The following is a 57671-nucleotide window of genomic DNA, read 5'->3' as shown; positions in this document are numbered from 1 at the left end:
GTCCATTCGCCAGGCCTCAAGCCGAAGGGGCCGCCACCGATCATGTCGGATAGAAGGGGATAGCTGTCCCTGCGCGCAAACTCCAATGTCGTTCCGAGGGCGTCGCCTACAGCCAAACCGATCAAAGCGCCTCGGCCGCGAGCACGGACCGCTGCGGAGGTCTTGGCGGGACGAGCCTCTTCGACTGTGGCCCTTTGCTGCACATATGTGAGTTGGTCGTGAGTCTCGATCGCTCCGGGGCGAGCCACCCGCACCTGCTTTATGGCAGCCTTCGGCTGGGTCCCCAGTTCGGCCAGTAGGCGCGCGGCTATCATTCCAGCGCGTCCCAAGCCGCCCTTGCAATGTAATACGATATCGAAGCCCTGGCGTAGGCGGGAGCGTAGATTGACGCCAATGATGGCCCATGCCTGCTCGAATGCCGGGGAGGGAATGCTTACGTCCGCGATGGGCAGATGAAACCAGTCCATGTGACGCGTGCGTACTTCCTCGCCGAGCCGGTCCACGCCAAGGCTAAGGAATTCTTCGGCTTCGATCAGAGAGACTACGCGGCAGCGCCACTGGCTTGAATGGCGTCTAGGTCTGCGCAGAGGTCGCGGTTCCATGCGCCCGTCAGCGCATCTTGCTGCTTTTTGCCCGGGCAGAATGTGATCCCTATTCTGCCGCCGCGAGTGCCGGTTGGGACGAACGCGATCTTCAACGGATGGCTCGCACTGGTGCGAGGCAGATTAGCAGCGTCTCTTTGGTCCATTCATATCCTTTCGGGCCATCTCCATGGCGCCAGCGTGAAGTTGGCGAGAGCTATTGCGACCGAATCTGACAGATGTGGTCGTACTTACCTCCTCATGGTCTCCGCGAGGCCGAAGAAGCTTGACCCAGCGGCTACGATCGGGTGGTGAAAGCACCAAAGGGGAAATATCATGAAGATTGATCGAGATACGCTGAAAGAGGCGGGAACCAGCGCCGCGAAGGTCGGCCAGAAAATCGGGGAGAAGACTGTCGATGGGGTGAAGAAAGCCTGGGACACGGAGATGGGACGCACCGCCATCACCGGCGCTGCGGCTGGTGCCGCTATCGCTGCGGTCGTGCCGTTCGTCACAGTTGGGGCAGGCCTGTTGATCGGCGGCGCGATTTCCGTGTTGGCGAAGAACATCAAGTCAGGTCAGTAAGGTTCAATTGCTAGCAGGGTGCGACCACTAGCAAAGGTCCCCAAAGGCTTTGTCCATTTAGTGGTCCGGCAAGTTCGCTACTGCCGGGCCGTCGGTGAAAATCGCTGAACGGAATCCAGGATGATCGGAATTTTATTGCTGGCGGCTGCTGTAACCGTCGTCGATGGCGATACCATCCGTTTGGATGGAGAACGCGTCCGCCTGGTCGGCATCGACGCGCCTGAAATCCATGGATGCCCGGAGGGGCGCGCATGTGCTCCTGGAGACGGGCAGGCCAGTAAGCGGAGCCTGCAGAATCTTATGAACGGTGCCATCAGCATCCGCCGCGTGGGATACGACCGTTATGGTCGTACCCTCGCCCACATATATGTGAATGGGGTCAATGTTGCCTGTGAGCAGATTGGCCGAGGGCAAGCGGTCTACATGAGAAAGTGGGACAATGGGCTTGAACTGGCGCGGGAGTGCAGGTGATGTCGCGTCGCTGGGATGAGCGGGATAGTGAGGCAGATGGTTCGCCCTTCCCCTATCTGGTGGCTCTAGAAGCGATTGTCATCGGAGGTCTTGTCCTGCTCGGCACGGGTATGATGATCGCATCAGGCGTGAGACGGCTCATTGGCCTGTTCGGCTGATATGAAAGGCGACGGTGCGGAGATGCATGCTAATCGCGTTGAAATGGCGCGTGATCTGATCAGAAATTCACGTTCTGGTTCAACAAGCCGATTAGCCAGGGAATTGGGAATTCAATATGCATATGCGCGCCGAATTATGGACGATTTAGAAGTGTCCGGTTTGGTGACTGCGCCAGACAAAAACGGAGCGCGCATGGTTGCATCAGGCGATTTTGTCAGGAACTCGTAAGTTGGGCCGGCTCATTTTCCTTGCGCTTGTTTTGCTCATGGGCGTGTTTCTACTGCGTTTGGTTGGGAAGGCGCTGCGCAAGGGACTACAAGGCCTCGTCAATGCCGCTTTCATCCTCGCAAATGTTGCGGGCGCCGCATTGGTGGCGGCATTGGCTGGCCTTCTTGCCTTCGTTGTGCTGCCCATCGCTCTGGTGGGTGATTGGTTCGGAATTGCCGTATCTGGCGTTGCGATCCTGGTGTTCGTTCTGTGTCTGAGAAAATTCGGACGCCGTGAGGCACTTGCTGATCGTCAGCTGCCGGCTATGGAGGAGGAGGCGACGATGTCCTCTGCGGTTGTCGAGGAAGCTTTCGAGCCCGAGACGGATCCACGTGTCGCTGAAGCTTGGAAGATTGCTGGAGATTTGGCGCCAGAACACGCGAAACGTCTTGGGTTGGCAAGGCGTAGCTGTGCTCGGGTGCTGGAGATGGCAGCCGGGGAGGCGGTCGAATGGAGCATCATCGACTGTTCTACATTCGTCTCCCGCACGGTTCCGGAAGCCGTGTCAACCGCAGCGGCACTGATGAAGGACGCCGCCCCCTCAGAGCGACGCTGCCTCGCTGATGAGCTGGTGGTTGACCTTGAACGGATCGCGCAGCGCGCGCGGGAGGAAATCGACAGCCGCCGCCTGCAGCTGCGTAACAGTTGGAATATTGTCCGTACCCATATTGCAAGCAGGACGTCCCGCGACGCTTTGTAGCGACGGTTCAGCCACACCAATAATGTGTCGATCGCGGCTCAGATGATCAGGACGCTGCTGCCTAATCGACCACCGGATAGTGCGGCATCGGCCATTCATGATCTGCATTGTCCATCATCAGGTCGATAAACAGCGGCAGCAGGCACCCCAGCAGAGCTGAGCCATCTCGAACTTGCGTCCGATTCACATCGCTGTTCCAGGTCGCGCCGCCATGGACCAGCTGATTTCGCAGGACGTACAGGCGTCCAAAGAGGATCGACAGTAGGGTCGCCGTGTCATGGCGACGAAGCGCGTTAGCCGTTGCGTCACGCTCACGTTCCAACATTCCGCGCCAGTCCTCAAAACCAGCAATATGATTATGATGATGCCAAAAAGGCGCGAATACGTAGCGGTTGTCCAGCAGCAGCCTGATTTCCTGGCTGAAGCGCTGCCAGACCATGTCATAAATCCGATGCTTGCCATCGAAACTGACCAGAGTGGAGAAAAAGCGCGCGAAGGCGTCGCGCTCGCGCTGACTCTCGCCACCCAGCGCTAAGCCAACGTCACCGGCATAGGCCGCGTTGAAACCGATCCACAGCAGGATGAAGCGTACGTCCTCGTCACCCTCGTCGGCTTCTGCCCTGCGGAGCCAAGAAAGTGCTCGGTGAACCCGAAGGGTGAGAGGCATAGCGAAGCCCTCGCGAAGGCTTCGCTGCTTCTGCTTGAGCGCTTCAGGATGCAGCGGGCTAGAAAGTGGGTAACGGAACGACATATACTCGAGCCTCGCTTTCTCGAATGCCTAAATCACAATTTGAGCTGCGCCATTTTCATGAATGCGGCACATCCTGTTTCGAGATCAAGAGAGGCGCAGCAGCCGGCTCCTCGCCATCGGCGATATACCCATGAATGATATCGCCGGCCTTGAGGGTTGCATTACCGCCCTTGTTCAGCAGGCCGAAAATGCCAAAGCCCAACACTCCCAAAATGACCCCGCCGGTGTTCGAGGCGCCTTCGGTACCTTTCGTGCCGGTCAACGCGACCGGCCCCCACTGGGTGTCGAGGTGAAGCAATCGGAGGCTTAGCTGCCCTTTGCCAACCGCCGCGCTCGTGCCCGAGACGGAAACGATCTCCCCCCAGGCGACAGCCCCGATTGGAACTGCCACTGCTCCATCCACGGTGACGGGTGAATTAACGCGCAGCCTGAAACGCTCGCCGGCCTTGGCGGATCGGCTGTTCACTTCGCGAACCACCATCAGTTCAACATCTGTACCCTTCACCCAGCGAGGAGCGGGTGAAGGGGCAGGGGCGATGATGGTTTCTGAAGCGGTAGCGTCCTGGGCAGCCATTGCCTGACTGCTGGCCAGAAGAGCGCCTGCGATAAAGGCTGCGCGCAACATCAATTTAGTGGGAGCCAGCAGGTGCTGCTGCCGCAGTGGTGCTGCCTGCTGGCAAGAAGCGAATTGCCGTGCCGGTCGCGTTCGCTTTGCCCCAGCTGAATGCCGACACATGAGCATCACCATATTGCGCTTTGATCACGGCATCAGCACCCAGCTTTTGTGCACGTTCCCACAGTTCTTTGTAGATTTTGTCCTGCGAAGGCGATTTGCTGAAGACGGTCGCCTTGCGGACCCCAGCCTTGACCTCACCCAGCACCTCATAGGGGCGGTCGGTGATATCGTAGGGGAAAACGGGGACGCCGACTTCCTCGTTCACGAGCGGCTGAGCCTGGGTTGGTTGGGCAAGAGCAGGCGATGCAATAGCCACCGAAAAGGCGGCAATCAGAACGAAACGCATAAGAATTTAAGCTCCGTATTGAAGTCGGATCACTTTGTAGACGGGGCAACCGCCGGAGCCGTTTCCACTGCGGCAGCAATAGAAGTTCCTGCTACGACAGGAACGGTCACAGGTTCAGCCGGTTTGGCTTCGGCGAAAACCAACGGGACATCTTCGCCGATGAAGCCCTTCACCTGGGATCCAGCGGCGATTTTGGCGCTTGTACCCGTGGTGAAGAAGCCCACAACCGGAACGAAGGCAACTGCGGCGACGACCCGTGCCGTGCCGGTGACGCCCTTATCGTCAAATGTGCCGGTAAGCCGGATTTGGCGGCCGTTTACGCTCACATTGAGGAGAGAGGCGGTCAGATGGCCGGATTTGCCCCACATCCCTTTGTTACGGACTTCGGTTATCTCGCCGACAGCAGGCGAACCGACCGGAATGACGATCTGACCACCTACAGATACGGGCTCAATCACCGAGAGCCTAAATGCTGACCCACACGCAGTTTCTTGCCTTCAGTCGTCAGCGGCTCTTCCATCTTAAGTTGGATCTCCGTGCCCGTGCGAAGAACATTGTTGGCTGCGGGGCCAACAGCCAGCGCAGGCGACTGGACCTGAGCATGAGCAAGCGTCGACAAGGCGATGGCGCAGGCGAGCGCCGCAGACATGAATCTCATTGAAATACCCCCATATTTGGCCTTCCCCAAGGCCAGTGGATTTGTTGTAGGGCGCCGACCGAGATGTCAAGCGGTCAGCGCTGTGGTTGAAGTGCGTTATCTCAAACGCGCGTGGCCATTATTGAACCGACCCTGCACGCAATATCTGATCCATTTTGGATGCGACTGTCTTCCAGAAGGTTAGTCCCTCCCAGTCTCCTTCGACGGCAAGTTCGCCAATCCGCGCTGCTACCTTGGTGGGTGCTTCGTCTCCATGTCGTCTCAGCAACATCATGGCCGCGCCCAGCGTGATTTGATCGTTGGTCATCAACTCGCTTCCATGGTTGCTGCGAAGATGGCCATGCTGCGAATCAGCCTCACGGATCCAGCTTCCAGTCGTTATCGGCGATGATGTTCCGCATACTCCAGACTACCCGCGGATTGGGGCCTCCTGCGCCGCTGAATTGTGGGTAAGCCGTGAAGTGCGTACGGAAACCCGGCTTCAGATCAAGCGTCAGATTGTCATGACTTTCGCTGACGGGGGTGCATCGATCAATCGGTTCTTCCGGCAAATCACATTCGTAAAGGCGACCGACCAGCAGCGCGCTTTCGAGCGCCTCGTTTCCGCGATTTTGAAACCATCCCTGCACGAAGTAGCGAAGTTGCTGATCGCTGGCATTGGATTGGAGATCCTGTGCCTCAATCTGCCATTCTGCATCAGGAGAGCCTGCCGGCAGCTCATGTTCGCTCCACCAATCTTGTACAAACAGGAAGCCGAGCCAGGCAGTGAGCGCGTAAACCGCCCAGCGGAATGGGGCCACTTGCATCATCAATGCGAAGACGATGCCCGTTCCCACCCAGGCTAAAAGGCTATTCTCACGCTCGGGCACACTTGCTCCCTGCTGTTGATGGGAGCCTGCTAAATTTCGTATGCGTCAAAAGCGGTCGTAAATTGGAGGCGCGCACCTCATCCTTCCGTCATTGGATTTCAGAGTTTGTCGAACACCGATCCCATCCGCGGCGCAAAGAGGCGCTCGTAGGTCCGCAAGAGATGGGCGTCGGTCATGCCTGAAACATAATCACAGATGACCCTCATAGGATCGGCAGATGCGCCGAATTTGATGTAGACGTCGTTGGGAAGGAATCGCTTCGGTTCGGACTTCATCACCTCGAAAACGGCGATCACCATCATTTGCCCTTTGAACTCGAGATGCTGGACGCTCGGGCTACAGATCACCTCTTCGTAAACCAGCTTCGTCACGGCGGCCAAGAAGTCCGCCACGGGTTTTGGAACCTCGGCTCGATATCTGAGCCTTGGCTCCTCAAACTCGGCTTCCTCGCGGATTTGAACGCTTGGGATGACGAAATTGAGAATCCGGTTGATCTGATGCTTGCGGCCGTTGCCATCGCCAAACAGGCGGTTGAGCAGGCCACCATACACGTCATTGCCATATTGGCCGCGATACTGACTGTTCAGATAGTCGAGTAGACCCTGACACGCCGATGCAGGCACATGTGTATGAAACTGCTGCTCGTCTATCAGCTTGAGGGCGAGTGCATCCTCCAGATCGTGGATGCCAAAACTGATATCGTCCGCAAGGTCCATGATCGAGCAAGCGAACGCCTTGTGGCGCGCTTTCGCATGCTTCCCCGACCGGAGGTCAAACTGCCGAAAGGCATCCTGATCACCCTTGGAGAGCGGAGAGAGGATCCAGTCCACGACGTCCTGCTCACAATCCAAGAAACATTTTGGGGGCTCGGAAGCGTTGCGGTCGAGCAGCGGCGTGCCGCTGGTGCCGGGAAGCATCCCCGGCCGGAGATCAGGGTTCACCACCCGGCTGAAGGCAACAGGGTATTTGAGAACACCCAACAGCGTTTCGCGGGTTAGGTTCGAACCGGCGGACTCGGAGAATTTCTCCAATCTCGACAGGATGCGGAGCGTCTGGCCGTTCCCTTCGAAGCCGCCATGATCTCTCATGCAGTAATTCAGAGCGACTTCGCCGCCATGCCCAAACGGGGGATGACCCAGGTCGTGGGTGCAGGCAATGGCTTGGATGAGAGCGTGTTCGGGTAGATAGGCCAGCGCGGGGTGGCCTGGAAGATTGTGAACGAGCTGCTTGACCAAGCCGCCAGCAATCTGCGCCACTTCTAGGGAGTGCGTGAGCCGGGTGCGGTAAAAATCGCTATCGCCAAGATTGAGAATCTGGGTCTTGCCCTGCAGTCGCCGGAAGGAGGCTGAGTGGACTACGCGGCCATAGTCAACATCGCCGGCAGATCGGGCATCGAAGGATTTTCGCGACTCCGGTGTTCTGCGGTCTAGCCAGTGCATCATATTCCCATTTCGTCGGCAAGATCATTGCCCGCTAGCATGGGGAGCAGGTTGCGGGAACCGAGAGACGGATTTCCAAACCGATATCTAGCAGAAGATGATCCACTCCCTGATCAGGTACCGTCTGTCCCATCGAGTCGAAAATGATTGTGTGGCAGCCAAATCCACTCGGACCTCGCAAATCGCGATCGTTGACTGGATTTTAACGGCACGGTTTCAAGGAGAGCCAAAGAATTTAATCACTGGAGTTCTTATGGGTTTTGAATCGTATACCGCCCTGCGCGCTCACCGTAGTCTTTTTCTCTCCCATGCGATCGCCGATGTGAAAAAGTGGTGCGCGCCTGCGGGCGAGATCGTCGAAGGGCGTAAACCTTCGGATCAGCACTGGCTGCGCAAATTTGGTGCTGAAATTCAGAGCGTGAATGGTGAGGATGCTCGGCTGTTTCTTATTACGTTTATGCTCATCCGTGCTAGCTGGAGCACGGAATCTGTCGCGACTGAGATCCGCAGCCTAGCGTCTCTTCCAGAGTTCGCTCCCACGGCTGATATACCGGCCTTTGCTAGACGATTACAGGCTCTGAACAAACGGAAAGCCCGCCAGACATCAGCGGCCTCCAAAATCGCTACGTTCGTGCACCCTTCGAGCGAGGTGTACATCTGGGACGCTCTTGCGACCAAGTCCGCGAGGCTGCGGGCTAGGGAACGCGGTGATGAGGCAGGTACCGATTTGGATGTTTATCGAAATGGAAAGGAACATGACTACGCTGCGTTTCATGCGGCATGTGCTAGCGCACGTGAGGATGAAAAGCAGCAGCCTGATTTCCAACAAGCGGTGGCAGATTTGCTTGTCTACTTCGCAGCCCAAGGATGTGAGATGAGCAACCGTAATAAGGTGCCGGATCACTTCATTGAACGGCGATTGCTCGATAAGCTTATGTTCTGGGAAGGTTGGGCAGTAGATCGGGGACAACTGCCAACTTTTGTTTAAGAGAACTTAATGCGCCCTTATTTTTATTAGGTCAACGTATGAGTCATCGTCCTTGCCGCATGTCACTCGCAAAAAACCTCCGACAATAGGCATATGGATGAAGAGCTCGCATGGGGCATCAGGCCGCGCCTTATCCAACGCGTCAGCGTAAAGTTGGATTTGCGGGCCGTGCCCAATAGCTCGAGCGTCCCAGCTGTCCGGAGAGCCCGGAAAGGATTTGTGGTCGATGATGGCGAAGCCGTCGTCATGCTCAACCAGCAGATCGATGCGTCCGGTGACCACCTGGTCTCCTATACGTGCTGAAATCGGGGTTTCGCGGTGAATTGTAGCACCAGGCCAACGCCTGGAGATCTCGCTGAGCAGCCGCTCGTTGGCTTCTAGGACATCCTTCGCGGCAACCTGATGTACCCCCCAGCGATCGAGGATCGCCTGTGCTTGAGCCAAGCGCTGATCCGCCGAATCGTGGGGTTGATCGGCCGCAATGATGGCGTGCACGGCTTCACCGAGCAGGGTCATGTCCGGGCTGCCCGTAAACGGCAAGCGCGGTCCGATTGTGGCCTTCTCCACTATGGTGAAGGTTTCGTCACCGGATGCCTCGCTTGGGCGGCGGTAAAGTGGCGCTCGTTGGGTTGTTGGTCGCGCGATGCGTCCGAATGACACGGCCGGAGGTTGGGCTTCGATGCCTTCGTCGCTCACCAACGTTGCGATCCTGGTTGGAAAGGTCTCCGTCCCAGCACGAATCCCGTCATCGGCGGCAGAAGGCAGGGTGAAATGCTCTAATCCATCCCCGTCGAGGACCTTCAACCAATGGAGTGTGCCCTTAGCCGGAGGCGCAAACACGAGATGATCGCGAGCGCGTGTCATGCCGACATAGAGAAGGCGGGCCTCTTCATCCCTTGTTCGAATCGCGGCTTTTTGCCCTAGCGCCGAACTGGGCGCGGAAGCATCGAGATATACGTCCTTCTTTTGGCTGGCGTAGGGCCAAGGCCAGTAGCGGATCCAGCGCCCGGTGAGTGGATTTTGCCAATCTATCTCACCATCGGCTTCGGCCGTTGGCTCGAAGAGCCTCGGCTCTGGTTCCTTGCCGAGTCCAGTCAGGATGACGACGGGCCATTCAAGCCCCTTCGCACCATGGTAGGTCATGACCTTAACGGCATCGTCCTGCAGGCTTCGTGGGCGTGCCGGATTTTCCGCAGCCAAAGCGAGCGCGAAGCCAGAAGGTGTTGCCGGGGATCCCTCGCTTGCGCAGCTTTCCTCGTAGCTCCGCGCGAAACCTCGAAGGGCTTCGAGATCGTCGACGCGGGCCGCGAAGTCACCCCAACTTTCTAGACGGCGATTAAGCTCCGGGAGAAGAATGATAGCATCGACGAGATCCGCCGGCGTCAACGACAGAATGCCTTCACGGATCGCGGAAAGATCTGAGGAAATAGGAACGGCGGCGAGCATCGCCTCTAAGGAATTGTCTGCGCCGAGTGCCTCAAGCCAAGAGTCCGATCCCGGGTCGTCGGCGAAAAAGCGAGCCAGTTCAGCAAGCGCAAGACGATCGGTGGGATCTGCGACCCAACGAAATGCCGCCATGACAAGTTGGACATGCGACGTTTGCGCAAGGCCCTCTCGCTCGACTGCGGCCTTGATGCCTTGTTGGCTGAGCGCAGCCGATACTTTCGCGATGTCCGCCTTGCTGCGACACAGGATGGCGATGTCTCCCGCGCGGAGCGCCCGCACGCCCTTTGGCTTTGCTGCGACTTCCCAGGGGGCGTCGGATTTCACCAGATCGCGTATTTCGGCGGCCAGTGCGGCATATTGGAGCTCAAGCTTGCCTTCGAGCCACCACACCGCCAGCGGGGCTTGCGTGAAGCCGTCTTCGCTGCGACCCGTCCCGATAAATGCATGTTCCTCAGCTTTCAGGCCCATCGCGCCCAACGCCGGTGGGAAGGCAGCATTGACAAGGTTTATAATGCCCTCGCGGCTGCGGTAGGAGGTTGCCAGCACATCTTGGGGTCCGCTGGATAATGCGGCGACACCTGCGAACGCAGCCTGGGTCAGGGCACTGTCAGCATTGCGGAACCCGTAGATGGCCTGCTTGGGATCCCCGACCCAGGTGCTTGCATCGACCAGGCCTGACATGGCGGTGAAGATGGCCACCTGTAGCGGGCTGGAATCCTGAAATTCATCGACAAACAACCGGCCGATGCGTTCACCGAGGCCAGCGGACATCGTCGGGTCGCGAAGGACTTCGAGCGCGAGCGCCTCTTGATCAGTGAAGTCCAATAATCCGCGCTCTGCCTTATAAGCTTGGAACGCTGCGAGTGCTTCGCCTGCGCAGGCGAAGACCGATCGAATGAACCGACTGCAATCCTCGCGAAGCCGCGGGTGTTCAGGGTGTCGCCCAGCCGCTTGTGCAACGGCATCAAGAGCGTCGATGAAAGCTTGACCGTCCTTCTTGGCACAGCCGACCTTCGACAGGCGGACCCAATTCGGCCAGGAAATCCGTCCGCCTCGGCGGATTTCGGCATCGATTTGACGGACCAACGCCACATGCGGTTTGGCGGTTGCGCTAAATTCAGCGGGCACCGCAGTCACTGCCAATCTTACGGCCGCTCGTAAATCTGCGTCGAACTCGTCGCTGCTGCGGGTCGAAGCCGCCGGGAGCAATTCCAGAAATGTCTCCACGGATCGTTCCGCAGAAATCTCTAGTTCGCTGGACGAAATGCCATTCGCTCGAGCGAGCTCGATCAAGCGTCTGACGGTCGCCCGCCAATCACTTCGCCCAGCATCAGCCGCTCGCTTAGGCTCGAAGAACCCCATGATTTCGGCCAGTTCGTTCAACGCGGGCGCGTGACGTTCAATTGCCGCATCGGCGGCGATTGCAAAGATTCGCGGCACGCTGCTTTCGGGAATGACCTCCGCGCGGGGCGATCGCCCAAGAGCGATGGCGTTCTCGGACACGATCTGGCCGCAAATCGCGTTCACTGTTCCGAAACGGGCGCCGAGCAGCCGCGCTGCCTTGTCCGGCATAGCTAATTCAAACAGCTTGGCGCGCGAGCGTTCGATCAACTCGTCAGCAGCCTTCACGGTGAACGTGGTGGCCACGATGGTTTCGGGATCGCGAGACGCAACCTCCGTAGCGATGTTTCCAACGATGCGCGTCGTTTTGCCGGCGCCGGCAGAGGCGACAACGGTTGTGATATTGGGGGCAGTCATCTTCAGTTGGCCTCCACGCCCACGCGACACAGAGCCGTGAGTTCGCAATAGCGACATGGTTCGGTTCCAGGTTCGATTGGAAGATCGGCAGGGATATGAGTGTCAGACTCGTGGACGCCGGCTGCCACTGCAGTCCCGCTTCGTGCTAGATCACGCCATACCTGCCAGGTAGAAACGAGATTGGTCCATGTATCTGGCAGACTATGGTTGGGTTCAACGACTTCCTCGGCGAGGAATGTGCCATTGAGACCGATCATTTGCCGCTGGTTCAGCATGTAGAATGCGCCCGGAGTGTGCGCGGCAGTGTTGGGGTTTGCTATCGCGCCATATGTCGCGAGTTGGATAGAGCGTCCCTCGGCCAGCTCGTTGCGGCGGTGTTTTACGCTCCTCGACCATTTCAGGTCGATCACGCCTGTTCCGTGAGCAGGGTGCTCCACCAGCATGTCAATCCGGCCCTTTACATGAGGGCCGTCGACGAACTTTCTCTCGCGTTCGATTTCCGTGCCGATCACCTTTGCATCCATCGCCTTCAGGAGCCGTGCCAGCTGGGCCAGAGCAGCTGGGACTTTGACGCGGGCGGCTGCCAGCTCGCCCGCATATTCGGGCTGCTGAAGCGGTGTAGCGATCGCACTGAGCAACTCATCAAACAGATTGCTGGCTTGCGAAAAAACTGTGTCTGGATCGGGCACCGAATCTGCGGGGAAGACGCGGTTGGCGAGTTCATGGGCGAGGTTGCCAAGCAGCTGGTTCGTGCCCGGTATCTCCGCAACTCGGCCGCGGGAGAGGCGCAAGACATCAAGAAGAAGCCAACGCATTTGGCAATCCGCCAGGTGCTCAAAGCTGGTAGCACTTTCGACGCGATCGTCGAGTTTGGCGACCACAGATGCGGGCAGCGGCCAGTGTGCCCGCGGCATTGGCGGGCATGTTGAAGTGATGGCTTCTCGGAGAAGCCTGCGTCCCGCTAGCTCATGAGTTGGTCCCTGCAGAATCTGCTCTGCCGACCATCGAACCCTGTCACCAGCGGGTGCCGTCAATGGGTTCAGCTGATGGGCGAGGGGATGACTGGTCGTCTCTTCTCCAGCCGACAGTGCCGGTGAGAAAAGAATGAGGCGCTCGCCAGCGCGATGCACGGCGTTGGCGTTGCTCCACCCGATTCGCGCGGCCGTCGCGGCCGGCGATTCGATGTCGCAGCCGGTAGCCTTTAGGACGGCGATCTCCTCCCTGCTCCATGGGAGGGGCGCCACGCGTTCTCCGGGACCTTTGAAATCCCACCAAAGAACATGCTTGGCTTGGTCCCAGATCGCCCCAGGATGACGCACGGCACGCAATCCTCCCGATGTTGCGACATGGTTGGGATTTTGAGCGCCGTCCGCGAGCACCTGATCGATCATTCGTCCGAGCAGGAGCGGCGAAAGAATGTCGATATTAAGTACGTCGATCGCTTGCGTCAGGGCCGTTGCGGCACCAACCAGCGTGAGGAAAAGCGGATCGGCGGTCCCCGCAGTTGTCTCAAGCGCCCATTGCGCGACACGAGAGGTAATTGACCTTGCTGCCTCCGCAGGCATCCCTTCGTGCCGCTGGTATAACGTCCCGGACGTCCATTGCCTCCAAGCAGCGAGTTTTGCGTCGCGCTTTTCTTGTGGCTCTTCGGGCATTCGATCGGCGAGATCTGATTCGATAGATGCCCATGCGCCGAGCCACGCGGCACCGCCCGTGCCAGGTTCCCGGCTGAGTGCATAGGCGAGCTTGCGGGCCACGCCTCGGGGGATCGGAGGGCGCGGTAGCATGAGCAAATCGAGCATCGCCTTGGCGTTGAAGGGTGCCCAAGAAGCAGCGAAGGCAAGCGGCAGCACCTGTAGCGCTCCACGCCAAGGAGATGAGGCGGACAAGCCCAGAGCCGGAAGACCGCGAGCCTGCAGCGCGCCGTCTAGGAGCGCCGTATCTCCGTCTGGGTTCACGATGACTGTGCCATGCAGCTCAGCTTCTGAGCAATGGGCGAGCCACTCTGCGGCTGCTTCGGCTGCCGTTAGGGCTGTGTCCGCCTCCACGATCACAAAGCTCCCATCGCCTGCTAATGTCGTGGGCGATCCGTCCGCAAGAAACGCTTGCACGTGGCTCAGATCGTTGACGGCAGTCTCAGAGGCCGAAACCTGAGAGATTTTGACCTCGGATGTTTCAAGCGCTTCGATGAGGCCCTGCCAGAGAGGTGGCAGCAAATCTCTCGGTTCGACCAGCTCGATTGAGGCGAGCGGTAAGCTGGCGCGGGCTTTGACCACATCGCAGAGCCTGCGCGCGCGGTCCGCGATGCCGAGCGGCAGCATGGGGCCTGCCCCTTCAATCTTCGCAAAAGCATCGAGTCGCGCCGCGCCGGCGATAGCGCCAGACCAGCCGCCAGCGACCAGCTGATCTCGCCATTCAAGCAAGGACGCGGCAGTGGCCCAAGGATCAAGGGCGAACGACTGAGCGAAGAACAATTCGGGGGCGGTGGCCAGCGCGGCACGCAGTTTAGCAGCATAGCTCGAGACTCGAACAGCATGTGCCACGCGGGGAGCGGTGAGGCCCAACTGCACTTCGAGCATCTCTATCAGGCCTTGAGGCCCTACGACGGCGGCATTGAAGACGCCTTCATTCGGCCCCGGAAAATCCGGAAAAGAAGGGCCATCGCATGAAAGGCCGAAGATAAGCTTCATTCTCAACTATCCCCCAACCGGCAGCTGCCTCGCCAGCGCCCATATCGCTGGCCCGTAAGCTGAAATGCTTTGTCATGTCATTAATGAATGCGCCTACGACAATGTCGGTCGTCACATTTTTGGCAAACGAAAACATGGCCTTGGCGTCTTGTCCAAGTGTCGCCAAGCTGCGCCTCATCGCTCGGAGAGGCGGCCGGTGACGCTGTCGCTGGGATCAATCCCGCAAGGCGGCTGCAGGAGCAGAATGTTTGAGAGGTTGAGTGAGGAATTTTGGCTGTCGCTGAGAAGTGAAATGTTCCTCAGGCGCCGGAGGTCAGCCGCCTCCGCGCCAAGTCGAAGAGACTAGATATGGTTTATGTGAATGAAGAAGATCGGCAGCGGATCTCGGACGGCGAAGAGGCCGTCCGCGCGCTTGCCAAGATGGCGGGCTGGACCACCCAACCGTGCGATGGGCTACTCCCGCAGATCCTGAGCGGATATCGTTACAGCGAGCGGGCAGGACTCATTCTTGGTCATTGGCGTCGCGAAATTTCATTCGGCAAATTGCTCGAGGCAGTCCGTCAGACACGAACGGACATCCTTATCCTTGAGCCGGGCCGGGACACTTCACGCCGGAAGACATACTATTTCTCCCTGATCCTCGCCCGCGCAGGCGAAGTCCGCATCCAAAGGGGTCTGCGGCTCTGGTCTGCCGACTTTGATTCGCCGCTGTGGGTAGTCGCCGATCCGCAGGATCGCGACCTCGATCCCTGCTTTTTCAGCATCAGGGCAACTGGGTTAAAGGAGGAAGCTGGAGCACCCTTTGGTGATCCGGTCTCCGTCCAGACAGGCCTGCGGATCGCCGATCTTCGCTGGGTCGCGGAAATCGGAGGGCACTTCGTATGAGCCAGGAAGAGAATTTGCATTGGGAATCGTGCCTTCCGGCTGGCTGGCAACCGCTGTTTCGCCAGCTGCTGTCCGATCTGCAGTCGGCGGGCATTGCGGTGAGAGTGACGCAGGCCAAGGAAAAGTTCGGAGAGCTGAGGGTCTATATTGATCGGCCTGGCCAAGCGGCAGCGCCGCTCATTGCAGCTGCTGAGCAGCGTTCAACTCGAATGTGCCAAGACTGTGGCGCTGCCAGTGAGCTGATGGTTCGTAACCATCTCTTTGCCACCCTCTGCGCTGAACAGGGGGCCGGTTTCACAAAGCCGCTTGGGCGGCCAATGATATCGCTCAACCTCCTGTCCGCCGTCAGCACCAATGGCACAGATTTGAGGTTGTGATTTAAGGAGGATCTGGGCTTCGTCGTAGTGACGAAGGAACGAAGATGAAGCCCAGATCCTCCAATGTAAAATCGCCCGCCAAGGCCCCAGCAGAGCGGGTAGTGAAGGACATCCGCCGACAGACCCGGCGCCACTTTTCGGCCGAGGACAAGATCCGCATCGTGCTGGATGGCCTGCGCGGGGAAGACAGCATCGCCGAGCTATGCCGCAAGGAAGGCATTGCCCAGAGCCTGTATTACACCTGGTCGAAGGAATTCATGGAAGCTGGCAAGCGCCGCCTGGCCGGCGACACCGCCCGTGCCGCGACCACCGGAGAGGTCCAGGACCTGCGCCGCGAAGCCCGGGCCCTGAAGGAATGCGTGGCCGATCTGACACTGGAAAACCGTCTGCTCAAAAAAAGCATGGTCGCGGATGGGGGCAACGACGAATGAGGTATCCCGCATCCGAGAAGCTCGAGATCATCAGAACCGTCGAGCAGTCGCACCTGTCGGCCAAGCGCACGCTGGACCAACTCGGCATCCCTCGTCGGACATTCTACCGCTGGTATGATCGCTACCTCGAAGGCGGGCCGGAGGCGTTGGAAGATCGGCCATCGGCGCCGAGCCGGGTGTGGAACCGCATCCCGGCGGGCATCCACGACCAGATCATCGAGCTGGCGCTGGAACAGTCTGAGCTGAGCCCCCGGGAACTGGCCGTGCGCTTCACCGATGGGCAGCGCTACTTCGTGTCGGAATCCACGGTTTACCGCCTGTTGAAGGCCCACGACCTGATCACCAGCCCGGCCTATGTCGTGATCAAGGCTGCCGATCAGTTCCACACGAAAACCACGCGGCCGAACGAGATGTGGCAGACCGACTTCACCTACTTCAAGATCATCGGGTGGGGCTGGATGTATCTGTCGACCGTGCTCGACGACTTCTCGCGCTACATCATCGCCTGGAAGCTGTGCACCAACATGCGAGCCGAGGACGTCACCGACACGCTGGACCTCGCCCTGGCGGCTTCTGGTTGCGACAGCGCCACGGTGCTGCACAAACCCCGGCTACTCAGCGATAATGGCCCCAGCTACATCGCGGGTGAGCTGGCGGAATACATCGAGGCCCGGAAGATGAGCCATCTCCGCGGCGCCCCGTGTCATCCCCAAACCCAGGGCAAGATCGAGCGCTGGCACCAGACCCTGAAAAACCGCATCTTGCTGGAAAACTACTTCCTGCCCGGCGACCTCGAAGCCCACATCGAGGCCTTCGTCGAGCACTACAATCACCAGCGATACCACGAGAGCCTGGCCAACGTGACGCCTGCCGACGCCTACTTCGGCAGGGCTCCGGCAATCATCAAACTGCGCGAAAGGATCAAGCGACAGACCATCGAACATCGGCGCTTGCAGCACCGCAAGTTCGCCGCCTAACATCAACCCCCTGACGAGGTCCGCACTCCGCTAATCTACGCCGCGAGTTGTGCCGAATGTTCTGACGACGGACAAACCTCCGATATCCCAAAGACGATTGAGGACGAAACCGGCTTTGAACGATTGAGAAGAGCTCAGGTGACTGAGCAGATGAGATGAAAATCTTGGGCGTGATGCGTGTCCAGGCTCAGCGGAGCGCGCCCCTTACAGGAAGATAATAGATATGTTTGACTCAACGAACGCGCAGCCCGGCACGGGTGCGCTGACCATTCCGTTCGTCCGTGACGCAGTCCAGCGTGCAATGATCAAGGTCGCATGGGAAATCGGTGGCCCCATCAACTTCGATCCGGCTCTTAGGGGAGGAGCGCTCCTGCTTCAGGAGGCGAACCTTCTGATTCTTGGCACATCTGCGTTCCGCCCTCTGGGGGAGCAACTGTTCGGCCAGATCGGTGACCTTTATGGCATGGACACCCTGCTCGTTCGCCTCGACGCCTGCGAGTGCAGTTTCGATTTGCGTTTCCACGGCAAGGGCGAGTGGCTGTCGAATTATCGGCAAACCCTTCTGGGAGGACAGGTTTGGTTTGTTCCCGCGCATGAAGACCAATCCCCCACGGTCAGGGCGGACAGTCAGGGGCTCTTCCTCAATCCCCCGATGCTGCCCGATTCATTCTATCGACTTGGCGATCCGAAATCGGCCGAGCGCCAGCCGACCGGGAGGGATGTGGCATGACCCAGAAGAAATCGAAGTCTGGTCCAGAGGAATTGTCTTGCTTCCACCTGGACTGGCCTGCTCACCCAGAGTTTCGCTATATGCGTTGGTATTGGAAGGTGGACGGGCCGAGCATCGGCATCGCTGCGTCGGTCCTCGGTAAGCTTAACCCTGCCGGCCATCAGGCGGCCCGGCATGACCTTCTGCTCCCTGGTAGCGCTCCCGGAGAATATGCGGATTTGCGCTATTTGCTCGAACGCTATGATGCCACCCAGCCGGCCATCGAACGGAACGGCTATGCGCAGTTCAACATCATCCTCGACGCCGAGCGGCCTCTCCATGCCGGTTGGGAATTGGTGCGCGCCTGGACTCTGAGCTATTTCGTGCGCGAGCTGCAGCTTGCCGCTGTCCTCGTCCTACATGCGCCATTCCTGGCAGGCTCGGCAAACGAGCCGCATGTCCACATCCTGGTGCCGGCTCGGCGACTGACTGCCAATGGCTTTGGTCTCCATGCGCGCGACACTTGCTCGGATGCAGGTGCCGCCGAGGCGCTTGCCAGCTGGCTGGCCTTTAACGGAGTAAAGGCGGCGTGAGGAGGCCTTATCGGCCGCTCTCGGCGAAGGCGGCTAAATCGAAGCAAGGGGTGATTCAGAGGCGACTGGAGAGGAGCCAGTTGCGTAAGGGGCGAAAGCTCCCGGTTGGCTACCCGCGGCGGATCGTACATGTCGACTTATATATGCTGCGGCAGCACCCAGCCGCCATTTGCGCGAGGGCGACGCAGGATGTGGTTGTCGTTCTGCGCTGTGGCAAACCTGCTTTTGCAGTCGTCCATTTTGCCTATTACCGGGATTATCTCGACATGCGGAGCGTTATGGAGAAACGCCTCTCGGTGCGAGTTCGGCATTGATCAGCTCTGGCGTCGATCAGGGATAACGGCTTAGAAAGGAATGATGAATAACGCAGGGGTGTGCATGCGATCACCCCTTTGGCGCTACCTGCGACTGACACATGGCCGTCCCTTTGGAGCAGCGTCAATATTTGGCGGGGACGCGCCATGGATGAATTTGCTCGTGCCGAGGCAGCCGTCAGCGAGGCGCTCCTACTATTATCCGGGGTTTCCGGGCGAGGCGACGCGGTAACCCTCCCGCACCTCGTGGGCCAGCGCTTCGCTGCGTTGAGCGAACTGGTGAGTGAAGATGGTGCCTTTGCCACGGAGGGGAAGGGCGTAGCCAAATCACTTGCCGAATGGGGCGTCCATCAATCGCTCCGGACATTATTATGCCATGGAATGGCGACGGTCACCGTTGATCATCGCGGCCGGTGGCATCTTGTATTGAAAATGCTCACCTTCCGCTCGGGTGAAGCCGTTCGCGAGTCCTTGATTCTGGACGAAGAAGAGGCTGCCGAGCGATTGACTGCGCTGCATGCGGCACGCCAGCGGCTCGAAGGTAGGTTGAGTGGTATGACGGCGGGTATCGGTCGTTGATTTAGGCGAATGGCTGTTTCCGCATCTAACTTAACGGCGAACGGCATCGGCTCGGTAAGTCATGCCTACGCCCGTTGGGGGTAGGTCCGTGAGCATATAGTTCCCGCACTCGATCCACCCACTGGGCGGCGTCTCCTGTGCTGCTCGCGTATAGGGGCGGGGCCTCGTTGATCCGGGGTACGTTGAAGTCGAGGCTCTGCCGTCATGCTTGCGCGCCTGCATCCTAGGCGTGCCCAGCTCAAGCTGGATCATGACCTTCAAATCTGGAATTCTCTACAATGCCAAAAACAACACGCCGGAGTAACGGCGACACGGATAAATCTGCCTCGTCGAAGCGGGGGCGCAAGCCTTTGCCAATCGTCGAACGCCCGGTTCCAAAATTCACAGATTGGGTTGATCCTCCCTCATTTCGGGAAGCGCTCGTCCTGCATCTGGGGCGCTTTTCCGAGAGCTATTATCAACTCCACCGATCTATCGTTCGGTCAGAGGAAAAGTTTGATCGCGCCACTCTGCAATCGTGGACCGAGGGACGTCGCGCCCCCCAAAGCGCTGCCAGCCTAGAGGTGCTTACGCGTATCGAGCGGCGCTACGATTTGCCTTTGGGCTACTTCAAGTCGAAGCTCCCAAATCCTGCGCGCGCCGCTTCAGGTGTGCTGGTGAAGGGCATCTCCAAAGCCGAGCAGCGGCGGCTGGCTTGGCACCTGCCCGATGATTTCAACTCAAGGTCACTTGAGGAGCAGGCGAACATTCTGGATTGGGTTCAGAACGTCGTCATATCTGGCGCTACCGAATATCGCCGCTTTCAGGCCCAGGCCATGAAGCTGCGCTATGCGATCCGCTTCCCTTCTCTGACGGGCAAACAGACGCGAGTTTCGCTGCTGAGCGATGAGACCTATGATCTCGATGACCAAGCCGACCATATCGGCGTGGTGGATGCGCCGCCTCGTCTCGTGGCGGAGCTCGCCGAGCTCATCCGCTTTAAGACCGCCACCCTCACCGATATCGGCTTTCAGCGCATCGGCGTCTGGAACGAGGAGACTACGGCCCAGAAAATCGAGCATTTTGGTCTCATGTTCGGTGCCTTGGCGGCCTCGCCGAAAGGGGCTGTATGTGGGCATGGCGTGCCGCTCAAGGACATGTCGTTCGCCATGCTTATCTTTCCGCGCGTTTGGGACTGGTATGTTCAATGGCGCGAGCGGCGGCGCGGCTTCTTCACACGCTGGGAATGCGACATGCTGCGCAATGCGATGGCGCTGGTTCGTTCCGAAACTGGCTGGCTGCGCCAGCACCCAGAAATCGCTTCACGCCTTGTCCCGGTCGCAGGCCTCATATCGGCTGAGGAAGTCGACGCTGTGCGCGCCGATTGGCCGGGCGCTTGCGATTTTCTCCATGCGCATGCAGGAGCCCGTGTGAAGGAAGTGGAGCGGGTAGCACGAATCCATCGTGATCCGTTCGAGCCGATATTGCCGATCCTTGAGGCATCGAGCCCGGTCGCGGAGTATCTGAAGATTGCCGACGAGACATTGAAGGTTCGTCCGGACGCGCGGCGTTACCCTCGTGCGGCGGCGGAAGTCACCCGCTCCTATCTCCTCATTCGTCTTGGCCTACATCTCGGATTGCGACAGAAGAACCTCCGTCAACTGATGGTCTGTCCGCGTGGGCATTTGCCGCGCTCAGAACGGCAGCTCGAGACTTTGAAGCGCGGCGAAATTCGTTGGAGCCAGCGCGACGAGGGCTGGGAAGTCTTCGTGCCTGCCGTTGCGTTCAAAAATGCCCATTCATCGTTCTTCGCTGGCAAGCCCTTCCGACTGGTCCTTCCCGATCTCGGCGGCCTATATGAGCATATCAGCGCCTACATTGAGCGGCATCGTCCTGCGCTGCTCAACGGAGCGGCAGACCCCGGCACCTTTTTTGTCAAAACAGTCAAGACGACCAGCCGGGATGCCTCATATAACCAGAACACATTCTATGAGGCGTGGAGGCTCGTGATCCAGCGCTATGGCGTCTTCAACCCTTATACGGGACGAGGCGCGATCAAGGGCTTGCTGCCGCACGGGCCGCACAACGTACGGGATGTTCTAGCGACCCACATCCTTAAGCATACGGGCTCCTACGAGCAGGCAAGCTATGCCATCCAGGATACACCCGACATGGTCGCCAAGCATTATGGGCGGTTCCTTCCGCAGGATAAAGCGGCGATGGCCGCGCAAATTCTAAACCGGGTCTGGGAGGCTGCGTGATGCGGAAAAGTGGGGCCGGCTTAGCCGGCCCCAGTGGAAGAACTTGGGTAACCAAGCCTTCGGGTCGCGGAACGAAATTGCTCAGGATGCAACCGATTCGGATAGGAAGAACGCGACATTCCTTCGGCAACTCTACGACAGCGGCGAAGCGCTTACCGGCCGACGCCGGTCGAATCGGCATCGGGAGCTTGCAATAGTAAGGGCGCAAAACCAGCAGGGGGCAGATCACTGCGGGGGAGCTTGTGATCCGCAGTCTGGTGTCAGTTCTGCAGGGGCGCCTCATTTACCGAGGTGCCCGCTATCCAAGGTCTGCGATCAGATTATGTCATTTTCGGATCGAATGGACACCTCGTACTGGTCGTCAGGAAAGTGAATCATCACCGCTTTCCATTCAGGACCACCCGATAACAGAAGCGTCGTTCCATCATTTGCCGATTGACCCGCTGATGCCACCTCCACAATCGAATAAACTCTGGTTATGTCGGCTGCTCGCGGCGGTCCATCATACACTTCCTGGACGACCAATGGGGCAACCAGTTCGTTCTTATCGCCTTTTGGATCGGCCAGTGGATCATTGCGAAGATTGATATGGTGGCCTTCTGAAACACAACCGACGGGCAGCCGGTGGAAAAAACCGTCGTCGTTATTCATGACAAAATTTAGCTCCGTCTTTCATGCTTTTCCCAGAGAATTAAGAGAGTTATCGGCTGATGGGTTCCCAGAGTCTTAACGGGACACATCACCAAATGAAGCTGGGCGCATATTTCGCGACAGCGGGAGCAGAAAAGTGCGTCTAAGGCTCGGTGGATTGGCCGTAGCTCTGCTTGGCGCTATTTTCTGGTATCGCAGCAGCTATCTTCTCGGCGCCGCCGCAGATTATATTCATTTTGGGGTGAAAGGCTTTTTCTCGTACACGTCGGTGATGCTCTTGCCGTCCCATCGGTAGGTGAGATGGGTTTTCTCGCGACAGTTGGAGAGGCAGATCGGCCGGAGGACAGCAACGCACGTGCCGCTGGCAGCACGAACGCTGGGATAGATGATCCCCATGGAACGCTTTGCCCGTAGGGCGCGCGCGAGTGTTTGGCCGGCGCTGTAGTCGGTTGGGTGGAAAAGCTCGGGATGGTGATCATGCCAGGGGCGTAGGTCATGAAGATCCGCGCGGAGCCGGGCGACATAGCAGCGCATATCGACATCAATAGGCCCTTCCTTGGTTCGGCGTAGGAAGGCTTCCCGGTGATGCTTCGTTTCTGCAATCGCGGTCGAAAGTTCATATCCGGCGTAATAGGCGCCGAAGCTGGCATCGGAAAAGCGGGCGCCGTCACGATTGAGATGCGTGAAGGCCGCCATGATCGGTGATGAGCCGGGTCCGACAACGCGATCTTCGCCGGGCACCAGTGAAATGTCGCCGGCCTCCTGGCGTAGGCGGTCGTTTGTCATGGCCTCAAGGGCGTAGATGTCATCCAGATCCTCGGGTTCCGTCACCTGTTCGAAGAGAAGGATGGTCGGATAAATCGAGGCGATCAGGCGATACACGCGTTGATCCGTGGCCGCGAGAGGCGGCACCACAGCATCGTTGGTCATTCCTAGCCCCGTTCTGCGTCGAGATACTGGCGGACAATGAAGAGGTCCGACACATTGCCGGAGGTGATCCGGTCGAGCGCGCTTTTGCCGCCGAAGATGGGAGCGTCGTTGGGCGCGTGCATCCAGCGGTCAGCCCGCTCGGCGATCGGCAGAAGGATATTGATAGCCTTGTAGATGCCCAGAACGTAGCTGATCCGCTCCAGCGTATCGCGGCCGAGCTTGATCTGTTGGCGCGCCTTCGCCTTCGCCTTCCAACTGTGAAGAGTGGAACGGCTTTCCACGCCGAGAATCTTCATCTGCTGTTGTTCACTTAGCGACCAGCGCTCGGCGATGTTCGAGAATGTCCGGAGGCCAGAGCCGGAGAGATCCGGCTTCCTTGCAGGAGCGGTCTTAGCCAAGGCTTGCGCCACTGTGATCTCCTTTCTTCCTCCGGACTATCCGATGTCCGAAATATAAGCGGATTTGTAAAAATGTCTATAAGATGTGCTTTGTGATCCTGTCAGGAGATTGCACGAGGCTTGGTGAGCCCTGAGCAATGGGGAAGTCGGAGCAAGCGCCCATCCCAATGGCCAAGAGTCAGCGCGTTGTAGGGCAGCTGTAAGCCTCAGGCGACGTTCGATTCGATCTGATCCCATTCGATCCCGGCAGCCTTCAATCTGGCAAAGGGGTCCGCATTCTCATCGTCAAAAGACCAACCTTTGGGCATGCTCACCTTAAGTCCAAGATCGAAGTCGAGCCGCAGACGTTCAGCCTTGGAGATCATCACTATTTTTAGATGCCGCTCTAACAATTTCGCGACGGCAGCTACATTCGCTCCAAGAGAAAACATATTTTCGCACTGGTCGCGAATAAGCGCCAATGGAACAACATGTTCACGATGTTCTGCCGCGGCCCGTGAGCGACCGGCCATGATGATGTGATTGGGGATTAATGGTTCATCCAACAGGCGTGAATGCCGCCAGTTTTCTTCCCATGATTGATGCATAACCCAAGCGGCTCGAGCAAAAACGCGTTGGGCAATTTCCTTATTGGTGAATTGGGGTCGCATAGCATCCGGCGGACTTGAGGAGTGCGCGCTATTGCGAGGTTACGTCATATTGCGCAAGCTGCCTCATTCGATCCATCCAGGGTTTGCGACCGAAAATGTCGTGCTTGGCTGGCACTCAAATTACAAAGGGGGCCATCATGAAAAAGCCAGTAAGCGTCGCAAGTCTGAGCGAGTTCGGGAGGGAGAGGCTGTCAAAGTCGTTTTTCATGCGCGACTTTCTGTTCTCCGACATCGCATCGATCCATGGGTTTGCGAACGTCCCGGACGATCCGGAGCTTGCGATAGCGGCAGGCAGCCGTTTGTGTCAGGATCTGCTGGAGCCGCTGCAGGATCATTTTGGCCGGATCGCTATTCGGTCAGCTTTCCGGTCGGCCGAGGTGAATGGGTTTGGTGCCGAAATGCAGGCGGCTGGCAAAGCCGGGTACAGCTGTGCTTCGAATGAGAGCAATTACGCCAGTCACATATGGGATCGCAGGCGTGATGGCATGATGGGCGCGACTGCCTGTATCGTCGTTCCGTCTTTCTGGGATGCCTTTCAGGAGGAGGGAGATTGGCAGAAGCTGGCATGGTGGATCCATGATCATCTGCCCTATTCCAGCCTCTACTTTTTCCCCAAATATTGGGCTTTCAACATATCCTGGTTTGAACAGCCCGCTCGGACCATCCACAGTTACACGAGTCCGAAAGGTTGCTTGACGAAGCCGGGAATGGAAAATCATTGTGGCACGCATGAGCATGAGTGGGCGGGAATAAACCGGATTTGAGTACCGAAGCAGCGTCAGTGCTTGTTCTGGCCGATGCGCCTCGCCTTCATCTGGAGCAACCTCATCGTATGCAATTTGCGGGCACCGGGAAAAATTTGACTTCACTTACCCTTGCGACCTTTTCTGTCGTGGGGCCGGCGAAAAAGCGACCACAAACAGGGGATCAATGAAATGTTTTCGATCGGCGATACCGTTAGTCTGAAGGATGATCCCTCTCGCGGGGGTATGATCACAGGCGTATCGGAGACGCGCCGGAACCGCAAATACTGGGAAGTCGCACTGACCGACGGTAGTGGACGAAGCAAGTTTCCCGAAAGCCAGCTCGTAGTCGGCGCACGTGACGTGGACCCGCTCGAAGAGCTGCGCGCAGGCCGTTTCACCGATCCTGACCGGCTCCGTCGCTCGCTGCTGCACCACCGTTTAACCGGTCGCCTGCGCGATGTGATCTACAGCATGGACGTCACGGATACGGACTTCCATGCTTATCAGTTCAAGCCGGTCGTGAAGCTCCTATCTTCGCCCTCGCAGGGTCTGCTAATTGCCGATGAGGTTGGTTTGGGTAAAACGATCGAGGCGGGTCTGGTCTGGACCGAACTTGTCGCCCGCTTCGACGCGTCGCGCCTATTGGTGGTGTGTCCCAAATCGCTGACAGAGAAGTGGCGTCTGGAACTATGGCAGAAGTTCTCGGTCGATGCGAAGATCGTGAGCGCGGGCGAACTACTCGAACATCTCAAGCGGGATGGGGAGGGGGGGGACGGCTTCGCCCTAATTGTTTCTCTATCATCGATCCGTCCACCACGTGGCTGGGACGATGGCACAGACGATAGCGATCGCGCTCGCTTGTGCCGCTTCATCTCCGATGCCGAGGGGGTGACGAGGCCTCTTTTCGACTGTGTGATCTTTGATGAGGCCCATCATCTGCGCAATTCCGATACGCTCGCGCATGTTTTCGCTCGGGCCGCTATGCAGGTGAGCGACTACAAGTTGCTGCTGAGTGCGACGCCGATAAACCTGCGCAGTGAGGATTTGCGTAATCTGCTTTCCCTGGTGGATGCTGACAGCTTTGACAGTAGCTTCGCTTTCACTGCGCTGAATGACGAGAATAAGCCGCTGGTTCGCGCTCGCGATTTGGCATTGGACCCGCAGACCGATTTTTCTGAGCTGCTAGGCGAACTGGGCGAAATTTCTAGTGGCGTGATGCTGCGCATCGATCGTCAGCTCGAGAACCTCAAGCGGGAGCTTTGCGCGCCCGACCTCGTCGATAGCAAAGATCTGCGCGTGAAAATCGCGGCGATGCTCGAGGAGATGTCGCTGCTTGGATCGGTGGTCAATCGCACCCGGCGGCGTGACGTTAACGACCTACAGGTGAAGCGCGAAGTCGATCATCTGCCTTGGGAGATGACCCCCGGCGAACGAAGATTTTATGATTTGGCCTCCGACATCGTTCGCCAGCATGCATATGAACTGGCCGCCTCGGAGCGCTTCCTGCTGGCGACGCCGCAGAGGCTCATCGCTTCGTCATTGGCCGCGTCGTGCCGGCACTGGGCGCGCATGACAGATGACTTCTCTGAAGACGAGGACGACGACCGCGTAACGAAGCGGTCGGCAGGGCCGCTAACTGCCAAGCTGGCACGGCTTTGCGCCTCACCCGCGCTCTTGGCTGAATTGGAGGCGGGAGACACTAAGCTGCAAAAGCTGCTTGGTGCAATCTGTGAGCACGACGCGCGCGGCGATCACAAGGTCATCGTCTTTTCAAGCTTCCGCACGACCTTGGACTACCTGGCTGAGAAGCTTCGCGCTCAAGGGATTGCGGTCCATGTGATGCACGGAGGCATCAAGGAAGAGCGCACGAAGATCATCGCCAACTTCGCGGAGAGCGAAGGCCAATGCGTGCTCCTCACCTCGGAAGTCGGGGGCGAGGGCCTCGACATGCAGTTCTGCCGCTCGCTCATCAATTATGATTTGCCCTGGAACCCCATGAAGGTTGAGCAGCGCATTGGCCGTATCGATCGTATCGGGCAGAAGGCGGCCCGGATCAATGTGCTCTCGCTGATTGCCCAGGACACGATTGAGGAGCGCATCTACCTGCGCCTCTTCCTCAGGTTGATGGAGATTCAAGAGACGCTGGGTGCTTTCGAAGCGATTCTTGGCAAGGAAATCGCCGATTTGGAGCAGCGCCTCCTTGACCCGGACCTGACGGGCGAAGATCAGGAACACGAAATTGAGCGCAGCGCAATGGCATTCATCAATCGCCAGCAGCAGACTGAGAAGCTGGAGGAAGAAGCGCCTGGTCTGATTGCCCATGGCGACATGATTTTGGCGCAGATCGAGGCGAACCGCCGGCCAGAGCGCCGCATCGCGGCAGCCGAACTCGCCGACTATGTGCACGAGGCAATTGCGGGCCGCTATCCTGGGAGCCGTGTAGACGACGTTCCCGGGCAAGCTGGTCTTTACGATGTGAAGCTCAGTGAGGCGGCGCACCTTGCTCTGAAGCGCATCTTGAACCGAGGTGCCCGGACCCGTACTCGGCTCGCGCGCCAGACGACCGTAAGAGCGGTGTTCGAGCGTAGGCCTGGGCTTCCCAAGGCGATTGAGATCGTCACCAATGTTCACCCACTCGTGCGCCTTGCTGCAACTATCCGCAACGAGGCCGCTAAGGCGCAAGTCGCCGAGCCAGTTATCGCGGTGCGGCTATCCGGCAAAGAGATGCCTGATCTCACAGCAGGGGTGTACGTCGCGGCTGTAGCGCGATGGACAGTCGAAGGGGCCATCCGGATCGACCGGATTTTTCATGGTGCGTGTAATATGGCGGGGGACGCGGTCGAGCCGGTTCAAGCGGAGCGGCTCGTTCAGGCGGCTCTGCGCGTGGGTACGGCCAACGAACGGCGGCGCAACGTTTCGGGACTGGATTCCGTCGCGCACCGCGTTGTCACTGAGATCCTCGACACCGCTTTTGATGATTTCCTCGACGAAGAGGAGGCGCGGCACGAGGACCGAGCCGATACTGCCTCGGCGCGGATTGATCGGCAGGGGGAAAAACGTCGGCGTGAATTGGAAGCCAAGCTGTTTGACTGGAAAGTCAGCGGCGATCCCAAGAAACTCAAGATGATCCCGGCCGAACAGGGGAAACTCGCCAAGCTGATGGCCCGGCTTGATGAGCGCCGGGAACAGCTTAAAAGCGCGCGCGCCAGGTTTTCGCATGATAATCGGCTGATTGGTCTGATCGTGGTTGATCTGGTCTGAGGAGAGGCAGATTGGGAACGAAGCGCAACAAAAGGAGGACAGGCGCCACATTAAGCGATGTGAAGGGGGCCGATCTTCTGGCGAAATTGGCGTCAGCCCTAGCACCCGATCGTCCTAGTGTTACACGGCCACCCGCGACTACGTCGGTGCCCATTGAAAAGGCGCTCGCGGATCATGCAAGCCGTGACCACAGGCAACGTCCACCGTCTCCACCTCAACGTTCTGAAAAGAAGCGACCGTCCGAGCCGATTAGAGTTAAATTGTCGGCAGCGGAGCGGCTCCGGATATTCGGCTCCAGCGCGGAGCCTGCTTACAAGATGCAGGCGGCACCCGTTGTCCCCAATGACTTTGGCCAGGGCGCATTTTCAAAGATTGCGCAGCTTCGCCCCGCATTAAGCGACTTTTTGGCCGACCACCGTGCTCCGGAAGGTGCGAGCTCCGATGTTGCTGATGTGGTCATACGCAGGATCGCGCGCTGTGTTGAGCGCCATGCGCATATCGTCAATCCGGATGCTGAGGGCTTCCTCGGCTATGACTTCGGTACAAGTTCGACGAAAGCCGTCATCCGCTGGCCCTACCGTGCGTCTAGCCCAGCCCATGCCATTTCTGTGCCGGCGGGCTGGTGCAGCGGTGGGCAACCTCACATATGGCCGTCCGTAGTTTTCTATGATCCTGTCACCCAGCAGTTCAGCGTCCTGCCCGCCATCGGCAGCATGCGTGTAGATGGCTTCAAGGCTGCTCTCGTTGAAGGAACAGCGCATCGTATGGCTCCAGGAGCGCCGGTGACATTGCTTGAAGCAGCAGTCGCGTTCCTCTCGCTGCACCTTGCTTACGTACTCGGCACCATCGATGAGCTGGATGGCCAAGTGAGCCTCGTGAACGTGGCGATACCAGTGGCCGCCCTCGACCGCGACGAAGCCACTGTGAGCGGAAGAGCGCAGGCTGCATTCGATCATGCGGTGCGGTCGGCACTTAGGTTGCTTCACTGCGCTGACAGTCTGACGCTTCACGACGTCAGGGCAGCTTTGGCTTCCTTGGAAGATCCGTCGCTCGATTATGAGCTGCATCCTGAGTTGTCTGGCGTGATTGCCGGATATTGCCGCGGGCCGCGTCATTATCTCGGCACCCATATGATTATTGATTGTGGGTCTGCTACCTTGGACATGGCCACATTCAAATTGGACAAATCCGACTGGCCCCTGGAGATATACGCAGCCAGCGTCGAGCTGCTCGGGTCGGATGCAAGTGTTACCTATTGTAATGCCGGGGCGACGACCGAGGATTGCGCCCGGGCGGCACGCTACCAAGATTATCAGGTTTGCAGCCGGTCAATCCAGTTGAACCGCACGGGCTTTTCTCAAACGGACGGGGGAAAATTGGGGTATCAGGTGATCCTGGCCGGGGGTGGAATAGCAAACCCCTGGATCGCCAGTATGCTTGAAAAATGGCAGTTGTCATTTGAACGCGATTTCGTACGTCCGAGACTGGATCCCAACCTCAAATGCGAAATGGGATTTACGTCCGAGAGACTCGTCCTGGCCGACGGTTTGGCGCGTGATCCAGTTGATCTCAAGCGGGTCAGTCTGCCTCGCCGTCCAGTCGCTGAATTAACCTTCAATCCCAATCACCATGATTGGACTTCCAATTAGGCGGCAGCTCAGAGTTTACCGACAACCTTGGCTGCGGCATTTGCGTCGGCGCTAGGGCATGGCCATAGCGAGCAGGCTGTGCTGGGCTCTTTCAACGCAGCGCAATTGCTTTCAATCGATTATGCGTCGTCGTCAATCATCCCGATAATCGGGAAGATCTGCTTGATTCTGCCGTGGGGGATCGATGACATCGCACGATCGCGATATTGCATCAGTTCAATAAGGCTGCGGTCCCGTGCAATCAACCGACCGATGGTCCAGAGTGACCGACCCAAATCTTCTCGTAACTGAACCACCACATCCGCGTTAATCGACGCGGGTTTGATGCGATCGAGAATGACCCGTTCGCCAGCGCGGAAACGTGGTTCCATCCCTTCGCCAGGGATATAGATTGCAAAGTAGCGCTCGGTGTCGCTCAAGCCGAACGGTGCTGCCATATAGGCAGCTGGGCGCGAAAGATCCCCTTCCCAGAGTTCAAGCTCATTGCCAAAGGCCGTGTCGCCTTCCTCGGGGAAGTGCAGGCTGACGGCGTAGACGGGAATAAGTTTCTTCGGCAGTCCAGCGAAGATGGGATCGTCCTTAGCGGTGATCTCGGACACCGGAGACGGCAGCGGCAACGCTCCAGTTTCACAGGTGGAAAATGCGTCTGGGAATGTGGCCTTGAGCTTGGCGACACTTCTATCTGATAGCGAATAGCCGACGGTAGGATTAGGATAGATCCGTGTTAGGGTAGAGAGCGCCAGGCCAGAACGGCGTGCAATCTGGCTCGCTGAAAACCCGGTTTCCTTGACCAGGCAGCCAACCAGGTGGCGGGCTCTATCCTGATCCCATTCATCGACAAAAGACATGTGTTTGCGCCCGCATTTTTTTAGCGCGACATTCGACGGCGGCCGGTTGATTCCGAGCGCCCTCCCGCTGCACCTGCGTCATTATGCGCTTCCGGCGCATCGGCGCAAATAATAATAGCGCAAATAAGCAAGCGCATATTTGCGCAAATTTTTAAAAAACGACGCGCATGTGCAACGGGGCAGGCGATAATACGACCGCCTCTGTCATTTCATGAGCCATTGCGCCGCAAAAAAGATTTGCGCGGTTTGCTTTCAGTGAATAGGTGTTTGCGAATGTTGCGCATATTTGCGCAACTGTGGGGTTTGGGGGCGTTCCCAACAGCATCAGTGCTCGGCCGCTTGCGTCCGATCAGTGCTGCTGCGCGGCGTTCACCACCGGGCCTCCTCAGAATCGCAGGCAATAGGGGTTTTGAATGAATAAGAATTCGAGGTTCAACCGGATGCTGCTGTTGTCAGCTTCCATACCGGCGGCGGCATTGCTCGCAAACGCCGGGGGCGCGTTGGCGGCTCCCGCCACCGTGAACGTACCGAGCGGCGCAGGGACCGGCGCGGCCGTGAACGCCGACATTGCCACGGCCATTACGACGCCGGCCAATCCCGATCTGACGGTAACGATCGCGAGCGGAGCGGACATCAGCGGCGCGAATATCGGTTATGATTTCGTTGCGGGCGGCTTTGCTGCAGGCGAGGGCGATGGCGCGGTCGTCGTGACCAATGATGGCAATGTGACCGGCCTGAGCTTCGGCGGCGTCGGCGCGGCCAGCGCGGCCAACAGTTTTACTGCGACCAACAACGGTGAAGTGGCGGGCGGCATCAGCGCCTCCAACTTCGGTGGCGCAGTTTCCGTCACCAACAACAATCTGGTTGGCGGCAGCATCAACGGCTCCGCGTTCGGCAGCGTCACGCTCGCCAACGGCGTTGCGGGCCAGGTCGACAGCCTGAACGGCCAGGGTCTCGGCGCGGGCACGGTGCAGATCACCAATGATGGTGCAGTCGACGATGATGTGTTCGGCTCGGCCTCGACCGGCACCGTTGGTATCGTTAACAACGGCGATATTGCGGGCGATGTTGATGCCGTCACGACGGAAGGCGCGATCTCCATCGCGAACGCGAGCACCGGCCGCATCAGTGGCGATGTCTTTGCCGGTTCGGATCAGGGCGCGATCACCATCGCCAACAACGGTCAGGTGCTCGGTCAGACCAATGCGGTGAGCCAGGACACGGTGTTCACTTCGACGGGCCCGACCACCACGGTTTCCGGCACGACCACGACGACCCAGTCGAGCTTCTCTCAGCAGACGGTCGGCGGTGATATTGACGGCACCTATGCCGGCATCAACGGCTCACTGAACTTCGGCACGGGCAATGACGGCAGTGTCAGCCAGTTCACCGGGGGGGACAGCACTGCCACGGTGAGCGGAGCGGTCTATGGCGATCTTTCTTCGACCGCCCAGGGCTTCTCGACCACTGGCGAAAACGTCTCGGTTGTCACCGACTCGCGCGATGCCGCAGGCACCGGTTCCGTCATCAGCAGCAGCACCAACACGCAGCAGACGGTCGCCACCGGCGGCACGAGCACGGTCAACATCAGCGGCACGGTGACTCCTGGCGATTCCAGCCAGAACGGTGATGTCACTTCCTTCGGCAATGCTGGCAGCAGCGTTGCTCTGAACGGTGGCAAGGTGTCGGGGAACGTCTCCTCGACCAGCCAGGGCCTGACCAGCGGATTCGAGTTCAGCTCGGAAACGACGGACAATTATGATGCCGGCGTGTTCCAGGGCTCCAGCTCGAATAGCGGTTTCGAGTTCACGCAGAGCCAGGCAGGTGGCGATGCCTCTGTCGCGCTTCAGGGGGCCAGCCTTGTCGGCGGGGATGTCAACGTCACTGGCGTGACCTCTGCGACCGCTTCGGTCGGTTCGGCTTCGACGGTGGAAGGTTCTGTCTTCGCCAATGCGTTCGTGTCGGGCGACCAGTCATTCGCCTCTTCCAACTTCAGCACCACGGACGCTGCGGGTGACGGCATGGCTGTCAGCTCCACTCTCTCCAGCTCGACAGCCGCTGCCAATGCGGGCAACGCGACGCTCACCAATGCCGGACGGGTGGATGGCGATGCCACGGTCGGTGCGAGCTTCGGCAATGCGGCCGCCACCATCACGGGCACCGTGGGCGGTTCGGTGAATGCCTTCGCTGGCACTTCTATCGGAAGCACCGAAAACGTCTCTGAGTTCACGCTCGATGGCGGCATCGGCACTCAAACCACCGCAACCTTCCGCGAGAATTCGGAAGATGTGGGCGGCACCGCCAGCGTTGTTGTCGACACGGCTGCCGCGCTGCAGGGCAAGGGCGTGCCGAGCGTCGCAGGCGATGTGAACGCTTCGGGCATCGGCGGCGCCTCGATCGCCATTGGTGCAGGCAGCGTTGTCGGCAATGCCGATCTCAGCAGCGGTGGCAACCTGTTCGCCAGCAGCCTTGGCGAAAGCAGCTCGCAAGAGACCGTCACCACTTTTGCGGCTAACGGCTTCACGCCCGCCAGCCAGATCTCCACGACCAGCTTCGGCTCCGTGGGTGGCGCGGCTTCGGTCACCAACGATGGTACGGCCATTGGCGACGTGGAAGTTGAGGGCTTGACCTCTGCCTCGCTCGTCAACAACGGCGTGCTGGGCTCGGGCGGAAACCTGTTCAGTGTTTCGGCTCTGGACTCCGAAGCGAACATCACGATCACCGACACGAACCCGACGGATGCCGGTTCGCGCACGATCGTCGCTACGGTCGATGCCTCGCCGGTCGGTGGCAATGCCAGCTTCACCAACAGCGGTGTGGCCTTGGGTAATGTCGAAGTCGCCGGCCTCACTGGTGCGGTCACCAACAATGGCGTTCTCGCCGGTGCGACCACCCTTGGTGAAGCGCAGTTCAGTGGCTCGGCAACGGTCAACGCGACGATCAACACCACCGACGTCAGCGTCGATCCGGTGCTGGCCACCCAGACCTATGCGGTCGACCAGAATGGCGTGTCGCGCGGCTTCGTCGTGACGGGCGCCACGATCTCGCAGGATGAGGTCACCTCGGCCCTGGCCTCGCAGCTGTCTCCGCTGGTGCCGCTCGATGCTTCGCTGGTTGACCCGGCGACGTTCAACCTCACGGTGAACGGCCAGGCAGCGGTCAAGACGGCTGACATCAATGCGACGGTCAACCTCAACAACGGCTCGATCACGCTTGGCGACATTGACGCCCAGCGCGATGACAGCGGCGCTTACCTGACCAACACCACCGTCAACCTGAACGGCAGCGGCTTCCTGGGCGCGAGCGAGTTCAAGCCGACGGCTCCGGCGGTTGCGAACTACAGCCCCGTGGCCGAATTGCCCGAAGAAGCTGAAGGTCTGTTCTCCCCGACCGGCGTCCGCGTGCTGGGCGTCAACGAACTGAACAAGACCGGCACCGGCACTTTCGTCGTCACCGGCGCCGAATATGTCCCGGCAGAAGGCGCGACCCCGGCTGCCTGGACGCTCGACGTCAACAACTTCAACGTGAAGGCGGGTGAAGTTCAGCTGGATGTCGTGGGTTCGGACGACGCCGTGTTCGGCATCAAGGGCAACATCAATAATGATGCCACCCTTGTTTTGGGGCGTCGTGCACCGACCTTCGTTCAGACGGTCGGCAACAGCATCGTCACCCCGGGTCCGGAAGCGATCAAGGGCATCGAAATCCACCAGCAGGGCAACTACAACCAGAGCGCCAGCGGCACGACGGTGGTGGGCGTCAACCCCTCGCTGGTTCGTTTCGGCAACCTGTCGGTCGGCAATGCCGGTTCCTCGCCTGAGGTGTTGGGCCCGATCACCGGTGGTGTGAACGTCCCTTACTTCACCACTCCGACCAATGCCGGCGTCTTCTCGACCCCGTCTTCGGTCTCGGTGGACGGCAACCTGAACCTGGCCGGCAAGGTCGCGGTGACGGTGTCGAAGGACAGCCTCTATTCGACGGGTGACGGCTATACGCTCTTCACCTACACCGGCACCGGAGATGTCACGGCGACGGCCGCTTCATCGCTCGCTTCGCCCTTCGTCACCTTCGGCCTGAAGCATGACGCGACGGCCAAGACGGTATCGATCGAGGCGACCCGCAAGAGCTACGCCACCGGCGCGACCAATGCCAATGCGGCTTCGGCTGCAGTGGGCCTGGACAGCGCTCTGGCCGATGTCATCGCCCGGGTGAAGACCGACGCCGCTGGCGGCAACGGCTTTGCGACGGTGACGGAGATCGCCAATGCGCAGGATATCGCCAATATCGCTGCTGGGCTTGATTGGCGCCTGAACAGCGCACAGGCGGCGCAGGTCTTCAACGAGCTTTCCTCGGCTGAGATCTACGGTTCGCTTGCCGCTGTCGATCAGAACGCGGTCTTCAACACCACCGTCAACCGCCTGGCCGCTCGTCGCAGCTATGGTGAGGCGCTGGGCACCCAGCTCTGGTTCAACCCCTCGGCGAACTTCGCCAAGACGGGCGGCACCAAGTCGGGCGCGTCGAAGATCAAGACCAACAGCTATGGTGGTGCCTTCGGTATCGACGTCGCCTATCAGGAAGATGGCGCCTTCGGCATCGGGTTTGGCTACGGCCAGCATGATGTGACCGCTCAGGGTTCGCCGGAAGAAGCGCAGGTTCGCACCTACACCATCGGTGCCTATGCGACCCAGGGCTTCGGTCCGTTCTACGGCAGCTTCCAGTTCGCCTACGGCTTCTCGAAGTTCGAAGTCGAACGGGACCTGACCCTGCTGGCTCGCACCATCAAGGGCGACTTCAAGGGCAAGCAGCTGGATGCGAGCATCGAGCTGGGCTATGACTTCGCTGCCGGCGGCAGCCTGGTCGTGACGCCTTACGGCAAGCTGGCGCTGCGCCGCTGGTCGATGGACGGCTTCACCGAAGAAGGCGGCGCGGGCATCGGCCTGCGTGTCGACGATGCGTCGAAGACGGTCTTCTCGCCGGTGCTGGGTGTCAAGGCGGGAGCCCTGCTGGGTGACGCCGATGGCATCGCCTACCGTCCCTATGCTAAGGTGCAGTACAGCTTCCAGGGCAACATCGGCAGCGACCGCACGGTCCAGTATCTGGGCGGCGGCGATGCCTTCCGCCTGAAGGGTGTTGATCCGGACGGTAACGGCCTGATCGAACTGGGCGTCGATGCCTCGGTCAATAAGCGCGTCAACCTGTTCCTCTCCGGCGGTTATGGCTTCGGCGGCCACAACTCGATCGGCCAGGTTCGGGGTGGCATTAGCTTCGGCTTCTGACACAACGCACTAGCAAAGGAAGGGCGCGGCGGTTTCGGCGCGCCCTTTCGTTTGCTTACCCGCTTTGCTCTCGGGCGTGTGTGATGGGAATGCCGAGCATTGGACAGGGGCTCGGAAGAATTCTGCTGCGTCCAAATTTGTCGCGCCGCCTATTCAGATCCAACGGAGAAGATATTGGTGCAGAATCAATGAGTAAACATAACGTGAACAACTTTGGACAAAGCGCAGAAGCGCACAAGACGCTTGCTCGTCTCCTTATGGAAAGGCTCGCGCATTATGGTGTGCAGATTTTGCCTAACGACAGCGGTGCGATATGTTTTTTCGTACCTTCTCCCGGCCACCTCGATCGTCCTTGGGCAGACGGTGAATATGCGCATGGGCTAGAAGATGGTGCGATACGCGAACTGCAGCAGCTTGTCAGATCTTCGCCCCTGCTCGCCCAAGCCATTTTGGAGGAAGTCGCGATTACCGGGCAGTGATCGGCTTCTGCATGAACAGCGACATTGCGGCACGTTGGACGAATGGAGGAGTGACGCAATGGCTGACGAAAAACGGAATTTGCTCGATGAGTTGATCGCCAACATCGGCCCAGAAAACCTGCCGGACGAGATTGATTTCGGTCCTCCGGTTGGAAATGAAGTTGGCAGCCGACAGATCGTCGCGGAACGAATTTTGCGGGTTCTTGAATTTGCATCGTCCAATTGCGCCGATGCATCCAACTTGCATGAGTTCATGCGCCACCCCCATCCCATGCTAGGCGGCGAGTCGCCAATCGTTTGTGCGGTCTCCAGCAAGGCTGGTGCAGATCGCGTGATGAATCTGTTAGGCCGCGCCGCGCACTCTGGAGGCGTTTAGGTGCCATTGGGGCAATGTCGCGGACCTTTTTGTCACTCGGCAATATCTGGACGATCAGCTATTGGTCTAAAAGGGCAAAGGAAATTATAAGAGTCTTCGCGATGGAAGGATGTTGTGATGAACGATGAAGACGTCCCTGGCGGCTAAGACCGTGATGCGTCCGGATATGTCGGAGGTGAATGGTGCCGACATTGAGGCAGTTTCCGGGTGAATCCCTTATTAAGCGCATTGCGCGCCTTCTCTTATTGAGGTTTTTGCCATTAAACCTTACTATGGCTATGTTTTAAGGTCTTATGGTAAGGGTTAATGAACAGAAACAATCTCGCGCATGCAGTTCGCGAGCGGCTTGTCCGTTATCCTGAACCTCATGCCAGTCACTATGGTGTCGTGCCGCTTCCGCCTCCAGAATCAGCCCTGCCGCTGGGATCAGCGCAGCCCGCACATGAACGAGCGCTCGCTATGCTCGGACGTGCCGAAGCTCTCGCGGCGAGCCTGCCGGACCCCTATATTATCAGCCGTACGCTGAGCCGTCGCGAAGCAGTCGACAGCTCGGCCATTGAAGGCACGAACAGCACGCTCGACGAACTCCTGACAATCGAGGAAGAGGATGACGACGCGCGCGACGCCGCCCGTCAGGTACGGGACTATGCGCTGACCCTCGATCGCCTCCTGCCTCGTGCTGCAGCCGAGGGCATCGACATCTTTACAGTGCAGATGATCCAGGAACTCCACCACGAGGCGATGCAGCACGACCCGGAATATCCTGATTCGGCAGGGGCGCTGCGCAATATCGTGGTCTGGATCGGCGGTACGGGTCATATTTCGACATCGACCTATAATCCGGCGCCACCTGGGCAGGTGGGGGCCTGCCTTGAGGATACGGCCGCCTATATGCGCTGCGAAGGCATGCAGGCGATGACGCAGAGCCTGATCACCCGCATGGCGATTGCCCATGCGCATTTCGAAGCGGTACACCCCTTCCGAGACGGCAACGGTCGTGTTGGCCGCCTTTTGCTGCCGATGATGATGGCAGCGGAAGGGCAGGTGCCGCTCTATCTCGCACCCTATATCGCCGCAAACCGCGACGGCTATTATTCGGGCCTCAAAATCGCTCAACAACGGCTCGAATGGGGACCGCTCGTTGGCTATCTGTCCGATGCCATAACTGGAACGGTGGAAGAACTCTTCGCAACGCGGGATGGGTTGAATGCCTTGAAGGAACAGTGGCGCGGGCGAAGGAAGTTCCGATCGAACTCCGCTGCACTGCGGGCACTGGACCTCCTTAGCGACTATCCCGTCGTCACTATGAAGCGGCTGGCTCAGAAACTTGGGGTATCGCGACCGCAGGCCCTTTCCGCAATTAACCAACTGATGGAGGCAGGCATCTTGTCGGAGCGGACCGGCTACAGTCGCAACCGGATCTTTGCAGCCCAAGAAGTCCTGGCCATCGTCAACAGGCCTTTCGGCAGCAATCCTTCCGAGCGATCGTGATCCCTTGTTCGCTTTCTTTCTGCGGTAGCCAAACACCTCTGGGCGACCGGCTTTGGCCGTTAGGGGACTGACAGCTTTCAGCGCAGAAGCAGCGTGAAGCTGCCGTACAATTCGACTTCCGCATGCATTGCGGCTTGACCAAATGCCTTCGTCATAAGATATGCGCTGGCAAGGCGATGGATTTCCGCCGGGCTTCGGCCAAACCGCCTTCGGGCTGATGATTCCTACCTGATGCGTTATCGCAACAAGGAGGAATCGTGCGCGCTAAATTCGCAATATTGCTATCGAACCTGAACGTCCTGGCCTTTGTCAGGGACCGGCATGACCATGCCTTGTCGGTCTTGCGCTGGCTGGCCCTCCTTGTTCCGATGGCTGCGGCGGTCGGCAGTCTTTGCGCTGCCTTCCTGTGGAGCCTCGATGTCGCGACACGGGCACGCTTTGCGCATCCATGGCTGCTGTTCCTCCTGCCGGTCGGCGGGTTCGTGGTTGGCCTGCTCTATCATCTGTTCGGTCGCAGCGTCGAAGGCGGTAACAATCTGATCGTCGAGCAGGTTCATGAACCGGGTGGCGGCGTGCCTTTGCGCATGGCGCCGCTGATCTTCCTTGGGACCGTTGTCACGCATCTGTGCGGCGGCTCGGCCGGGCGCGAAGGGACGGCTGTGCAACTGGGCGGTAGCCTTGCGAGCGCCTTCGCCACTATGTTTCGGCTTGATGCCGAGAGTACCCGCATCATCCTGATGGCCGGTATTGCCGCAGGTTTCGGGGCCGTGTTCGGGACACCGCTCGCCGGCGCCGTTTTTGCGCTTGAAGTGCTGGCAGTCGGCCGAGTGGAATATCGTGCACTGGTGCCGGCACTGATAGCTGCTGTTGTCGGCGACTGGACCTGTCACCAGTGGGGTATCGAACACGGGGTGTACCACATCGACTATCTCAAGGGCGCGGTTGGACCGATCGCCGTCGACCCGGTGCCCCTGCTCGAGGCGGCCATTGCTGGCGTGGTGTTTGGACTGGTCGGCCTGCTGTTCTCCGAACTGTCGCACTGCTTCGGTGACTTCGTGAAGCGCCACGTCCGGTTCGGCCCTCTACGTCCCTTCCTGGGCGGCCTTGCGGTGATCGCTCTGGTTTATCTGCTCGGTACGCGCGACTATCTTGGCCTCGGGGTCTGGGCACCCGAGGCCTCCACACCCACTATCGCTGGGTTCTTCTCGCCCGGCACGGATTACTGGAGTTGGGCGCTCAAGCTGCTGTTCACGGTCGTGACGCTGGGCTCCGGCTTCAAGGGCGGCGAGGTTACACCGTTGTTCTTCATCGGCGCGGCGCTGGGCCACGCCCTCGGCACCCTTTTCGGCGCACCTGTCGATCTCTTCGCAGGGCTTGGGTTCGTCGCCGTCTTTGCCGGGGCAGCGAACACGCCATTGGCCTGCACCATCATGGGCATTGAATTGTTCGGTGCGACCCATGCCGTTTACATCGCCGTCGCCTGTTTCGTCGCCTACCTGTGCTCAGGCCACAGCGGCATCTATCTGTCTCAGCAGATCGCCGTCCCCAAGCACCCGAGCATTTCCATCAGCCCAAGCATCACGCTGCGCGGCGTTCGCACCGCGCGCACTCAGATCACCAAGCAGGATCTCCACACAAATGACTGACACAGCTATTCTCACGTCCAGCGAGATCGGCATGCTGCGTATCTACATGGCGCCGCGTGATACGGCAGAGCCGCGCAAGGCATGGAAACTGTGGTCAGCGCGCCCGCTCTATCGCGAGCTTGTCCTCCAGGCTAAGTTTGCCGGTCTGATGAACGCTGTAGCCCATCATACCCACTACGGCTTCAGCAATCATGGTCCGGTGCTTGATCAGGGTGCGGAAACGAGCAATCCCTATCTGACGATGTGCGTTGAACTGATCGGCCACCGGGCCGATCTCGAATTCTTCTGCCAGCGGCATGCCGTCCTGCTGGAGGCAAAGGTCGTCATCTATAAGCATCTCGAACGTTGGTCGTTCGTAGCTCCAGCAAGGCCGCAGTAGGAGAACGAAAATGAAGAGGCTTCACTTTGTCGTCGTTGCAGGCGGTGCCGCTACATGACGCGATGCTGCCGTGCTGGCAGCACAATATAGGCTTCTTCCGATCAATCCCACTTACGTAAACGTACGGCAGGAATTGGGATCGCATAGCAGCGGCGGGGATGGCTAAAAAGTGGCGCGTTGCCGCTGGTCGCTGATCAACTTTGAGCTTCGCGACGGCAGACAGCCTTGCGACTGACATCCCGAACCGCAAAAATAGCCCGACCGTCGCTAGGGCAGTCGGGCTAGGGAAAGTCTCATCGGCCAAACAAGCCGCGAGTCTTCGGGTCGCAAATGCAACACTAACAGCTCTGTCGTGCCGCGTCATACCACGGATGGGGTAAGGTCGGCTTTATCCGAGCAGAACCTGCCGATCACCGAATCGATGTAAATCTGAAAAATCCCGTGGCTGGTAGGCCATCCATCACATCCGGAAGCTGCCCCCAAGCATTGCGACCAGTTCCACCTCACGAACAACGCCCAACTTGGCAAAGATGGATTTGAGCTGTGCCTTAACGGTTTGAACGCTGGTCCTGCGCACAGCAGCGATTTCTTCGCGGCTTTCACCGCGGGCCAGTGCTAGGGCTATGTCCGTTTCGGCGGCGGAAAGTTTGAATGCCGTGCGCAAAATGGTAGGGGCAGCATCGTGCCAGCGACGGCCGGACCGTACGATAACCAACAGCTGCGAAGAAAAGCTCAGGCGCCAAGGCTGAACGGGAAGCCTGCAGATATCGACGATCAACGGCATCTTCTGACCATCGCCCCGCAGCATCAAGGTCTCGAACCTCTGCTGCCGTCTATGAAGCCGGCCGATAGTCTGCAGCAGGGCCGCATTATCGCGAGGATCGGAGACACCGATCCGTCCATCGATGAGGCGGAAACAACCGCTGGACAGCAGCGCCTCCGCCTCACTTGTCTTGCCATTCACAACGCCGGTCTGGTCGCAGATGAAGATGGGCAGTCCCACATATTCCATCGCACCGTTCAAGAGAGCGGCGCCACGACTTTCCAGCGCGATCTGCATCTTCACCGCGTGCCGCACTTGCGGCGCGATCGCCGCAAATAGCGTCCGGGTATCGGCATCTGTCTTGCCGTCCTTGCGGCTACGGTTGAGCGCCAAGCCGATAAAATGGTCGCGACCCTCTAACAACTTGGTCTGACAACCGTCAAAAATGTCGTAGGCGTCGCACATCTCTCGGTAGAGATCGAAGCCCGGGCTCCGTCCGACGGCCCGATAATCCGCTTCGCTGCGGATGACGAAGGCTGGATCTGTCAGTGATGCCCGCACGCGAACGTTAATGCTGGGATCGCCGCGCTCATGTTCCACGAAGCGCGCAATTGCATCCTGATCGAGATCATTGATCCAGTTGAAAGGGACATCACCGGGCACAAAGCCGACAAGCTGGCCGTAGGTACTACCAGTCATTTCGGCCATCGCCCGCAAGGCGGGGAGCCATTCATCTCCGTCGATGGCGGCTAGGGCGAAATGCTCGCCAAGCGCCAGAATTCTGTCATCCACTCATATTGATCCTGGCTATGCGACCCGGATCAGAACGTCTTTTTCTTAGCGGCTACGGCTTTTCCGCCGCGTCCGCCAACCTAGCTAACCAGGCCCGTGCAAAAATACAACATATCAACTGATTGATCGTACATACCCTAATCGAGGGATGCGAACGGCGCCTGAGCCAGACTAACCACGCCCGCATATTTGTCTGGAGGGGGTTTTCATGATGGGTCGGAAGTCTACGCGTGCACCTATTCGTCTTGGGCTTGGCATTGGCGTGAGCGTGCTGGCGCTCGGCACCGGCAGTGCTTTTGCGCAACAGGCACCGGCCACGACCTGTCCTGACGGGAGCGCGGGTCCGCTCTGCATCATCAGCAACACGGGGTCGGTAGGACCGATCACCGGAACGCTGGGCACCGCCATTGTTGTCAACAACAGCGGCACCATTGCGGGCGATCCAGCTATCGGTGCGGGCCAAGCGGTCGTGTTGTCCGTAAACAATGCGACAGGCGGGGTGATTGGCGGCGGTACGAACGCGATTGTTGCGCCCGCAAGGACCGGCATTCCCCTGCTCAGCTTTAATGTGACCAATGCCGGCACGATCAACGGTGATGTTGCTTATGTCGAACCCACAGCCGCCCCCGGTCAACCGCCTTTGGCGGGGGCGCTCTATTATTATATCTCGGACGGCGGCACGCTGAACGGCAATCTGCAGCTCGGTACCGCCTTCAGCACCGCCAATTTCATCCAGCGTGGCGCGGATGACGGCGTCACAGGAACCATCTCGGCTGGCGGCGGCATTGATATCTACACCCGTAGCTACAGCCAGTCGCAGTCGCTTGAGCAGGCTACGGGGGCATTGCCGGCGACGTTCGAGATCGAGGGCTTCGAGGCACGCGGCGATGCGACCACGCTGACGCTGACCGGTCAAGGCACGTCGATCAGCCTGATGGGCGATGGCAATGTCGTGAACGGGGGCACGATCAACCTCCTCAACACCGCTGGCCTGTATCCGCCGGGGGTGAACGTCGTCCCGGCAGCGATCAGCTACTACCAACAGCGCTTCGCGACCTTCCAGCGCTCCAACGTGCAGCCCGGCACCGTTCCGCTCTACACGCCGACCTATGGCGACGCTCTGACCAGCTTCATCAATGAGGGGACGATCAACGGAGACATCCGGATCGCGGCGGCCACCTTCATCAATAATGATGAGATTAACCTGGCTACCAGCGGAATGGGTTCGGTCGTCACGACCTCCGCTGGTGAGGACTTCGTCTTCCGCAATACCAGCGACATCGAGATGGGCTTCAACGGCGTTCGGTCGGCGTTCGCCAATATCGAGCGCGAATTTGATGGCGGCGTAAACGCGGCAGTGCGAATCCGCCAGGCTCTGGAAACCACCGAACTGGCGGACGCAGAAATCGTCAACAGTGGCACCATCGTTGGCGGTCTCGACGCCAATGTGGCGGCCCGCACTTTCTCGTTCACCAACAGCGGCTCGATCACCGGCCTCGACGCCAGTGGATATTTCCAACGCGGGCTCACGCTGAAGGTGGGTGAGCTCGACCTTGTGCTTCCCAACGCCAATGACGAGTTCAACGCGGACAGTGCGACAATCATCAACACGGTGGATGGTGAAATTCGCGATGGCTTTTATGCCGGCGTCGCCGCGCAAAATCTGAATTTCGAGAACCACGGCAGGATCGCCGCATCGGCGCAAGAAGGTGGCACCGCGCTCTTCATTGAGACCGGCCTCTTGCAGGATGACGGGCCAGGCGACGACGACGTCATCGACATTCCCGCCCAAAGTTTCGCATTCACAAACACGGGCACGATCGACGGCGCCGCCGAGGTCAACCTCGGAAACCGGGTGGCGACCTTCGTCAACAGCGGCACCGTGACGCGGACCGAGCTTGCGATCGAACAGGGCAATCCTCCCCTATTCGGCGGAGTGCCCGCATTCGACATTGAATCGGAAACTGACGAGAGCCACAGCCTCACCTTCACCAACAGCGGCAGCATCATCGGGCAGGACCGCGGCGGATCGGGCCTTGTCATCGAAGCCGAAGCGGGAGATGGCGACGAGCCTGGCATCCCGACGGCGGATTCGACCATTCATCTTGTAAACATCGGCACGATCAAGGCGACCGGCGGGGCCACTGGCTTCCCGATGGGGATCGTAAATCCCAACAGCACTGATTTCTTCGTCAACCAGATTGCAGCCGTGGGGATCGACCAGGAAAGCAGCGGCGCCGGGCTAGTCACGATCGAAAACCGCGAAGGCGGCCTTATCGAGGCGTCCGGCCTCGCCAGCATCATCATGCCCACACCGCCCGTGAGTGCATTCGCCTATATGCCGATTTCCGGCGCTGTGGACGGCGGCATGGCAACCGCAATCGGGGTGTCCGCCAAAGCCGTAAACATCGTGAACTCCGGCACTATCCGAGGGGGCGCAGGGAGCGATTATTCGGCTAACGCCAACATCATCATCGACAATGCGATCGGCCAGCCCAACCGCTATCTGGCAGGAGCGATCCACACCAGCGGCGATCAGCTTGACGATAACAGCGGTTTCCTGCCCTCGACCGATCATGTGACGAACACCGCAACCGGCGTCATAATCGGCTCGATCGACCTCAATGCCGGCGACGACCGCATCGACAATGCGGGCCAGATCAGTGGCGACATCTATATGCGCGAAGGCAACGACGCGGTCGTCAACGCAGGCACTATCACCGGAACCGTGCGGATGGGGGACGGAGATGACAGCTTCACCCATTTCCTCGCCTCGGCAGTGCTGAACGGGACGGTCGATGGCGGCGCGGGTGAGGACACTCTCTCCTTCGACATCACCGGCACGACTTACACTGGCACTATCGATCCGGCCCTGCGCCAGCTGTTTACCAGCTTCGAGGTCGAGAAGATCATCGGCACGGGTCAGGTTGTGGTTCAGCAAACGGTCCAGGTGTCCAGCGGCGGCGCGCTCAATCTGACCGAGGGGTCGAGCATTGTCGTGGCTCCCGGCGAAACGGCCATTGATGGCGGCAGCGAAAGCGTCACGATCGCCAACAGCGGCGAGGTCCTCGGCAATGTCGATCTGGGCGCGGGGGACAATGTTCTTAGCAACGCGACCGGCGGCACGATCACCGGGAACATCATCACCGGCTCCGGCAATAACAGCATCAGCAATGAAGGCGGCACGATCAATGGCGAGATTCTGGCCGGAAGCGGCGCGGACAGCCTGAGCAACTCCGGCACGATCTCCGGCAATGTCGATCTGGGTGCAGGCGCCGACACGCTGACGATCGGCACGGGCGGGAGCTTCGGCGGCACGGTCGCCGCGGGCGGCGGCTCTGACACGCTCGCCTTCAACACCGGCAGCACCTATGAAGCGCAGACCACGATCGACGGGTCCAGCTTCACCGGTTTTGAGGAAGTGAACAACGCCGCTGGCGTGAACAGCTTCACCGGCGATCTCGACGTCAATCAGGTCAATGTCACCGGCGGTCGCCTGATCGGCCAGGCCGGCTCGATTCTGAGCGGATCGGTCGATGTGGCGAGCGGCGGCACCTTCGGCACGGCTGGAACGGTCAGCGGCAACGTCACCATCGGCAGCGGCGGCACGCTGTCGCCCGGCGCCTCGCCCGCGATCATGACGATCAACGGCAATCTGGCGATCGGCAACGGCACCACCACGATCTTCGAATTCGTGCCGGTGGGCCAGAGCGACCAGATCATCGTCAACGGCGGATCGGTGACGATCGGCGACAATACGACGCTGAACCTCACAGGCTCGCTCACCCCGGGCGCATCGCGCGACCTGATCATCGTCAATGGTGGCGGCACGATCACGGGCGACTTCGACATCGTCAATCGCGATCCCGGTATTGTGGGTGTGCTGCGTTACAATGCGACGACGCTGCAGCTGCTCGGCACTTTCGTGGCGCCGACCGGCGTTAATGTTCAGGCCAACGCCGCGATCAACTATGTCAACAACCTGCTGGTTGCTGGCACCGCCAGCACGGCGCTGATCAATGCCGTGCCCTCCCTGCTCAATGGCAGCACGGCGAATGCAGCAACCTTCGGCCAATTAACCGCAGAAGCTTATGCCAGCGCATCGCAACTGGGCGTCGAACAGGGTTTGGCGCTTGCCCAGGCGGGCCGTTCCGGCCTCGCTGCGACACGGCGCGACACGGCGGGGCTGTTCACCTTCGCCCAAGGGCTGGGTGACTGGCGCACGCTGAAGGGCAATGCGAACCGGGGCACCTCCACCGCCAAGAGCCACAGCTATGGCCTGGTCGGCGGCATCGGCTTTGGCTCTGAGGCGGCATCGGTCGGCGGGTTCATCGGCTATGTCGACAGCCGCCAGACTATCGCCGGCCTGGGCGCGCGCACCGAAGCCGACGGCGTAGTCGCCGGCCTGTCCGGTCACTTCGCCAGCGGCGGCTTCGACGCAGCGGTGACGATGGCTTATGACTGGAGCGAAGGCAGCACGCGCCGTACCGTTCCGGGCGCGACCGTCCTGTCGAACGACTATCGCTTGCGCAGCCTCGTGCTGGACGGATCGGTCGGCTACAGCATCCCGATGGGCAGCTGGGCGGTTCGGCCCGAAGTGGGCATCACCCACATCTCCACCCGGCGGGGCGCAGCCACCGAGTCGGGCAGCGCCGCCTTTGCGCTGGCTGTCGACCGGGCCAGGACCCATGCCACCTTCCTCGACGGCGGCCTCAAGCTGAAGGGCGGCGTCGGCGAAGGCGACCGCTTCCATCCCTGGGCGCAGGCTGGCGTGCGTCAACAGCTGGAAGGCGAGCTCTCCTCCGCCAGCGCAGGGTTCGTGGGCAACGCAGAGCGCTTCGCGGTGCTGAGCGCGGGCCGCAAGGAAACGATGGCGACAGCTGGCGCTGGCGCGAGCTACGATGCAGCTCCGGGCTTCAGCCTCTATGGCGCCTATCAGGGCGAGTTTGGCGGCGGTCGTAGCCATAACGTCAATATCGGGGTCCGCTTCGACTTCTGACGCGTCTGAGCGGTATTCATCGCTTGATCAAAATCGAAAGGAGGCGCCGGTCGTGAGGCCGGCGCCTTTTTATCTTGCTTTACTAATCGGGCAGTAAAAATGGCTGCTTGTCCACTTTCATTTTCTACATACACGATCTCCATGCGGACTGTACAGAGCAGTCCGTTTCTATGTCCTGACGTTCGCACTCTTCGTCTCGACAAGGTCCATGCGTTACTACGTGCTCGGCACCAGGGCCGTCACATTCTCTCGGTCAGTGCTGAACGGAGCAGTCCAAGCAATTACAGCGCTCTCGCTCCTTGTGGGCGGAAGCAAGCAAGATGACGGACATACTCTGTTCTGCGGCCCTGTCGGGGACGCTCCCGCGCGCTCGGGACTGGTTAACTCCTCGCCTCTGCTAACTTCAATAGTTCAGGATCAGCCCTGTTTCCGGATCGCATTTGCGCTTCTCGGTGATCTTCGCACCCTTGTTCCAGTCATATTCGGTGCCGTCGATCCAGAGGCGATGAAGGATGACGGCCAGCTTCCGCGCGAGGGCAACGATCGCGCACATTTTGCTGCTGCGCTTGACGATCCGCATCGCCCAGGCTTTGAGCGTCGAATAGCGTTTCACGCGTAGGATCAGGCAGGCAGCGGCTTCGCAAAGCGCACCCCGCATATCGACATCGCCCATCCGCGAGATGCGCCCACCCCAGTCAACCGAAGTCCCGGACTGGTAGCGTCTGGGTGTCAGCCCGAGATGCGCGCCTACGGTGCGCGAGCGCGTGAAGCGGTACGGATCGTCGATCGTCACCTTGAAGGAAAGCGCCGTGACCGGGCCTACGCCCGGCACCGTCATGAAACGAACGCAGACGGGATCATTCCGGACGATCAGCAGCAGAATACGATGCAATTTCTGGAAGCTTTCGAACAAAACCGTCCGGACTTCCAGCATGCTTTCGATCATGGTGTGGAGCATATAATCGGAATCGGTGATCAGCTCCCGGACCCGCGTGTCGAACTGGCCCGCACCAACCGTGCCCACCTTCAGACCATAGGTCCGCAAGGCACCGCGGATATGATTCTGCAGGTCGATCAGCTTGCGTTTGAGCAGACGCCGGTTGGCGAGGAATGTCTTGAGGCGCTGGGTTTCCTCCGTCTTGATATGCACCGCCCGGAACCAGCCCATGCGCATCATCTGGGCGATGCCGTGCGCGTCATTCCGATCCGTCTTGTTCCGCATGGCGCTCAGCGACGAGCGCATATGCCGGGTTTCCACGACAATCACTGGCAGCCCTTCGGCCTTAAGTTCGCGCGCCAGCCACATGCCCATCGCCGACGCCTCGATCCCAATCCGGGCGATCTCCCCGACATGAGGCCGTAGGGCTATGCAGATGGACTCCGGGTCACTCACCACGCTTATTTCAAGCAGTTTCTTGCCCTTTTCGTCCACGATGCAAACGCTCGTCGCGTCCAGCGACACATCCAACCCGACATGCTGTTCCATGATCCGGTCCTCCTGATCTCCCGCGCCGTCCCGCACGGAAAATCTACCGACTCTCACCGCCTGCGTCGCCTCCGCGACTCGCCCACCCGATTACGAGAGCCCCTGAACTGATCGTTCCGCATCCCAACAGTCTGGACGCTGGCAGAGACCGTTCGATTTTACACAAGGCCCATTACGATCGGTGGGTAGGCGACTCACCCATACGGGCGCATATTCCCTATTCCTCTCCCTTGGAGGAACCCGACAGCCCCGCCTCGCGCCTTCTGAGGCGGGGAAAACTGCCCTGGGGCAAGAGCGGTGTGCCGCTCACCGAAGGCCAGAAAGAGGACCAGCCGGCATAGTGAGCGGACTGACCGCTTCCAGCGTGGCGCGAGTTCACACGGAACAGCAAAAAGTGGCGCGAGGCGGAACGGCTGCTGATCGGCTCGATCTGGCCGGTAGCGGAAAGTCCGGTCTGGAGAGCGAGCGCAACGATAGTTGCCGTTCTCACGCTGGCAGTAGCCGACCAAGTCTCGCCATTCTGAAGTCGGCGCTTGAATGTCCGCTTGCGCGGAGAGCCCGGAACGTGCAGCAGCGACTATGCAATTCTGTGAATCACTCCGACCGTTACATTGTCGCCCCCGCCCTCCCGCAAGGCTGCCTCGACCAAATGCTCAACCGGCTTCTTCGTTGATCGCAGGCCGCATTCGATTTCTGCTTCTGAAACCATGTCTGTGAGGCCGTCGGAACAGAGCAGAAGTTGGTCGCCCGGACGCATTGGGATTCGACCGATCCATGGCGTCGACGGTGTGCTGTTGAATCCGCCGAGGCACCGCGTGAGTACATGACGACCCGCGACATGGTCTTCGCTGACTTGCTGGAGCGTGTCGGACAGCAGGTAGATTCGAGTGTCGCCGACGTTGAACGCAATCGCTTCCGCACCCATCAGCAGCACACCTGCGACCGTGGTACCCATACCGGCCAGCGAGTCGTCCTCCAACATGGCATTAATGATCGCCTCATGGGTCGCCGCCACAGCGCTGCGGATTCCGGCTTCGGTAGTCAGAAGGTCTGTCAGCTCGCTGAGACAGGCAATGGCAAGCTGGCTTGCCACCTCTCCGGCGGTGTGTCCCCCCATGCCATCGGCGAGCAACACCCACCCCCCTTCCGAAGGTACAAAACCCTCCCAGAATGCCGGTTGGCGTTCATCGCCGCTCGTTGTTGCTGCGCAGGCATCTTCGTTGGTCTGGCGGACCAAGCCCTGATGCGACGCCAACATGCAGAGATACTGCGGTTTCGCTTCCAGCAATGCTTTCCGATCTGTTCAAGAAGTTCGAGATGCGCGATCCACACAACCTAACCGTGTATCGTAATTCGCGCGTAGCACGCGCGATAATGCGGCATCCCCCTAGACACTAAGATGCGACCGATCTGCACAAAGTCTGAGCCAAGAAAGTCATGGATCATTTTGTCACATAGTTTCCAATGGAGCCGCTCGACAATGACGCCCTCGAGGAACGGGGCCACGACTGACAAAGGTGGATCACCCGCTTCCGCGGCGCAGATGATCTCATCGGCATGTGCCTCAACTACGCGCCACGCAGCGCGCCCCTCAAGGGTCGTCTTGAAGGCTGCAACAGAAAACGGATTGTCCAGAGCAAGCCTCATTCAGGATCGGTTGCGCGAGATGTAAAACGACGACCACGTCAGGCCGAGCGCCGGCCCGTGCTGACCAAACACCTCCCAGCCCCCATGTTTGGCCGGTTAGGAAAGTATCAGCGTTAAGCCGTTCAGGGGATCGTCCATGCTTCCCCGTCGGCGAGGCGGGTGACGGGTGGCAGCGGAATGCCCGGGTCGTCCCAGGCGGTGCCGTGGACGGGAAGCACCGTTTTAGGCGCCATCGCGGCAGCAAAAGCTGCCAAAGCCTCGGGGGATGCATGTCCGCTGGTGTGCAGCCGGACGGTTCGGGCACCGGCGCGTTCGGCCTGCGCCCAGCCGCTGCGCGGATCTGCAGTGTCAAGGTAACCGCTCCAATTGGAGAATGCGTAGGCGTCGTCCGCCGAGAAGCCGAGGCCGTCCTTGGCAAAGTCGGCCACCATGGAGTCGCGAAGCATGATGATCGCCCGGCCGTCGGATAGTTTGCGGCGAGATGTGCCTGCCCCGCCGGTCGCCATGCGCGTGACGAAATCCTCGCGGCCCTGACGCTCGTACATGCGCTTGCCACAGGGCGTGATCACGACCTGGAGAAGGTCGAACTCTTTGCCCGGTCGGGGAATGCCGGTGCCATCGGCCACTCGCTCCAACACGTCAGCACCGTAGAGATCGACCACCAGCGTGCGCCCCGAACGCTTGGCAGCGCGGTAGAGCGTGACGGTGCGGTCGATGTTTTGCGCTGACCATTGCACAAAGACATGACCCGGTGTGTCCCGGGCCAGTTCCACAAACTGATCCTCAAGTTCCTTCTCTGTGATGACGGGCTTTCCGGAACGCAGGTTAGTGCCTTCCATCATGAGCGCATCGATCCCTTGGGGAGGGCGTTCCATCATGCGCTCGACCAGCACTGCCTTGCGGCCATGCGTGCGAAAGTCGCCCGTGTAGAGCAACTTCCTGCCCCAGCCCTCGATCAGCAGCATGTAGGCGTCAAAGGCCGAATGATCGGTCAGGAACGGCGTGATCGTGAAACCGCCAATCGCGAAAGGCGCCGAACGGCTGTGCCAAGTCCGAATGTCCCGGTCGATGCGGCCACCGAACAGTTCGGTCGTCAGCCGCATCAGCTCGGCCGATTTCTCGCCCGACCAGATGGGCCACTCGCCGGGCAGTTCGTCGATCAGGCCCCAGTGATCCATGTGCGGATGGCTGAAGATCACATTGGCGGGACGGCTGGTGTCGACCGTGGCCGGCAGTAACCCAGTGGCCTCGCGCGGAGCGTCGAGTGGGCGGCCTGCATCAAGGAGCAGCCGCTCGCCCGAAGGCGCAGCGACCTCAATGCAGGAACCGCCAATCTGATCGGTGCCGCGATGTACAGTGATTGTCAGGCTCAGAGCTTTGCTCCCTTGGGATCGCCCACCGCACGAAGTCGTGAGCCTTGGGCCGCAAGAGACTCGGTCAATGCCTTCTTGTGCGTCTTCCAGCGGGGATGGTCCTTCTGACTGCCGTCGAAGCCAAAGACGAGTAGATTGACCTGAGGTGTTTCACCGAGCGTGATTGTGCGCCGGCCCTCGGCAACGTCGTGAATGAGTGGATGGAGCTTTGTGCCGGCAGCCTCACGGATGGCACAAATGTCACGACATAGCTGCGTGTAGCTGCGCTCAACATCCAAGCGAAATGTCTCCAGGATCGAGCGGTAAGCCGCGATTTGGGCCAAGACGGGCGCACTGAGTTTTGATTGCGCGCTTCCCAGTTCCGGGTTCTTGAAGGCCTTGGCTTCCCAAAAGACGAGGCGGGCCTGATCTTCACCCGACGCTTCCAGCGCCAGCAGGTCGATGCGGGGAGCTGTCACCTCTTCGCCAGACTCTCCCTTCTCGACCGCTCCCGGAAACGCGACTTCGACGTCGATGACGGTCGGATTGGCTAGAGCCACCCAGTGGCAACCCGTCTTCTCTTCCCCCGAGTAGAGCTCTGCGGCGCGCTTCATGCGCGAAAGCGAACCTTCTCCGTACTCGCTGAGGAACGCCTTCTTCTTAAGCTGATCCGTGTCGAAGGTCATCCCGTCGAATCTCACCTGACGCGAAAGTTTTGGGTCAAGCAGGTACTTTTCGTGGGTGGTTGCCTTGGGAGCGGAAGCGCCAGCCTCGACCTTGAAGATTGATTGGCCCTTCCAGTAGACGTTCAGATAGCTTCCTCGAAGGGCGATGAGCAGCTGCTCGTCGTCGAGGACATCTCTCCACCAACCGGACTCGGCAGCGGCAACGAGCTGCTCTCGGAACTTGGCCGGGAGCGAGCGATCAAAGGTTTTCAGAGCGCCATCCACGGATGTGTCGGGCTCGATTCGGCTTGTGACGTTTTTCATTTTCACATGTATGCCTTGTTCCTGCGTCAAATTGTGTCGTAGGTCGTGCAGGCCATCTGAGCGGCCAGCGAAATTCGCTCCTGTATCGTTTTGCGGAGAGCGTCCGGACCGAGAATTTCCAAATCGCCGGCCCAGGTGAACAGATGCTCCGCGACCTCGCGGAGGCCTCCTGCATCGAACCGGATGATGAGTGCTCCATCGGCGGCATCCTCTCGGCGCGCGCCTCCGCCCCGCTAGGAACCGGCCATCAGGCGATTATTATCGAAGCCAGGAAGATGTGAAGTGAATTGCGTCCGAAGGATGAAATTCAGGAAGCCGCGCGGCGATAGAAGGAGTCTGGAATATGATGGTGGTGAGCGTTCAGATTTGGCCCGGTGGCGACGAGTCCTTCAGGTTCGAAATCGGTCGAATGGAGGTTAGCAACATGAGCAATTTAGCCGAAATCAGCGATTATCATGCCCGTGTTATCCAGCAAAGTGCGCCTAGGCTGAATGTGGATGCCATCGACCGGATCGTCTGGGCAAAAGGGCACCCTCGTCGTGAAGGTGCCTGGGCCCTAGTCAAGCGGGTGCTTGACCATCTCGATGGGTAAGGGCTGGTTAACTGGTCAGAAACGACGCAGCGGTGACATTGCCCTAGACATGGTCCTCCGAGGCGTTCGGAATTTCTGGGCGGAACTGGGCGCGCTGCCGATCGGCTGAATTGCCCTCGACGGCCCGGCAAGTTCCGGACCAAAGCTTCGCGAAAGCCGCTATTCGGTTGATCCATGAGGGTCACGAAATAGGTGTGGTTTGCAGTGCCGGACATGCTACGCCCGACGCTTGAAGCCCGAGAAGTCCCTTCAGTTTTAGCCGGCAGAAGCGAGCTTACTTGTTCACTCTTGAAGAGTGGGGGCATTTGAAGGGGCATCTGGTAGAGAGTCCGTTCTAATAATTTAATGAAATCATGGACTTGTAGAAAATGTTCGTTTCCCTCCCTCTCCGCCACTCCAACTCACCGATCGGTGGCTGAACCGTTGATCCGTCCCGCCTTACTGCGCACGCTTGCCCTGCTGCTCTTGCTGGCCCCGGCGGCTGCATGGGGCCTGCCTGGCAATCGTCCGACGCCCGGCTACACGCGCGTGGCGATCGACACATCGGTGGGCACGATCGTGGTCGCCGTCGATACCAAGCGCGCGCCGCGCACTTCGGCCAATTTCCTGGCCTATGTCGATGATGGCCGGTTCGATGGCGTCACCTTCTATCGCGCGGCGCGGCGCAAGAGTGATGCGAAGCTGGGATTGATCCAGGGCGGAACCGATACGGATGCGCGCCGGTCCCTGCCGCCCATCCCGCATGAGCCCACCAGCAAGACCGGCATCCGCCATCTGGACGCAACCCTGTCGATGGCGCGGCCGAACCGGCCGGATTCGGCGATGGGCAACTTCTTCATCACGGCCGGAGCCACCCCCAATATGGACGCGCGCGGGACGTATATCGGCTATGCCGCGTTCGGGCATGTGGTCGCGGGCATGGATGTCGTGCGCCGCATCCTTGCCATGCCGACCTGCTGCGGGTCCGGGCCAATGCGCGGGCAGATGATCGTGAAGCCGGTAAAGATCATTCGCGCCAAGCGGCTGGATGGAACGGCGCGGCCGACGCGCGGTGTGAAGCCGTGGCTGATCGGATTGCGGCGCAAGGGCGCATCCTGACATTTCCTCTGTTCCTCATGCGCGTCAGCCGTCAGGATGGGCGTGGAAGGAGACGGCCATGGCGGCGGGACGGATCAGGGTAGGCATAGGCGGATGGACGTTCGAGCCATGGCGCGGCACCTTTTATCCCGAGGGCCTGCGCCAGAAGGACGAACTGGCCTATGTCGGCCAGCATCTGACCGCGACCGAGATCAACGCCACCTATTATGGTACGCAAAAGCCCGCCACCTTCGCGAACTGGGCGAAGGCGGTGCCAGACGGGTTTCAGTTCGCGGTGAAGGCTTCCCGCTTCTGCACCAACCGCCGCGTGCTGGCGGAAGCCGGGGAATCCATCGCCAAGTTCGTGGGGCAGGGCATTGCCGAACTGGGTGACAGGCTGGGCCCGATCCTCTGGCAGTTCATGCCGACCAAGACGTTCGACGCTGAAGATTTCGGCGGGTTCCTGAAACTGCTGCCCGACAGCATCGGCGGCGTGCCGCTGCGCCACGCCCTGGAGGTACGGCACGAAAGCTTCGATGATCCCGCTTTTCTGCAACTGGCCCATGATGCGGGGGCGGCAGTCGTGCTTGCCGACCATGATGAATATCCCGCGATCAAGGGCCGTGATGTGGGGTTTTCCTACCTTCGCCTGATGCGATCGCGAGAAGAGGAGGCCACCGGCTATCCGCCTTCGGATATCGAGGGCTGGAAAAAAAGTGCGAAAGGCATGGCGGATAAGGGGGATGTCTTCGTCTTCTTCATCAACGGCGCCAAAGTCCGCGCGCCCGCCGCCGCTCAGGCGATGCTTGTTGCGTTGAAGTAACAGCGACCGTTGCGTTTGCTGCAACTGCGAACGCGCCCTTTGCGATTGAGGCAAAGGGCGTCTTCCATCATATGCGCGCTTGTCCAAACAGGGCGCAAAACAAAAATTGCAGGAAACGAAACATGCGGCACACTTTGCAGGGCGTTGCGCTGATGGTTGCGGTCGGTGCGCAGATGCTGACCTTCTACTCGGTACTTTACGCTTGAGCGATTGATCGCTCTTATTCATTCCTCGTCTTGGGGAATTTCAAAAAGGCCGCCCGGCTATTGCCAGGGCGGCTTTTTTATTGCTAGCGGTTCTTGGCAATGAGCCAGGCTCTGCTCTTTGTGTACGGATCTCTCCGTCCCGGATTTGACGGAGAAATGGCCCGATGGCTTGCATCCGTGGCGCGTTTCGAGTGCGCTGCCCTTGCGAGCGGCGTGCTCTACCGAGTGGATTATTATCCCGGTTTTGTCCCCGGACCTGACGGAATTGTCACAGGTGAGCTGTTTCAGTTGCCGAATGCGGAGGCCATGCTTTCGGTGCTTGATGAGCATGAGGAGTGCACGGCGCATTTTCCTCAGCCCCATGAATTCCGGCGTGAACGGATAAAGGTGCGCAGCGCCGCCGGGCTGACCGATGCATGGACCTATGTCTTTGCTCGCGATGTGACGGGGCTGGAGCGCATCGCGAGCGGTGACTTCCTTGCCTGACCCGCTTGCGCCCGGCCGCTGAGCCGATAGTCTGCGGCGCGGGGGAAGCGGAGAGGACGCGCCATGAGCCATGAAGATGAACCACAGCGGGTGACGGATCGCCTGCCCGAAGACCGTAGCTGGATCGACAGCACGGGGCTGGACCGGCGCAAGCTGCTGATGACCGGAGCCTTTGCCGCCGGTTTCGCCGCCGCCTGCCGCCCGGTGTCGAGCAGCGCCGTTCAGACTTCGGGCAAAGGATTGACCGAGGAAACAGTGTCCATCCCGGCGAGTGACGGCTTTTCCATGCCAGCCTATGTGGCGCGGCCGGAAAAGGCGAAGAACGCTCCGGTCATCGTCGTCGTGCACGAGATTTTCGGTGTCCATGAATGGATTCGCGACATGTGCCGCCGCTTCGCGGGCCAAGGCTATTATGCGATCGCGCCCGATCTGTTCGCGCGCCATGGCGATGCCACCAAGATCGCCGATATCAAGCAGCTGATCGGCAGCATCGTGTCGAAGGCGCCCGATGCGCAGGTGATGTCCGATATCGACGCGGCCTATGCCTGGGCGGGCAAGCATGGCGGCGACGCGACGCGGCGCGGCATTACGGGCTTTTGCTGGGGCGGTCGTGTCGTGTGGCTCTACGCCGCACATAGCGCGCAGCTGGACGCGGGTGTCGCCTTCTATGGCAGGCTGGTGAGCGACAAGACGGCATTGCAGCCGCTGAGCGTGGTCGAGCAGGCGGCGGCGTTGAGAGCCCCGGTGCTGGGACAATATGGCGCGTTGGACAAGGGCATTCCCGTCACCGATGTCGAAGCGATGCGAACCGCGTTAAAGGCGGCGGGCAAGTCGCCGCCGGATGAGATCATGGTCTATCCGCAGGCGGATCATGGCTTCATGGCCGATTATCGGCCAAGCTATAATGAGGCGGCGGCGAAGGAAGCCTGGGCTGCTACGCTGGAGTGGTTCGGGCGTTATGTGAAGGGCGGGGAATAAAGCACCATCACTGACCAGTCTTTCCGTTCGGGTTGAGCTTGTCGAAGCCTCTTCTTTTTCTCTTGAAGAGCAGAAAGGCGCTCAAGACAGGCTTCGACAAAGCTCAGGCCGAACGGTGATGGCTGCGGCGGACGCCTTATTTCGCCTTCATCGATTGCACCGCGGCCAGCGTGCTTTTCACATGGCCGCTATAGTTCATCTCGCTATGGACGAATACGACCCGGCCGTTGGGCGCGATGACATAGGAGGTGCGGTCGGTGATCCCGGGCCGCATCTTGAGCGCTACGTCATAGCCGGAGATGATGTCGGGCCCGGCCGAGGCGACGGCGAACTTGCCGGCGCACTCCTTGGTCGAAAAGGCGACAAGATCGTCCACCGGATCGGCCGACATGCCGATCACGGTCGCGCCCGCCTTCTTGAAATCATCGATATGCGTCGCGAACTCGCGCGCTTCGGCCGAGCAGCCGGGGGTAAAAGCCTTGGGGAAGAAATAGAGGACGACTGGCCCGCGTTTCAACTGGTGGGACAAGGTGAGGGTGAAGGTCTTTCCCGCAAGCGCGCCGCGCGTCGTGAAATCGGGTGCCTTGGCACCGGCGGACAGCGCCGCCATGGCACCGGTCGATCCAAGCAAGCCGGCGGCAAGGCCCATGGCGATCATCATGCGCTTCATCATCACCTTCACTCCATCCTTTGGCGGCTGTGACAAAGGTGATGGCCCCTCTCCGGGCGGCTGGCAAGCCTGTAGCGGAACCCATCTGCGCCCAGCCGGTTCATTACGGATGCGCCTGCTTTTCGCCATGCCTTTGCTGCTGCTTTCCGCCTGTGACGACAAGGGCGGGGATACGCCCCGCATGTCGACCAACATCGTCGACGAGCAGGCAAGCTATGATGTGAGCAACGAAACGCCCGCAGAGGATGAAGCGCTGACCGCGAGCAATGAGGCGGAGGCTTCGCCGCCCGTCAACGCCGCATCGCCGGATAGAGCGGAAAAGGCGGCTTCTTCGACGCCTGCCGGGGCCATTCCTGCCGCCTTGCAGGGCAGTTGGACGGGCCTCAACGATCGCTGCGGCGACCGGTCGGCCGAGTTGGAATTGAAGGTCACGCCTGACAGCCTGATCTTTCACGAAAGCGTCGGCACGGTGAAGGGGGTCGTCACCGGCACCGGCGGCAAGCTGCGGGTCGACGCCGCTTTTACCGGCGAGGGCGACAGTTGGA

General features: G+C 59.6%; 54 protein-coding genes and 1 riboswitch (2 of these 55 running past the window's edge). Of the genes, 30 read left to right on the top strand and 24 right to left on the bottom strand.

The features are described from left to right. Window positions 1-602, bottom strand: the start of a protein-coding gene (locus SPHS8_RS12095) for an ADP-ribosylglycohydrolase family protein (protein ID WP_236575120.1). The gene continues 736 nt to the left of window position 1, outside the view; the window shows 602 of its 1338 coding nt (coding positions 1-602); it begins with the start codon at window positions 600-602; its stop codon lies off the left edge, out of view. Window positions 603-917: 315 nt separating this feature from the next. Between SPHS8_RS12095 and SPHS8_RS12090 the strand changes: the two genes are divergently transcribed. From SPHS8_RS12090 to SPHS8_RS12070, 5 genes are all read left to right on the top strand, one after another. After that, the gene (locus SPHS8_RS12090; RefSeq protein WP_201515729.1) at window positions 918-1166 is read left to right on the top strand and encodes a hypothetical protein; all 249 of its coding nucleotides are present in this window, start codon (window positions 918-920) and stop codon (window positions 1164-1166) included. A 120-nt stretch (window positions 1167-1286) separates the two neighbouring features. Then, window positions 1287-1637 (top strand): thermonuclease family protein, encoded by a 351-nt coding sequence (locus tag SPHS8_RS12085; RefSeq protein ID WP_201515728.1) that lies wholly within the window; start codon window positions 1287-1289, stop codon window positions 1635-1637. Beyond that, the gene (locus SPHS8_RS12080) at window positions 1637-1795 is read left to right on the top strand and encodes a hypothetical protein (protein WP_201515727.1); all 159 of its coding nucleotides are present in this window, start codon (window positions 1637-1639) and stop codon (window positions 1793-1795) included. Before SPHS8_RS12085 ends, SPHS8_RS12080 begins: the two co-directional genes overlap by 1 nt. A gap of 1 nt (window position 1796) precedes the next feature. After that, window positions 1797-2024, top strand: a complete 228-nt coding sequence (locus SPHS8_RS12075; RefSeq protein ID WP_236575119.1) for a DNA translocase FtsK — start codon at window positions 1797-1799, stop codon at window positions 2022-2024. A 1-nt stretch (window position 2025) separates the two neighbouring features. After that, window positions 2026-2763: a hypothetical protein gene (locus SPHS8_RS12070; protein ID WP_201515725.1), complete on the top strand. Its 738-nt coding sequence runs from the start codon at window positions 2026-2028 to the stop codon at window positions 2761-2763. Between the two features lie 61 nt (window positions 2764-2824). Here the strand turns inward: SPHS8_RS12070 and SPHS8_RS12065 are convergent, their stop codons facing one another. From SPHS8_RS12065 to SPHS8_RS12035, 8 genes are all read right to left on the bottom strand, one after another. After that, window positions 2825-3514, bottom strand: coding sequence for a HEPN domain-containing protein (locus SPHS8_RS12065; RefSeq protein WP_201515724.1), 690 nt, complete (start codon window positions 3512-3514; stop codon window positions 2825-2827). Window positions 3515-3569: 55 nt separating this feature from the next. Next, window positions 3570-4139: a hypothetical protein gene (locus tag SPHS8_RS12060; protein ID WP_236575118.1), complete on the bottom strand. Its 570-nt coding sequence runs from the start codon at window positions 4137-4139 to the stop codon at window positions 3570-3572. Between the two features lie 4 nt (window positions 4140-4143). Further along, entirely contained in the window at window positions 4144-4536 is a 393-nt protein-coding gene (locus SPHS8_RS12055) for a hypothetical protein (protein WP_201515722.1), read from the bottom strand. Window positions 4537-4565: 29 nt separating this feature from the next. Next, the gene (locus tag SPHS8_RS12050; protein WP_236575117.1) at window positions 4566-4994 is read right to left on the bottom strand and encodes a hypothetical protein; all 429 of its coding nucleotides are present in this window, start codon (window positions 4992-4994) and stop codon (window positions 4566-4568) included. Then, window positions 4991-5194 carry a hypothetical protein gene (locus tag SPHS8_RS20460; protein WP_236575116.1) on the bottom strand — a complete coding sequence of 68 codons (204 nt, stop codon included), beginning with the start codon at window positions 5192-5194 and terminating at the stop codon, window positions 4991-4993. The genes SPHS8_RS12050 and SPHS8_RS20460 overlap by 4 nt, the downstream gene beginning before the upstream one ends. Window positions 5195-5312: 118 nt before the next feature. Beyond that, the gene (locus SPHS8_RS12045; protein ID WP_201515721.1) at window positions 5313-5501 is read right to left on the bottom strand and encodes a DUF6961 family protein; all 189 of its coding nucleotides are present in this window, start codon (window positions 5499-5501) and stop codon (window positions 5313-5315) included. 49 nt (window positions 5502-5550) lie between these two features. After that, the gene (locus tag SPHS8_RS12040) at window positions 5551-6063 is read right to left on the bottom strand and encodes a hypothetical protein (RefSeq protein WP_236575115.1); all 513 of its coding nucleotides are present in this window, start codon (window positions 6061-6063) and stop codon (window positions 5551-5553) included. 98 nt (window positions 6064-6161) lie between these two features. Beyond that, window positions 6162-7505, bottom strand: a complete 1344-nt coding sequence (locus tag SPHS8_RS12035; protein WP_201515720.1) for an anti-phage deoxyguanosine triphosphatase — start codon at window positions 7503-7505, stop codon at window positions 6162-6164. A gap of 250 nt (window positions 7506-7755) precedes the next feature. Here SPHS8_RS12035 and SPHS8_RS12030 point away from each other — a divergent pair, with 250 nt between their 5' ends. Next, the gene (locus SPHS8_RS12030; RefSeq protein WP_201515719.1) at window positions 7756-8490 is read left to right on the top strand and encodes a hypothetical protein; all 735 of its coding nucleotides are present in this window, start codon (window positions 7756-7758) and stop codon (window positions 8488-8490) included. A gap of 6 nt (window positions 8491-8496) precedes the next feature. Here the strand turns inward: SPHS8_RS12030 and SPHS8_RS12025 are convergent, their stop codons facing one another. Continuing rightward, on the bottom strand, window positions 8497-11694 hold the full coding sequence (locus SPHS8_RS12025) for a UvrD-helicase domain-containing protein (RefSeq protein ID WP_201515718.1): 3198 nt from the start codon (window positions 11692-11694) through the stop codon (window positions 8497-8499). A gap of 2 nt (window positions 11695-11696) precedes the next feature. Further along, window positions 11697-14384, bottom strand: coding sequence for a PD-(D/E)XK nuclease family protein (locus tag SPHS8_RS12020; RefSeq protein WP_201515717.1), 2688 nt, complete (start codon window positions 14382-14384; stop codon window positions 11697-11699). 348 nt (window positions 14385-14732) lie between these two features. Here SPHS8_RS12020 and SPHS8_RS12015 point away from each other — a divergent pair, with 348 nt between their 5' ends. The 7 genes from SPHS8_RS12015 (at window position 14733) to SPHS8_RS11985 (ending at window position 21489) form a co-directional block, all read left to right on the top strand. Further along, window positions 14733-15269 carry a hypothetical protein gene (locus SPHS8_RS12015; RefSeq protein ID WP_201515716.1) on the top strand — a complete coding sequence of 179 codons (537 nt, stop codon included), beginning with the start codon at window positions 14733-14735 and terminating at the stop codon, window positions 15267-15269. After that, window positions 15266-15646, top strand: a complete 381-nt coding sequence (locus tag SPHS8_RS12010; protein WP_201515715.1) for a hypothetical protein — start codon at window positions 15266-15268, stop codon at window positions 15644-15646. Before SPHS8_RS12015 ends, SPHS8_RS12010 begins: the two co-directional genes overlap by 4 nt. A 44-nt stretch (window positions 15647-15690) precedes the next feature. After that, a protein-coding gene (locus tag SPHS8_RS12005) for an IS3 family transposase (protein WP_379540255.1) occupies window positions 15691-17054 on the top strand; the annotation gives its coding sequence in 2 pieces (ribosomal slippage) (window positions 15691-16038 and window positions 16041-17054; 1362 coding nt in all). A gap of 301 nt (window positions 17055-17355) precedes the next feature. Beyond that, window positions 17356-17784 carry a hypothetical protein gene (locus SPHS8_RS12000; protein WP_201515713.1) on the top strand — a complete coding sequence of 143 codons (429 nt, stop codon included), beginning with the start codon at window positions 17356-17358 and terminating at the stop codon, window positions 17782-17784. After that, a complete protein-coding gene (locus SPHS8_RS11995) occupies window positions 17781-18356 on the top strand; it encodes a MobA/MobL family protein (RefSeq protein ID WP_201515712.1) in 576 nt (191 codons plus the stop codon). The genes SPHS8_RS12000 and SPHS8_RS11995 overlap by 4 nt, the downstream gene beginning before the upstream one ends. Before the next feature lie 461 nt (window positions 18357-18817). Continuing rightward, window positions 18818-19249: a hypothetical protein gene (locus tag SPHS8_RS11990; RefSeq protein ID WP_201515711.1), complete on the top strand. Its 432-nt coding sequence runs from the start codon at window positions 18818-18820 to the stop codon at window positions 19247-19249. Window positions 19250-19527: 278 nt separating this feature from the next. Then, window positions 19528-21489, top strand: coding sequence for a hypothetical protein (locus SPHS8_RS11985; RefSeq protein ID WP_201515710.1), 1962 nt, complete (start codon window positions 19528-19530; stop codon window positions 21487-21489). 315 nt (window positions 21490-21804) lie between these two features. Here the strand turns inward: SPHS8_RS11985 and SPHS8_RS11980 are convergent, their stop codons facing one another. The 4 genes from SPHS8_RS11980 to SPHS8_RS11965 form a co-directional block, all read right to left on the bottom strand. Beyond that, window positions 21805-22140, bottom strand: a complete 336-nt coding sequence (locus tag SPHS8_RS11980) for a hypothetical protein (protein WP_201515709.1) — start codon at window positions 22138-22140, stop codon at window positions 21805-21807. A gap of 231 nt (window positions 22141-22371) precedes the next feature. After that, the gene (locus tag SPHS8_RS11975) at window positions 22372-23070 is read right to left on the bottom strand and encodes an RES family NAD+ phosphorylase (RefSeq protein WP_201515708.1); all 699 of its coding nucleotides are present in this window, start codon (window positions 23068-23070) and stop codon (window positions 22372-22374) included. Window positions 23071-23072: 2 nt separating this feature from the next. Beyond that, window positions 23073-23480: an MbcA/ParS/Xre antitoxin family protein gene (locus SPHS8_RS11970; RefSeq protein WP_443020029.1), complete on the bottom strand. Its 408-nt coding sequence runs from the start codon at window positions 23478-23480 to the stop codon at window positions 23073-23075. A gap of 194 nt (window positions 23481-23674) precedes the next feature. Beyond that, window positions 23675-24055, bottom strand: a complete 381-nt coding sequence (locus tag SPHS8_RS11965) for a hypothetical protein (protein ID WP_236575114.1) — start codon at window positions 24053-24055, stop codon at window positions 23675-23677. Window positions 24056-24222: 167 nt separating this feature from the next. Here SPHS8_RS11965 and SPHS8_RS11960 point away from each other — a divergent pair, with 167 nt between their 5' ends. The 3 genes from SPHS8_RS11960 to SPHS8_RS11950 all read left to right on the top strand — a co-directional run bounded on the left by SPHS8_RS11960 (window position 24223) and on the right by SPHS8_RS11950 (window position 29774). Beyond that, the gene (locus tag SPHS8_RS11960) at window positions 24223-24882 is read left to right on the top strand and encodes a hypothetical protein (protein WP_236575113.1); all 660 of its coding nucleotides are present in this window, start codon (window positions 24223-24225) and stop codon (window positions 24880-24882) included. A 171-nt stretch (window positions 24883-25053) separates the two neighbouring features. After that, window positions 25054-28125 carry a helicase-related protein gene (locus SPHS8_RS11955; RefSeq protein WP_201515706.1) on the top strand — a complete coding sequence of 1024 codons (3072 nt, stop codon included), beginning with the start codon at window positions 25054-25056 and terminating at the stop codon, window positions 28123-28125. Between the two features lie 317 nt (window positions 28126-28442). Continuing rightward, on the top strand, window positions 28443-29774 hold the full coding sequence (locus SPHS8_RS11950) for a hypothetical protein (protein WP_201515705.1): 1332 nt from the start codon (window positions 28443-28445) through the stop codon (window positions 29772-29774). Between the two features lie 119 nt (window positions 29775-29893). On the opposite strand, the gene SPHS8_RS11945 is transcribed toward SPHS8_RS11950, so the two are convergent. Beyond that, window positions 29894-30622 (bottom strand): S24 family peptidase, encoded by a 729-nt coding sequence (locus SPHS8_RS11945; protein WP_201515704.1) that lies wholly within the window; start codon window positions 30620-30622, stop codon window positions 29894-29896. Window positions 30623-31035: 413 nt separating this feature from the next. On the opposite strand from SPHS8_RS11945, the gene SPHS8_RS11940 reads away from it, so the two are divergent. The 6 genes from SPHS8_RS11940 to SPHS8_RS11915 all read left to right on the top strand — a co-directional run bounded on the left by SPHS8_RS11940 (window position 31036) and on the right by SPHS8_RS11915 (window position 40266). Further along, entirely contained in the window at window positions 31036-35895 is a 4860-nt protein-coding gene (locus SPHS8_RS11940; protein WP_201515703.1) for an autotransporter domain-containing protein, read from the top strand. Between the two features lie 89 nt (window positions 35896-35984). After that, the gene (locus SPHS8_RS11935) at window positions 35985-36374 is read left to right on the top strand and encodes a hypothetical protein (RefSeq protein WP_236575112.1); all 390 of its coding nucleotides are present in this window, start codon (window positions 35985-35987) and stop codon (window positions 36372-36374) included. A gap of 58 nt (window positions 36375-36432) precedes the next feature. After that, a complete protein-coding gene (locus SPHS8_RS11930; protein WP_201515701.1) occupies window positions 36433-36750 on the top strand; it encodes an MbcA/ParS/Xre antitoxin family protein in 318 nt (105 codons plus the stop codon). Between the two features lie 306 nt (window positions 36751-37056). Then, window positions 37057-38241, top strand: coding sequence for a Fic family protein (locus tag SPHS8_RS11925; RefSeq protein WP_028055928.1), 1185 nt, complete (start codon window positions 37057-37059; stop codon window positions 38239-38241). Window positions 38242-38404: 163 nt separating this feature from the next. Next, a riboswitch (Fluoride riboswitch) is annotated at window positions 38405-38475 on the top strand. A 23-nt stretch (window positions 38476-38498) separates the two neighbouring features. Next, entirely contained in the window at window positions 38499-39887 is a 1389-nt protein-coding gene (locus SPHS8_RS11920) for a voltage-gated chloride channel family protein (protein ID WP_201515700.1), read from the top strand. Next, on the top strand, window positions 39880-40266 hold the full coding sequence (locus SPHS8_RS11915) for a DUF190 domain-containing protein (protein WP_201515699.1): 387 nt from the start codon (window positions 39880-39882) through the stop codon (window positions 40264-40266). Before SPHS8_RS11920 ends, SPHS8_RS11915 begins: the two co-directional genes overlap by 8 nt. A 460-nt stretch (window positions 40267-40726) precedes the next feature. Here the strand turns inward: SPHS8_RS11915 and SPHS8_RS11910 are convergent, their stop codons facing one another. Beyond that, complete coding sequence (locus SPHS8_RS11910) at window positions 40727-41737, bottom strand: helix-turn-helix transcriptional regulator (RefSeq protein WP_201515698.1); 1011 nt, start codon at window positions 41735-41737, stop codon at window positions 40727-40729. Window positions 41738-42029: 292 nt separating this feature from the next. Here SPHS8_RS11910 and SPHS8_RS11905 point away from each other — a divergent pair, with 292 nt between their 5' ends. Then, window positions 42030-46820 (top strand): autotransporter domain-containing protein, encoded by a 4791-nt coding sequence (locus SPHS8_RS11905; protein WP_201515697.1) that lies wholly within the window; start codon window positions 42030-42032, stop codon window positions 46818-46820. 403 nt (window positions 46821-47223) lie between these two features. Here the strand turns inward: SPHS8_RS11905 and SPHS8_RS11900 are convergent, their stop codons facing one another. The 6 genes from SPHS8_RS11900 to SPHS8_RS20670 form a co-directional block, all read right to left on the bottom strand. Next, window positions 47224-48306 (bottom strand): IS110 family transposase, encoded by a 1083-nt coding sequence (locus tag SPHS8_RS11900; RefSeq protein ID WP_201515922.1) that lies wholly within the window; start codon window positions 48304-48306, stop codon window positions 47224-47226. Window positions 48307-48523: 217 nt separating this feature from the next. Continuing rightward, on the bottom strand, window positions 48524-48796 hold the full coding sequence (locus SPHS8_RS20455) for a hypothetical protein (protein ID WP_236575111.1): 273 nt from the start codon (window positions 48794-48796) through the stop codon (window positions 48524-48526). An 87-nt stretch (window positions 48797-48883) separates the two neighbouring features. Next, a complete protein-coding gene (locus tag SPHS8_RS11895; RefSeq protein ID WP_201515696.1) occupies window positions 48884-49594 on the bottom strand; it encodes a PP2C family protein-serine/threonine phosphatase in 711 nt (236 codons plus the stop codon). 481 nt (window positions 49595-50075) lie between these two features. Further along, entirely contained in the window at window positions 50076-51272 is a 1197-nt protein-coding gene (locus SPHS8_RS11890) for an MBL fold metallo-hydrolase (protein ID WP_236575142.1), read from the bottom strand. A 50-nt stretch (window positions 51273-51322) separates the two neighbouring features. Then, window positions 51323-52294 carry a hypothetical protein gene (locus SPHS8_RS11885; RefSeq protein ID WP_201515695.1) on the bottom strand — a complete coding sequence of 324 codons (972 nt, stop codon included), beginning with the start codon at window positions 52292-52294 and terminating at the stop codon, window positions 51323-51325. Between the two features lie 26 nt (window positions 52295-52320). Next, window positions 52321-52479, bottom strand: a complete 159-nt coding sequence (locus SPHS8_RS20670; protein WP_443020033.1) for a hypothetical protein — start codon at window positions 52477-52479, stop codon at window positions 52321-52323. Here SPHS8_RS20670 and SPHS8_RS11875 point away from each other — a divergent pair. From SPHS8_RS11875 to SPHS8_RS11850, 6 genes are all read left to right on the top strand, one after another. Continuing rightward, window positions 52438-52575 carry a hypothetical protein gene (locus SPHS8_RS11875; protein WP_201515694.1) on the top strand — a complete coding sequence of 46 codons (138 nt, stop codon included), beginning with the start codon at window positions 52438-52440 and terminating at the stop codon, window positions 52573-52575. The two genes, SPHS8_RS20670 and SPHS8_RS11875, sit on opposite strands and share 42 nt — an antisense overlap. 62 nt (window positions 52576-52637) lie before the next feature. Next, window positions 52638-52886 (top strand): hypothetical protein, encoded by a 249-nt coding sequence (locus SPHS8_RS11870; protein WP_201515693.1) that lies wholly within the window; start codon window positions 52638-52640, stop codon window positions 52884-52886. A 426-nt stretch (window positions 52887-53312) separates the two neighbouring features. After that, entirely contained in the window at window positions 53313-53984 is a 672-nt protein-coding gene (locus SPHS8_RS11865; RefSeq protein ID WP_201531024.1) for a peptidylprolyl isomerase, read from the top strand. A gap of 58 nt (window positions 53985-54042) precedes the next feature. After that, window positions 54043-54786 (top strand): DUF72 domain-containing protein, encoded by a 744-nt coding sequence (locus SPHS8_RS11860; RefSeq protein WP_201515691.1) that lies wholly within the window; start codon window positions 54043-54045, stop codon window positions 54784-54786. A gap of 305 nt (window positions 54787-55091) precedes the next feature. After that, window positions 55092-55478, top strand: coding sequence for a gamma-glutamylcyclotransferase family protein (locus SPHS8_RS11855; protein ID WP_097092426.1), 387 nt, complete (start codon window positions 55092-55094; stop codon window positions 55476-55478). 63 nt (window positions 55479-55541) lie between these two features. After that, window positions 55542-56456, top strand: coding sequence for a dienelactone hydrolase family protein (locus tag SPHS8_RS11850; protein WP_201515690.1), 915 nt, complete (start codon window positions 55542-55544; stop codon window positions 56454-56456). A 136-nt stretch (window positions 56457-56592) separates the two neighbouring features. Here SPHS8_RS11850 and SPHS8_RS11845 read toward each other — a convergent pair whose 3' ends face one another. Continuing rightward, on the bottom strand, window positions 56593-57126 hold the full coding sequence (locus SPHS8_RS11845) for a peroxiredoxin (protein ID WP_443018577.1): 534 nt from the start codon (window positions 57124-57126) through the stop codon (window positions 56593-56595). Here SPHS8_RS11845 and SPHS8_RS11840 point away from each other — a divergent pair. After that, window positions 57104-57671: the 5' portion of a hypothetical protein gene (locus tag SPHS8_RS11840; RefSeq protein WP_328805328.1), read on the top strand. Its footprint extends 89 nt past the window's final position; only the first 568 of its 657 coding nucleotides appear in the window; the start codon lies at window positions 57104-57106; its stop codon lies off the right edge, out of view. The two genes, SPHS8_RS11845 and SPHS8_RS11840, sit on opposite strands and share 23 nt — an antisense overlap.

Source organism: Sphingobium sp. S6, from assembly GCF_905120495.1.
GTDB lineage: Bacteria > Pseudomonadota > Alphaproteobacteria > Sphingomonadales > Sphingomonadaceae > Sphingobium > Sphingobium agri.
Note: the sequence above shows the minus strand (reverse complement) of the source record. Positions and strands in the feature narration are given on the sequence as shown.

Bases quoted from the DNA above. Each gene is read 5' to 3' on its own strand.
- SPHS8_RS11930 (WP_201515701.1), top strand. From the start codon at position 36,433: ATGGCTGACGAAAAACGGAATTTGCTCGATGAGTTGATCGCCAACATC.
- SPHS8_RS11985 (WP_201515710.1), top strand. From the start codon at position 19,528: ATGCCAAAAACAACACGCCGGAGTAACGGCGACACGGATAAATCTGCC.
- SPHS8_RS11845 (WP_443018577.1), bottom strand. From the start codon at position 57,126: ATGAAGCGCATGATGATCGCCATGGGCCTTGCCGCCGGCTTGCTTGGA.
- SPHS8_RS11870 (WP_201515693.1), top strand. From the start codon at position 52,638: ATGATGGTGGTGAGCGTTCAGATTTGGCCCGGTGGCGACGAGTCCTTC.
- SPHS8_RS11855 (WP_097092426.1), top strand. From the start codon at position 55,092: ATGAGCCAGGCTCTGCTCTTTGTGTACGGATCTCTCCGTCCCGGATTT.
- SPHS8_RS11980 (WP_201515709.1), bottom strand. From the start codon at position 22,140: ATGAATAACGACGACGGTTTTTTCCACCGGCTGCCCGTCGGTTGTGTT.
- SPHS8_RS12020 (WP_201515717.1), bottom strand. From the start codon at position 14,384: ATGAAGCTTATCTTCGGCCTTTCATGCGATGGCCCTTCTTTTCCGGAT.
- SPHS8_RS20460 (WP_236575116.1), bottom strand. From the start codon at position 5,194: ATGAGATTCATGTCTGCGGCGCTCGCCTGCGCCATCGCCTTGTCGACG.
- SPHS8_RS11905 (WP_201515697.1), top strand. From the start codon at position 42,030: ATGATGGGTCGGAAGTCTACGCGTGCACCTATTCGTCTTGGGCTTGGC.
- SPHS8_RS11925 (WP_028055928.1), top strand. From the start codon at position 37,057: ATGAACAGAAACAATCTCGCGCATGCAGTTCGCGAGCGGCTTGTCCGT.
- SPHS8_RS12065 (WP_201515724.1), bottom strand. From the start codon at position 3,514: ATGTCGTTCCGTTACCCACTTTCTAGCCCGCTGCATCCTGAAGCGCTC.
- SPHS8_RS11990 (WP_201515711.1), top strand. From the start codon at position 18,818: ATGGATGAATTTGCTCGTGCCGAGGCAGCCGTCAGCGAGGCGCTCCTA.
- SPHS8_RS12000 (WP_201515713.1), top strand. From the start codon at position 17,356: ATGATCAAGGTCGCATGGGAAATCGGTGGCCCCATCAACTTCGATCCG.
- SPHS8_RS12025 (WP_201515718.1), bottom strand. From the start codon at position 11,694: ATGACTGCCCCCAATATCACAACCGTTGTCGCCTCTGCCGGCGCCGGC.
- SPHS8_RS12035 (WP_201515720.1), bottom strand. From the start codon at position 7,505: ATGATGCACTGGCTAGACCGCAGAACACCGGAGTCGCGAAAATCCTTC.
- SPHS8_RS12060 (WP_236575118.1), bottom strand. From the start codon at position 4,139: ATGTTGCGCGCAGCCTTTATCGCAGGCGCTCTTCTGGCCAGCAGTCAG.
- SPHS8_RS12080 (WP_201515727.1), top strand. From the start codon at position 1,637: ATGTCGCGTCGCTGGGATGAGCGGGATAGTGAGGCAGATGGTTCGCCC.
- SPHS8_RS11935 (WP_236575112.1), top strand. From the start codon at position 35,985: ATGCCGAGCATTGGACAGGGGCTCGGAAGAATTCTGCTGCGTCCAAAT.
- SPHS8_RS12030 (WP_201515719.1), top strand. From the start codon at position 7,756: ATGGGTTTTGAATCGTATACCGCCCTGCGCGCTCACCGTAGTCTTTTT.
- SPHS8_RS11945 (WP_201515704.1), bottom strand. From the start codon at position 30,622: ATGTCTTTTGTCGATGAATGGGATCAGGATAGAGCCCGCCACCTGGTT.
- SPHS8_RS11940 (WP_201515703.1), top strand. From the start codon at position 31,036: ATGAATAAGAATTCGAGGTTCAACCGGATGCTGCTGTTGTCAGCTTCC.
- SPHS8_RS11910 (WP_201515698.1), bottom strand. From the start codon at position 41,737: ATGGCCGAAATGACTGGTAGTACCTACGGCCAGCTTGTCGGCTTTGTG.
- SPHS8_RS11860 (WP_201515691.1), top strand. From the start codon at position 54,043: ATGGCGGCGGGACGGATCAGGGTAGGCATAGGCGGATGGACGTTCGAG.
- SPHS8_RS11875 (WP_201515694.1), top strand. From the start codon at position 52,438: ATGCTCCGCGACCTCGCGGAGGCCTCCTGCATCGAACCGGATGATGAG.
- SPHS8_RS12085 (WP_201515728.1), top strand. From the start codon at position 1,287: ATGATCGGAATTTTATTGCTGGCGGCTGCTGTAACCGTCGTCGATGGC.
- SPHS8_RS11900 (WP_201515922.1), bottom strand. From the start codon at position 48,306: ATGGAACAGCATGTCGGGTTGGATGTGTCGCTGGACGCGACGAGCGTT.
- SPHS8_RS11850 (WP_201515690.1), top strand. From the start codon at position 55,542: ATGAGCCATGAAGATGAACCACAGCGGGTGACGGATCGCCTGCCCGAA.
- SPHS8_RS11915 (WP_201515699.1), top strand. From the start codon at position 39,880: ATGACTGACACAGCTATTCTCACGTCCAGCGAGATCGGCATGCTGCGT.
- SPHS8_RS12055 (WP_201515722.1), bottom strand. From the start codon at position 4,536: ATGCGTTTCGTTCTGATTGCCGCCTTTTCGGTGGCTATTGCATCGCCT.
- SPHS8_RS12075 (WP_236575119.1), top strand. From the start codon at position 1,797: ATGAAAGGCGACGGTGCGGAGATGCATGCTAATCGCGTTGAAATGGCG.
- SPHS8_RS11955 (WP_201515706.1), top strand. From the start codon at position 25,054: ATGTTTTCGATCGGCGATACCGTTAGTCTGAAGGATGATCCCTCTCGC.
- SPHS8_RS11965 (WP_236575114.1), bottom strand. From the start codon at position 24,055: ATGCATCAATCATGGGAAGAAAACTGGCGGCATTCACGCCTGTTGGAT.
- SPHS8_RS11975 (WP_201515708.1), bottom strand. From the start codon at position 23,070: ATGACCAACGATGCTGTGGTGCCGCCTCTCGCGGCCACGGATCAACGC.
- SPHS8_RS12010 (WP_201515715.1), top strand. From the start codon at position 15,266: ATGAGCCAGGAAGAGAATTTGCATTGGGAATCGTGCCTTCCGGCTGGC.
- SPHS8_RS12045 (WP_201515721.1), bottom strand. From the start codon at position 5,501: ATGACCAACGATCAAATCACGCTGGGCGCGGCCATGATGTTGCTGAGA.
- SPHS8_RS11950 (WP_201515705.1), top strand. From the start codon at position 28,443: ATGCAGGCGGCACCCGTTGTCCCCAATGACTTTGGCCAGGGCGCATTT.
- SPHS8_RS12090 (WP_201515729.1), top strand. From the start codon at position 918: ATGAAGATTGATCGAGATACGCTGAAAGAGGCGGGAACCAGCGCCGCG.
- SPHS8_RS11995 (WP_201515712.1), top strand. From the start codon at position 17,781: ATGACCCAGAAGAAATCGAAGTCTGGTCCAGAGGAATTGTCTTGCTTC.
- SPHS8_RS12015 (WP_201515716.1), top strand. From the start codon at position 14,733: ATGGTTTATGTGAATGAAGAAGATCGGCAGCGGATCTCGGACGGCGAA.
- SPHS8_RS11885 (WP_201515695.1), bottom strand. From the start codon at position 52,294: ATGAAAAACGTCACAAGCCGAATCGAGCCCGACACATCCGTGGATGGC.